Here is a 57671-nt window from a genome sequence, read left to right on the forward strand (position 1 = left end):
GCATATTTACAAGCGGAGAGAAACCTCTATATTTTGGTAGTAACGAATCATGAATAACGATTAGTTTGTTAGTATCTTTTATCATCCACTTCCAACCTATAGCAATCTTATATCCATTACATTGTGGTTTAGCTTGTTTTCTATCATAAACCATAATATTATAACTCTCACAAAGACTTCTAATATCTTCAAAATAATCTTCCACCACATTTTCATCTCGGGAAGTAACTACAAATTTTATTTTAGCGGAGTCAAATGTTTTTAAGAAATCCCTAAGAACTATGTAACCTTTTCTATTCATCACATAAAATGATAATTCCATTTTCAATAAATCCCACTTTCTATTAATGCAAAATAATCATATCACTTAAAAAAATTATAAATTTTATAAATTAAACGATAAAAGATATTTCTTCTAAAAAAAGGAAAATCCCCTCCATTAAAGGATGACTCTTCTAATTTTTTCAAGAATATATTCATTTGATCTTCAAATGAATAATGTTTATTAACAAAATTTAAGCTTTTCACAGAATAATCTTGTAAAATTTCAGGTCTATTAAATACCTCACCTAAAACACTATACAGCTCTTTTCTCTGTATTAGTTCGCTTCCAGCGATTTTATAGTAATACCCGTCTCCTGCGTCCCCTTCTTTAGTGTCAAAAATCCAATTACTGTTTTTTTTATGATTTGAATCGTTTGTAAACGAATCTATAACTATTGAAGGGAGTCCGACTTGTGCCATCTTTTTTACTGTTAACCCCATACCTATACCTACATCATATTCTTTAAACATTACAGGTAACTTTTCAGGACTAACTTTTCCTATAAATTCTACCCTAATACCATTCTTCTCTATATTTTCGCTAATATATTGTTTATCATAATCACTTCCAAAACCTATAATTCCATACTTAACATCATATTCAGGAAAGGAATTAGAAAGCGAACTTAAAACTCTTGAAATTTCAATTATAGCTTCATTTTTAAAGTAATCAAACCTACCACACCATACAACCTTAATTTCCTTAACATTTTCATTTATTAATCTCTTAGGCGATGTCTGAACTGGCTGTATTGGTAATGTATTGATTTTGTTAGGGTTTAGAGGAACTGAGTAATACCAACTATTAAAAACAGGCACTGCTCTTGCACCAAAAAAATGTGCATTTTTCTCTTCAAATAATACTAATAGTTTTTGTTGGTAATAAAATTTCTTTCCATGACTTATTTTTTTTACAAACTTTTTTTTGGATTTTAATTTAGATTGTCTTGCCCAGTTTTCTGGGTGAGCCCATAAATTAATGTGCTTAAAGTTATTTTTATTAAAGATAGCTAAAGAATATTGTAATTTATTATAATATGGTGAAATAACATAATATTGTTTACTAAGATTTAATTGGGATAGGACTGATTCTCTTTCCTTTTTTATCAAATTAGATGAAATAAATTCAATATTTCTTTGAATTCTCTTTTTTACAAACTTAATATTATCGAATTTGGATAGCTCTTTTTCATATATGCTATTTTCATTAACAACAAAATACACGTTATGTTCAACTGATAATGCTTTTGCCATTTCTATAAACATTATCTCGATTCCACCAATGTTGTTATTAGAATCATTAAAAATTATATCCAAGATATCACCCCAAACAACTATAACTTTATATAAGTCAGGTTAACTATTACTTTTAGGTAATTCCAACCAATTACCCATAATTTCTTCAGAGGAAGGAGGATTAAATCTTCCTACACCTGCTTCATGGAAAAAAGTCAACTCTCCAAAGTAAATCTCATTATTATTTAATACGTAAAAATCCACTCTTACATGAGGAAAGTCTCTAGATAATGTTTTACTTAATTCGATCATTAATTCTAAGTTATATGGTCTTTCTATATATTGACTTTCATCTCGAGGATATACTATTTCTATATCCGTCAAATTCCAGTTCAAGTCATAGATATTTCTCTTGTGATTACTATACCTATCGAAATCCACCTGGATAAGCTTTGGTTCACCATTAAAGCAGAAAAACTTATAATCTTTAAGTTGATTGGAATCAACTTCTTCCAAGTATTTTTCACAAATTATTCTAGGTTTTATGTCTTTATATACCCACTCTCGATTGAACCAATAATAATTCTTATTCATCCACTTTCTCATTCTTTTGAAAGACTTTTTCCAGTTTATTTCATCTTTATTCTTGCAAATTAAGTTAAAACCAGATCCATGTGTACCTTTGAGTACAAAAGATTTTGGTAATTTATTTATCTCGATTTGATCTACTGAATCATATACAGCATATAATTCATTTAAGTATTGTTTACCAATTTTTTCTTCAACAAATTTTCTAACTTCATACTTATCAGCACACTGAGTGGCTAATGAGTTGTACCAGTTTAATTTTAACCATTGCAATTTATCATTGAACTTTATAGGGTTATCAAGATCTAAATCTCTATTTAGCCTTTTCTTGAATTGTTTTTTTAGTAAACGTTGATCTGAATTAAAATTTTTAAAATACAGATATTTTAAATCTTTATAAAAATCAACAATTTGATCATTATTTTTCAATTTTTGCTTGATTGACATAATTTAATACCCACCACCTATAAATTTAATTTAATAAAAATACTCCCTAATTATCTCTTTTGATAATTAAGTTATTATCAGTCAATGGTATCCATGAATGATTTCTCATAGCTATTCACCATATTAACAACATCAAATTTATACATATAATTTTTATTGTTGCTAATCATTCTTTCTCTGGTGTTTTCGTTTTTGAGTAGGACTTTAATTTTTTTTGCTATATCTTCTTTCTGTATATTTGCTTTAAATCCGTTTACGTTGTGAGAAATGATGTTATCGGGATTGTCGGTTGTTATAATTGGAATTTCGCAAGCCAGAGCTTCTAATAAGGCATTACTTAAACCTTCATATACAGAAGCCAAAACGAATATATCAGAATTAAATAAATATTTATAAGGGTTGCTATGGTAACCTAACATGATTACTTGATTTTCCAAATTTAAATCTTTTATTTTACTATTGATTTTTTCTTTATCTTCACCTTCTCCAATTATTATTAATGTAGCATGGGTTTCTTCCAAGACTAATTTAAATGCTTCTATTAACATTAAGTGATTTTTTTGACTGGTCAATCTCCCTACAGAGATAATTTTAGGGGTAGCGAGTTCTTTAAAGGAACTTTCCACTTCTTCAGCTCTCTTAAATAAGATGTCATTAATATCAATAGAATTATATATTACTTCAATTAATTGATTTGGAACCCTTAAATTAGTTACTAATCTATTTTTCATAGTATGAGTTAATACAATACATTTATCTGCTTTCGGGTAGAAAATTTTAGCTAAAAATAACTTCGTTTTATTAGTAGATAAATCATTTATTTCTACAGCCTGTCTAATAATTATTTTGGGTTTTCTTTTACTCAATATTTTGGCTAATATACCTATAATATTTATAGAGGTATCAATACTAAATAGTATATCTGGTCTCTCTTGATTAATATACCTAACTAAAGGAAATAAAGAAAAATGTACCCTTTTTGCTTTTAAATCTATTATTTTTATCTCATTTGGGACTTCTGTCAAATAAACTCCTCTATTATTTACTAGAGCTAAGCTGATCTCAAATTTATCTAAATCGATCTTTTTTAATAGATTAATAAGAAACTTTTGAACACCCCCGCCTCCCAAAGAATATAAAAATATTACTACCTTGATTTTTTTCATTAGTTCACCAACTTCTTAAGTTAATCTTAAAATTAAACTTATAAAAACTTAGCATGATCATTTTCCCTTGATTTGCAGAAATTTGATTTCACAACTGAATATTCACCAATAAAATTTATAAGGAACAAAATTATGATCGCTAGGCGTATTTAAAAAGTAAATATAAACTGTAGCAGCTCCAAATATAAGCATTAAAGTTACTATTGATCTAATGTATTTACTCCTAATACCTGATATTGAAGCGGGAAGTAAAACTATGATAAATAGATAAAAATAATTCACTATCCTCATCGCATTAGTAGAAACACTTGCAAACAACATTAAAAGAATTCCAATGAATGTTAATGTGTAATACATTTCAATGCTCTTAGTATTAGTAATATATTCACTTTTTTGAATAGGTTTTTGATTTAGGTTCCTATCATTTTTTTTCTTCAGTCTTTTTTCATTTCCCTCTATTATTTGTTGATGGTACAACATAGCTATTGCAAATAAAGTTAAATTGAAAAAAAACCACGTGTAGGCATTAGTATGAGTAACATTATAGGTTTGATAAAAATTACTAATTATGAAAGCAGTTATTTGATTTTTTAGAAATGCTATTGGTATGGTAAGTATTACTATTAGAGAAACAGTAGGTATAGTTAATTTAATTCTAGCTAGAAAATATGCAAATGCGAAAATTAACGCACTAAAATGAAATGTGGAGGCTAGTAAAACTATTAATAAAAAAGGAATAAATTTTCTATCCCTTATATATTGAAATGAAAGCAAAATAATTCCATATGCAATGTTTTGCCTTAATGTGTTAAATGAAGCAGCATAGAATCCAAATGTAATATATAAATATAAACTTAAATAAACATTGGTAGAGTTTTTGTATAAGAAAACCGACACAGGTACCAAGATTAACGCAGAAACTAATGTAAGAAATATTTGGTCATTTATACCAATCTGTGCTAGTAAGTTGTTTAAAAACTTATAACCTATCTCAAACCTATGAGATATAAAAGCTTCCATGTCAAAATATTGTATATGGTTAAAGTATTTCAGATAACTTCTTGTATCTGCACCAACACTCTCATTTCTTAAACCTTGTAAAAGAATTAGTTGTAAGGTGGCTATAATTAAAAAAGTCATTTTTCCCTTTTTTGTATCTAATAGATTTAACACAAATAGAACTAATACTACAAAGCTCAATAATATTACATTTATTATATAAATTAACATTTTAATACCTTCCGCCTAAATTTTTATTTTGAGTTTTTAAATTCATTAAAAAATTCTTTTCTTCGAGTTTCTATAATCTCTTTTTCATATTTTTTTGCTTCATAAAAATTAATTTTTGCTTGTTCCTTTAAGTTATTTTTACTTTTATAAGATAATAAGATATCTATTATTTCTTTTATATTATTTTTTTTATTACTAAAGACATAATCAGCATCTAATAATTCAGGTATACCCGCAGTTTTTGCACCTAAGGCTGGTAGCCCTCTGCTCATTGCCTCAATTAAGGCTCTTGGCAACCCTTCTTGTTTACTTGGCTGAGCATATAAGTCAATGGTTTCCAACCATTGAAATACTTGGGAATGAGGTAAAGGTCCTAAAAATTTGACTTGTTCCTTTACGTTGTATTTCTTAGCTTGAGACATTAAGTAAGAAGGGTCCCCTGCTCCAACAAGTTGATATTCAAAACTTGTAATGCCTTCTTCCTTGAGTTTTCCTAATGCTTTTATTATGTACTGTTGGCCTTTGTACCTTACGTCTACAGCTGCTGTAGTTCCAATAATGATTTTATCTTGCATGTTTAACCTGCTGATTTTGTTCTTTCTTCTTTCCAAAGTATCTTCACTGAATTCTGTTAAAGCAACGTTGGAACAGTTAACACTCTTGCCTTTAGTTGGATACCTTTTTTGCAAAAATTTATTAGTCACATATACAACATAGTTGGAGTTTTTGACTCGCTTTTTTGTTGCAAAATATGTATAAGGAGCTATTAATTTACCTTTATAACTATGATTCCAAAATGCATCCCAGGGACAAGCAACTACCTCAGTTAAATAAGGTTTGTTATATTTTCTAGCATAATCAATAGCAAGGAATCCTGACATACTTGGTAACCTAGCAACAACATAATCTGACTCTAATACTGCTTTTTTAATAACCTTTCTAGCTACTTTTCTCTTAAATAAAATACCTTTAATACTGCTGATGTTAGGCATCTCAATAACTTCAAAAGGTGAAACTGTTATTTGAGATAAATTATTTGTATTCTCAATTTTCCTAATTTTATCTAATCTTATTAAAACTGAAAGTTCATCCCCAATTGAATAATACCTTTTAAACATCTCGTCATTATGTGCTATCCCATAATAATTACCTTTATTATCTGTCCTAATTGGGCCATCATGGCAAAATAACACCTTCATAATGTGTCTCCTCTATTGTACAATTTTATTAATGGAAAATAAGTTACCTAGAATATAATCAAACTCATCTGGTTCAAATATTTGATATCCAGATGTATCATAAAATGTTAATTCCCCAAAGTAAATTTTCCCATTAATATTATATAAGTCTACTCTCACATGCGGAAAATCAGAAGATAATGCTTCCGCTATCTTACACATATTTTTATAGTTCTTTGGTTTTTCTATTTTATCGGTTATTTTCACAACTTCACTTCTGCAATAAGGAAGCTGCTCAAACTCCATATTAAATATACCGTTCTCTGGATTTCCAGACGATGTATTTGTTGCTACTTTAATATATGAACATTTTCCATTAAAGCAATAGAATTTATAATCAATTAGATCATTATTCTTGTCCTTGTCTAATAATTTTTCACAAATAATTTTTGGATTAATATTATAGTAAGCCCATTCTCTTCCAGCTTTTGCAGTTCTTTTAGTTAGCCAGGTATTTAAGACCTTTCTTGTATTTTCAATATTAAGTGTAGATTTGTCTTCACAAATGATATTCGTATGGCTTCCATTATTAGTTTTTAAGATAAACTTACTTGGCAGTTTGTTGAAGTCTATATCATTAGCATCATCATAAACACCATATAATGGAATTAAAATTTCTTCTAAGTTTTTCGAAGTGACATATTCTCTAACTTCATATTTATCTGCACATTGAGCCATTAAAGGGTCACGATAATACAATTTATACCATTGAATCTTTTCATTAAATCTTTTTGGATTACTTAAATTTAACTTTCTTCCGGTTTTTATCCAATATTGTAAATAAATCATTGTCTTATCAGGGATAAACTCTGTTAAGCCTAACAGTCTCATTCTAAGTTGCTCACTTTGAAAAACTTTTTTATAGTTCACTAATGATCACCTTCTATTTATTCGATCAATTTCATATACTTGTCAATTACATATGCTCTATCAAACTCATTCTCAACTATTTCTCTTCCAGCTAGCCCCATTAACTTTTTATCATCAAAGCTTAATTCCATTAGTTTTCTAACTTTATCTGTAAGGCTTTCGGCATTTCCTGTCTCAAATAAGTAACCGTTCTTTCCATCACTAATCACATCTTTGGAGCCATTAATGTTTGATGCTATACAAATTCTGCTGATAGCCGCAGATTCTAGGAGCACATTTGGGATTCCTTCTCCACCATGAGAAGGTAAGATTGTACAATGACATTTCTGTAACCATGACTGAATGTTTTTTTGGAACCCTATATAATTAATAATCCCCTTGGAGTGATAGTGTTCTATGATACTTTTATAATCAGTTTCTTCTATAAAACCTGCCACATAGAAGTTGGTATGTGGATATTCTTCCTTTATTTTTTTCGCACATTCTAAATACTCATCTATCCCTTTAAGCTCCATTATCCTTCCAATGAATATAAAATTAACAGTTTCGTCAGTTGGTAATTCATGTACTTTATATTGATTTAAATTAACACCTGATCCAGGGAGCATTGCATAATTATCCCCGATCATTTTATTCTCAACAAAAAAGTCTCTATCTCCACTATTCTGAAAAAAAACCTTGTAGGACCTCTTAAGAGATATTTTATACAATATCTTAGCTATTTTACTTAAAGTATTATCATTTATGAATGTTGCTCCCGTTCCTGTTACATTACTAACTTGCTTATTTTTAGTAAAATTAGATACTATGGAACCATAAATATTGGGTTTAATAGTGTATGAATATATAATATCTGGTTCTACTTTTTTTATTATTTTATAGTAATTCAGTATGAGCTTAAAATCACTAATTGGATTTATCCCTCGTCTATCAAGGGGTGTCTCTATAATTTCACACCCCATATCACTAAAGTATTTATTATCATCGGATTTTGGCATTGATATATATACTTCGTTTCCAGCAGATATTAGATTACTCACGAGTTCTTTCCTGAAATTATAAAGCGTAATGAAATGATTTGATAGTATCAGTATTCGTTTATCCACTTTTTCACCTACCGTTTATTGAGATATTCCTTTACTTCTCTTGTTATACCTACTCTAAATGGTTCGGGGCTATAATTAAAATCTAGTTTTGCATCCTTATGTGGAAAGCTACGATCTTCGCTCATTCGCTGAACACGCTCCACATAATCCACCTTCCCAAAAGAGATTATTTTTAAAATTTTTGCGAATAGTACACCAAAACTTAAAGGAACGCTAATAAAGGTTGTTTTCTTATTTAATCCTTCACTTATTAGCTTAAAAGCTTCTAACATGGTGATAGGACTTTCCCCTGATAAAATATATTCAGATTTAACTATTTCCCTTGGCAACTTAAGAACTTGGTAGTAAGCTTTACCGAGATCTCTTGCATTTACTGGTTGAATTAGCCCTTGCCCATTGTTGATGACAGGGAAATATCTAAATTTATCTACCATTTTTATAAATTTGCTCATATTTCGGTCACATATATCACCATATATCATCGTCGGTCTTAAAATTGTCATTTTAATCTGATGTGATGAAAGTATTCTTTGTATCTTTTCTTCAATAACTAAATACTCTTCTGAAGCACTTCTGAATTTGGAATATATACCTGTAGTATGCACACAAAGTGCTCTAGAAACATTATTTTTGATAGCAGCTTTTAAAATTCTTAGTGTATATCTAATATTCACTATATGGACTATAGTGTCTACATCCTTCATACACCTATCCAAAAACTCCTCATCCTCTAATTCGCCAACCATCTTTTCAATGTTTAGTCCACTCTTGTCTAAAAGGGAAGTATCAGAGCTTTCTCTGACAATGCAACGGACATGTCCTCTATAATCATTGTTAATCAGTTCTTGTAAAAAATATTTTCCCGTGTGACCAGTTATTCCAGTGACTAAAAGCATATCTACACCTCTTATAATTATTTTCTTTGCTGAAAGCCACTCTTTTGTCGGCTCTCCCCTCTTCTCTCACTGCCAGTTCCACCTTCCACCACTCCATCACTTTTAACAACGCTAATGGCAGTACCGAAAAAACACTTAATATCCATCCATAAACTAAGCTTTTCAACATACTCCCCATCCAATTTAGCCTTAACTTCAATTGGTAGTTCATCTCTTCCTTTAATCTGAGCCCAACCAGTTAAGCCAGTTGGAATATTATTTGCCCCATATTTATCTCGTTCGGATATAAGATCGTACTGATTCCATAATGCTGGCCTAGGTCCGATAACGCTCATCTGACCAACAAAGATATTCCAAATTTGAGGAAGTTCATCAAGAGAAGTTTTTCTCAGAAACTTACCCACCTTAGTTATATACTGTTCCGGATCTTTCAACAAATGAGTAGGAGTGTCCTTAGGTGTATCTATCCTCATAGTTCGAAATTTCAATATGTTAAAATGCTTCTTATTTATCCCCACTCGTTTTTGCTTGAACAACACTGGACCTTTGGAATCTATTTTAATTCCAACGATAAGAATTAGAAACATAGGGGAGAGAATAATAATCCCTGTTAATGATAGGAAGATATCTATCAGCCTCTTTATCTTTAGATACATACATTAACTCTCCTTAATAGTAGTTTGTATTCCTAAAAAATAATTGTAACTTTAAGTAGTCCTGTTCAGTAACTTTAAAAGAAGATAATCTCGTCATCGAGCAAACAAAAAGGTCGCTTCAAGCGAAGCAACCTTTACCTGAATTAAAGGTTATCGACTATTGACACCATCTCTCTTCGATGTTTTTCTTGCTATCTAGAAGAGCTTTCCTGCTTTAACAGTTAGAATAATCGCTTTTATTACTCTTTTTGTAAAGAAGAGCTCACATCGTGTTCTCTTAATTAACATGTTCAAGTATTGGTGCTTTGTTCGGTAAGCGGTTATTGGCTAAATCAATTGCATATTCTTTCAAATCTTCCACATTGCTTTCTGAGTGGTGATCTACTAAATATTGAACTAATTGATAATTAAACTCCACCGTCTTCCCAATAAAAATCTTCGGAAACACTGGCTTCTTATTCACTTCTTTATCACTGAGAAGCTCTTCATACATCTTCTCCCCAGGTCGAATTCCATTGAATCGAATCGGAATCTCTTCTTCAGAAAACCCGGACAGATGAATTAAGTTCTTAGCAAGATCGACAATTTTTACTGGTTCGCCCATATCCAGCACAAAGACCTCTCCACCTCTTGCTAGAGCTCCAGCTTGAAGAACTAATCTTGAAGCTTCTGGAATAGTCATAAAATACCTAGTCATATCTGGATGAGTAACAGTAACAGGACCACCAGCGGCAATTTGCTTTTTAAATAAAGGAATAACACTGCCACGGCTACCGAGAACGTTCCCAAATCGTACAGCAACAAATTTAGTATGGCTATCCTTACTGATGTTCTGAACAACCATTTCTGCAATCCGTTTTGTCGCTCCCATCACATTCGGAGGATTGACTGCTTTATCGGTAGAAACAAGCACAAATGCTTTGACTCCTTCGTGATGCGCAGCTTCAGCGACATTTTTCGTTCCTACGACGTTATTCTTCACTGCCTCTTTCGGATTTGCTTCCATCAATGGCACATGTTTGTGCGCAGCGGCATGATAAATATAGGAAGGGGCGTAATCCTGGACCACTTGGAAGATACGCTCACGGTCTTGAACATCAGCAATGACGGTCACAAGTTCAGTATCAACGTCTAGTTGTTTGAGTTCCATATGTATCGTGTAGATACTGTTCTCCCCATGACCTAATAATATCAGTTGTTTTGGACCGAATTTCACAATCTGACGGCAGATTTCTGAGCCGATACTTCCTCCAGCGCCCGTAACCATTACGGTTCTGTTATTAATTTCGGATTGGATCGAGTCGATATCAAGTTCAACTGGTTCACGGCCTAATAAATCTTCAATTTGTACGTCACGAACTTGATTGACCGATACATTCCCAAGGGCGATATCTTCAATCATTGGAAGAGTTTGTACATTGGATACTACGCTTTTTGCCTCTTTAATGATTTCTTTTACCCTTGCTTGTTCAATAGAAGGCATAGCTATAACTATATGGTTAACCTTATTCTTATTAACTACTTCTTCCAGATGTTTGCTGCTGCCTAACACAGGAAGACCGGATATACTTAAGTGATGCATGGTAAAATCATCATCGATGAACCCCACTATATTCGTGTTAATGTCACTTGAACCTTTCATTTGCCTGGCTAACATACGTCCTGCGGATCCAGCACCTACGATTAGAGTCTGTTTCAAATTAGGGTTATTTTTCACCAATCTTGCCTTTTTACCTTTCGGATTAAAAGTTAACCCGTAGGTTTTATAATAACGCCATGCAAACCGCACTCCACCAATGAGTAAAACATGTAACATCCATGTAATAGCTAAAGCTCGTTCGTAAACCATTCCAAAAGCTAAAAATTGAACCACAGCTGCACTTACGATTGATAAACTAACAACTACCATAATACCAATTAGCTCTTCCATACTCGCATAGCGCCATTTTTTTCTATACATCCCTAACACCCCTGAGAATGAATGGTGTGTTAGTAACAAGACAATGGCTGAAACCAGCATAATCCGATCGAATACTGCTACATAAGGATTTAAGAAGAAATGAGACATGTAGATGGAAAAGGAAACAATGATAGAATCAATTAATATTAATAAAGCAAGTCTTTTCCTTTGAGAAGCAAACATTTCTATTATCCTCTCCTATTCAAAATTCACTAACAACTGAAAAAGTAAAGATATATATTTAAAGCTTAAATAATTTAATTCGCCCGGTCATTTTTACGCAGTATCAATTTACTAGTATAAGCATTTAATATAAATTCATAACATTGTTCATTATAGCAGGTTTAGTTTTCCGATTGAAGGGGAACAAGGTAATATTTTACACTATATTAATAGATTTTGTCGTGAATCTAATCACTTTCTTATTAATGCGCTTACAGAAATAATAAAAAACAACCCCTAGTCATATAAAAATACTAGAAGTTGTTAATATTTTTACGTTATACAGCTTTTAGAATAGACCAAAAGTCTTTTTCTTCTTCACGTGCTGTGGCGGATCTGAGGCTAATATCCCGTTTTCTAATAGTTCTTCAGCATTTTCTGAAAGAAGATAGACCATATCCAGTCCAAATTCTTTCCTCACTTCACTATAAGCCTCTGTCATACAGAAACCACGACTTGAAGTATTGTGAGCATCGGAAGCGATTAGATGAGCAAGGTTCGCTCCTATTATTTGATGGGAAAACTTCTTAATCTTCTTGCCGAAATGACCGCATACACTTCCAGCCGTGAGCTGAACGAATGCACCATTTTTAACCAGCGTGTAAAGCGTATCTGGATGCTCCATAATATGCTTATTCCGTTCAGGATGCACAATAATCGGGTGATATCCTTCCACCTGCAAATCAAATAGTAACTTACTTGTGTAGCGCGGGACACTGTCAGGCGGAAACTCTACGAATACAAATTTAGTATCGACATTAAGTGATAATACCTCTTCACTTTGAATCCCTTCTAACATCTCTCCATGAATCCTTGTTTCCTGCCCAGGGAGGACGTTCAATTCAATCCCTCGTCCACTTAACTGCCGGTTTAATTCACCAACTTGAATCAATATATCATTTTTATAATTATTATAGGTTCCATTCATATGGTGCGGCGTCGCAATGATGGTATCAATTCCATCCTCTACAGCTGCTTTAGCCATATCCATACTTTCTTCCATGGTCTGCGCTCCGTCGTCTACTCCTGGAAGAATGTGGCTATGAATATCGATCATATGCCGGACTCCTCTCTATATTATATTCTTAGGTTATTAGTCTTATAAATTCTATTATAGAGTATATCAGTTTAAGGTCTCGAATTGAAGATATTTTAGTAGAATCATTTTGTTTTTTATATTACAAATCTCTACATTTTTTGAATATTTCTAATAATTTATTATAAAAAAAGAGAGAGGAAAGTCCCTCTCTCTAATTTCCGTAATAATAATAGTAATTACTGTCTTTAACATCCATATCATTTAACACGACACCAAGAATATTAGCTCTTGATTGTTCAAGCTGTTCTTTTGCTTTACCAGCTGCTTCCTGCTCGGTCTGCTTACTGCGAACAACCAGTAACGCGCCATCTACAAACTTAGATAATACTTGCGAATCAGCAACCGCTAGTACAGGCGGCGTATCGAAGATGATCATATCATAGTGTTTTTTAGCTTCCTCAATTAACTTCTCCATCATTGTTGAACCCAGCAACTCAGAAGGGTTCGGAGGAATCGGTCCGGATGGAAGAAGATCCAGGTTCTCTACACGGCTTTCTTTTGCTAGTTCTTTCAGAGAACGATTCCTTACTAAATAATTACTTAACCCTGAAGTATTATCGGCACGGAAAGTGTAGTGCACGGTAGGCTTACGAAGGTCGGCATCGACCAGCAGCACTTTCTTACCTTGCTGAGCAAACACTACAGCTACGTTAGCCGTGGTTAAGGACTTCCCTTCCGAAGGCCCGGCTGACGTAACAATCATGGTTTCTAGCTCTTTATCAACAGAGGCAAATTGTAAATTCGTACGGATCGTCCGGTATTGCTCGGCAATCGGTGATTTAGGATTGTCATTTGCAATAATGCTTCGGACTGACGTTTGTTGATTCTTTTTCTTCATACTAAGCGCCAATAGATTCACTCCTCACCTTTGTGTCTTCGGTCTTTTTTCTGGTAGGACGACGCTCCGGCAAATCTTGTTCCGTAATAGTCGACACAACCCCCATAACTGGAAGGTCGAGATGGCTTTCTATATCTTCTTCGGATTTAAGTGTATTATCCAAATACTCCAGTAAGAAGGCTAGTCCCACTCCTACCATTAATCCAACAACTATAGCAATGGCAATATTCAATAAAGGTTGAGGACTTACTTGAGTCGGTGTTGAACCAACGGCTGCTTCAGATAGAACATTGACGTTATCTACATTCATTAATTGAGGGATATCCTCTTTAAATACCTGCACAGTAGTATTGGCTATGGCTGCAGCCTGCTGTGGGTCTTCATCCGTTGCCACAACGTTAACAACCTGGGATTGTTCAGCGTTGGAAACTTGAATCTTATCTGATAGAGTAGCCGAAGTCATGTCTAACCCTAACTCTTCTACAACCTGATCTAAGATGCGTGGACTTTTAATAATTACGTTATATGTATTTATTAAGTCTATATTTGTTTGTAATTCATTACCTTCATAAATATTGTCTTGCGACTGCGATTGAGATTGGTTGACGATAAATTGAGAAGAAGCTTCATAAGACGGTGTTAATACAAAGAAGGTGACTAAAGCACTAATAATGGCCGCTCCAGCAGCAAGACCAATAATAAGTAAAAGACGTTTTTTAAGAACCTCAAATATTTCCTTAAGGGATATTGTTTCTTCCATTACTAAACCTCCAGATATTGTCGAATTTCAAAACATAGAGTCATTATATCATAGATAAATATGGGAACGAGTGCACACTTGTTAATTTTTCAAATAGTTTACAATCACAAGACTAAAGTCTGAGGACTGAATGCACAAAAATCCATAACATAGTTTATATCGACACAATAACCCCATCATTAAATAGATCAAAAGACATGATTATATCCCAGTAATATCCTGTCTTTTGATCTATTTTTTAATGTTATTTAAATTATAATCTAGTTCCTAAATAATAATGCCATAATCAAGAGAAGTAGTAAATAACACTATCTATCCATTGAATAATTTAAATTTGTTACCTGAAATACGCTTCACTGTCGAAGTCAATACAGAGATTATTTTCTTAAATCTCTACTATCTCTATTAAATTTTAATTTATTCCTAAATTACGTGTTTATTCTCTCGATCTATTCCATACTTATTGTTGTTACACCAAAGGAAAGCACAAGATAAATGAAATAAATTTCCATAATATGTAAGGTATTTCGCAGTCAATTTTATAAAAATTCCACACTTTTGTAACCAATGAGTAAATTTCATAGAAGGTGGAACCTAGTAAAACCGCGCCCCTTACCCATTTTTCTACTCTCGCAAACCCTCTGTCATTTAATTGTTACACAACTGTAAATTCATGACGTAAATTGTTGTGATACATTAGAAAAGGATTAAGAGAGACGAAAAAAATTTCAGGGGGATTAATAATTTATGAAGAAAGCTCTTATGTCGTTGCTCGCATTTTCTATGGTTTTTCTACTGTTCGTACCTAACTCTTTTGCTGGCTCAAGAATTGGGAACCAAATAGTAGATCTAGCATTTAAGTATGACTATGCACCCTATGTTTGGGGCGGTACTTCTACAAGCGGATTTGATTGTTCAGGTTATACGCAGTATGTATATGATAAGGCAGGCATTGATTTACCTCGTACATCCAGATCACAGTATGGCGAAGGAGATTATGTAAGTCGATCGAACTTGCAGCCTGGCGATCTAGTATTCTTCGGAAATCCGGTATGGCACGTAGGGATATACATAGGAAATAACAAAATGATTTCTGCTGAAAATCCGAGTGACGACATAACCGTAGCTTCTCTTACTGGTTACTGGGACCGTAACTACCGCGGCGCTAAGCGTGTAGCTGATGTCGGCGTATCCAGCTCTTCACTTCCAACTGGAAGCTATCACGATCTTGACAGCGACCACTGGTCTGCAGATGCTGTAAGTTCACTAAGTAAACAGGGAATTATTGATGGGTATGACGGAGATCTATTCAAGCCAAAAAACGATGTAACACGTGCGGAAGCTGCTAAAATGCTTGCCGATGCGCTTGATTTAGACAATGGTTCAGGCTCAAGCTTTAATGATGTATCTTCTTCCCACTGGGCTTCTGACTATATTGAAGCTGCTGCCGATGAAGGCTATCTATCAGGCTATGAAGATGGTAGTTTCAAACCTAGCCAATCGATTACTCGTGCAGAAATTGCATCGATCTTTGCTAGAGCATTTGATTTAAACTCTTATGGAAGCAACCCTTTCTCTGATGTCTCAAGCAGTCACTGGGCGTATGACGATATTAAAGCTCTTAATGCCAATGATATTACTGAGGGTTATGAAGATGGAACATTCCGAGTAAACAACGAAGCTACTCGTAGTGAGTTCGCAGTATTCTTATACCGCGCTCTATAAGTTTTTAAACATAAAAAAGCCTTTTTTCCTGAAAATAGGAAAAAAGGCTTTTTTATATTCTTATGATAGCTTACTCTTCTCTTAAACTTATACCTAGTTTCTTCTATTATATAGCGCGTTGTTTTGTCTATACTTTCTCTCCTTCTGTACCTGGTCTTTTCTGTGATCCTACTTTAAGACTGCTCACGGTTTCGACGAGACTCCACCTTCCCTAAAATTAGAAGACCTATCCATAATACTACTCCCACACCCAGCGAATAAATTATTCCCGTAATAAGGTTGTTCGACGTAATGTATGTATGGATAATTCCCGTAATATAGTTCTCAAGCATTGTCCAGCTCACAATAACAACCAAAAATAGTATTGTTCTTGTAACTGGCAATCCTCCGTCTTCTCTTTTCTTCATATAACTTGCCCCCTAAATGCAATTCTTCTCACGACTACTTTTTATATAAGAAGAAACTCGTCCTACAGTAATCAGTTTCCTTGTCTAGTTTATAGACTAACCCCCGTTTCTGTAAGAATCAGTTTCACTCTGGACAACGTGAGGTCTTTCATCTACGACAAAGCCGTAGCCTTCTTAATCAAACTTTCTCTTTATGAAACTACCAAGCTAATTTTAAACAGCCCTCAAAGTCTTTTCCTGCTTATGACGCGAGCGTCTGGGCGATGCAGCTGGCCGAATCTTCCGCCGGAGGACCTCCTGCACTACCTTAGTCAACTACAGAGTTCAACAAAATCAAAAAAACAGCTGAGACTCATGTAAGCCTCAGCTGTTTCTTCTTTCTTACTTAGTTAATGAAACGATCATCCTCAGCTTTAGCAAGGAACATCGCAAATTCAGCACGAGTCGTGTCACGGTCCAGCTTGAACGTTCCATCCGGGTAACCGATGGAAATCTTATTAGCTGCCAGCGTATTGATGTAATCATACGCCCAGTGATCAAGAGGCACGTCACTGAATCCATCGTCGGTGCTGCCTTTCAGGTCATAAGCATCGACAAGGATTTTCGCCATTTCAGAACGCTTCAGGCTGGCTTTCGGATTGAAGTTTCCGTTTGGAGACCCAACCATAATGCCGCTTTCTGCAATCGCTGCGATATCAGCATAGCCGTAATCGCCTTTCTTCACATCATTGAATCCTGGGTCTTCCACATTGTCCGTGTCCAGATCAAGGATACGAACGATCATTTTCGCTGCGTTCACACGGGAGATATCGTCATTGGTTCCAAAATCACCATTTGGATAACCAAGGATGACTCCGCCCACGCTCAGTTTCTGAATCACTTCTTCTGCCCAGTAATCTTCTGGAATATCATTGAAGGATTTAGCCTCTTTATCAGATTGATAGATAGTGATGTGCTTGGTCGTTGTATTTCCGCCTAAGTCCACCAGCTTGATCTCGAAAGAGTTTTTACCTTCTTCCAGATTGACTGTTTCGTTGATCGTTTCTTCAATAGATCTCATTTCATATGGTTCTTTAAATACGTTCTTATAAACTTCGCTTCCATCTACATAGAGACGAAGGTCGTCAAAGTTATCTTTCACATTCATTTCAAGATCCGCTTCCCCTTGATCGGTTGTATGCGGTCCATCAATGTTTAGAACTGGTTTCGTGGAATCTAACAAGAACCTTCTAATGAAGGAAATGTCGTTGCCACTGTCATCTACCGCTTTAAATTCAATTTCTTTGAATCCATCTTTCTTGAAGCTGATGGTTTCGCTGAAGTTGTATCGCTGATTCTTTTTATCCCAGTCTAATTCGGCTTCTTTTCCGTTAATGGTCAGGCTTTCCACCTGAGAATCGTCTTTTACATAACCGGTTACTTCTACTTCTTTATTGTTGGTTACGCTCAATGCTTCTGGCGTAAGGGCTGTGACGGCTGGAACCGTTCCATCCTCTTCTTCCATCGCATTGTCAGAAGTCGTGTTGCCTGCATAGTCATGAGCGACAACTTTTACATTATTAGCTTCGTCTGGATTCTTAACGGTATAAGAATCAGCGTCCGCTCCAAGAGATTTCTCAGAAACTAGTTTACCGTTCACGAGAACGTCAAAGTGAGACAATCCCGTATCTTCATCAAAAGCATCCCAGTTGATCTGGCCGCTCTCCTGATCGTACGTTACTTCAAGAGAAGGATCTTCCGTGTCCACTTGAACTGGAATTTTCACCGATTGCCATTCGGCATCCGGGAAGTCCACTTTTGATTTGATTTCGTAATAGTACTGACCGTCTTCCACCACTTCGCCTTTCACTTTACCATCCCAGGCAGCCTGGAAGAAGGTGTTGGTCAGTGGGCCGGCACCGCCGTCAAAATAGTTCTTGCGAATGCCATCCTGCGTGCGGATGGTGCGCAGCTCATTCTTGTCTTCATCAAGTATATTAAACTCAACTTCCTTCGCATTTCTTAAGAAAGAAACGTCTGGAATAACACTTTCAAAGGAGTCATCTCCATCTGGTGAGAATCCTACATTATCTTCAGAACCAGTCAGCACTTCATCTTCCCCTAGTAGTGGATCGACACCAACTAGCTGGTATCCATCACCATCTGGAGTAATAAGCGCCGTCAGGCTGTAGAACGGCTCACCTTCTGCATCGTAGATCGTGTCATCCACAATCGGTGCTTCATCCCATTCGCCGTTAAAGCCAACATATGGCACGGCAAGTTCTGGGTTGGAGTCGTTAGGATCCTTCAGTTTAATAAATCCTTCTACAAAATGACCATTTTCAAATACTTCATCTAGCTGATCACCATAAAGAGAGGTAACAGCATTGGAAAGATCAATCGTTACATTAAGCTCAACAGTCGAACCTGCTGGTACTACGACTTGATAGTCATCCCCTGACTGCGCTCCATTTGGAGAAGAAATATCAATTGGGAATTCACCGTCGTAGAACGGTCCTCCTTCAAGAGTATCTTCTTTAAGAATGGCCTGAGTCTGGACTGTATTCTGGCCATTTAATGCAAGGTCTGTCTGGACGGTACCTTCGACATTGTACGCTGCATTTTCATCACTTACGTTTTCAAGTTCAAGCGTAAAGGATTTCTTCGTGTCCATTTCCTTAAGAGCAACTTTACCCAATCCGGAATCTTTCTCCGTTACGACAACTGGCGTCTCCATAGCAGCATGAAGATCCATAAGTCCTGCACCTTGACGGCGTGGAGAATAATCTAGATTCAGGTCATAATCGGTGTTGAAATTCCCCTGATCTTCTTGAGGAACGGAAGTGTTCATAAGAATGTTTTTCGCCATTTCCACCCGATTGTTGCCTTCAAGTGAAAATTCTTTGTCAACACGCTGCATGACAAGCGCTGATCCGCCGGCTACGTGTGGTGCAGCCATGGATGTACCGCTCTTCATGCCGTAATCGTCATCCTGGAGGGTTGATAGGATATTTCCGCCTGGTGCCGTAATTTCTGGTTTGAAATTAAGGTTAGGCGTTACACCCCAGGAAGAGAAATTGGAAATCTGACCCGCTGATGGGCTTTTCGCTACGACTTCTTCTCCCATGAAAGCAATCTCCAGATTCTTGCCTTCATCTAAATAACCTTTCAGCTCAAGCCCTGTTGATTTTAGGATACCTAGCTGAGGGATGTTAATTTCATCACTAGAAGCCATGCTGATGTAGCCGGATACGTTATTGTAAATAATAACGCCCACTGCACCCTCTTCTTGAGCATTCAACGTTTTATCTACAAAAGCAGTTTGACCGCGGCTGATTAAAGCGATTTTCCCTTCGAGGTCCACCCCTTCAAAATCATTGGCATCCGGGTTCTCTGAAGAATCTCCCGGCTTTCTTCCAAGTCCGGCGTCCACTACTTCGTAATAGTCCTCACCCAATGTTTGAGGAGATACGCTGCTTGCCGATAGGAACGGAACGGATTCTTTCGCTTCTCCATCTACACGTGTGTTAAATCCTTCAAGCTCCAGGTATTCATTTTCAAATGAAGCGACCTGAAGGGATTCTGTAGCAAGTCCAGGTGCACCGACAAGCCCGATGTCCGGGTTCGAAGCAAATGGATTTCCTGCACCAGTACCAAAACGATCGGAGTTACCGGCAGAAATCGCCATCATTACACCGTTATCTACGGCACGTTTGATCGCTTTCTGTTCTGGTTCATCTGGTTCTACAAAGCTTGCTGTGGAACCAAGACTCATATTAATGACGTCTGCACCAAGCAGAATCGCGTCATCGATAGCTTTAATGTAGATATCACTATAGGTTGAAGGCATTTCCGGGTCGTTACCGAATACTTTCAGCCCTAAGAGCTGCGCTTCCGGAGCTACGCCCATTAATCCGCCTTCTGCTTCATTTCCGTTTGCTCCAACAATACCGGATACGTGCATGCCGTGTTCACTTGCACCTGGACCTAGATCCAGTACAGTATTGTTCTCGTCCGCATAGTTGCGGCCAAACGGTACTTTCTCTGTGAAGTATTTCCCTTTCAGTGCGCCTTCGCCTGTAAGGTCTGACACATCGTCCTCACTGATTTCGGTTTCTGTCCCTTCACTCAGCACCATGTCCTGGTGATCCGGGTCAATTCCTGTGTCGATGACGCCGACGGTCATACCTTCGCCTTTATACCCGTATTCTTCCCAGGTTTTTTGGGCTTTGACCAGTTCTTTACTATACAATAAGTCTGGTTCTTCTGTTTCCGGACGCTCGTATTCATGACTGATATGTACGTCTTTTACCTCCGAAAGATCCTCAATTAATTCGATCGAACGGTATTCAACACTTCCGCTGAATCCATTCACCACTGTCGTGAAGCTTTCTTTATAATCCATTGGTACAGAACTATTGGCAATGGATTTCTTCACGGCTTCCTGCTTCTGCAGGGCGTCCTTCTGGAGTTTCTCTTTTTCATCTTTCGATAGACTCTGATAGTTACTCGTTGATTCTATGGTTGGTTTTCCTTCTAATTCAACAATGACGCGGACTTTTTCTTTGGGATCATATTCCTTGTCCGGATTGACTTCTTTGGCTTTGTGTTCTTCCACCGTGACCTTGTCCGGCTTATCCAGATTCTGCTCTGAATTCGATAATCCATTGGCTGCGAACACCGAGTTTGAAAAAGCGAGCAGGAAGATAAAGAATAAAATTAAACTCTTCTTCACGTTCAAATGGTTGTCCTCCTTATTTTTTCTATCAAATTCCCTAAAACTTCCCTCCTTTCTATTTTTTACATCCTTAAGTATATTCAAATATTCATAAAATTACAAATTGTAACATTCAGGACGTTGTCCTCACCCAGTGGAAAATATTATCTATTGAAAGGATTTTCATAGTCCGAAAATACTAGGTAAACACGCCGATAGTCTGTTTCCAAAACTTAACGTAAATCGTGTAGAAATGACAGGACTTACCATGGTAAAGTAAAGGATAACTACATAACCAAGGAGCATCCACCATGATGAAGAAATTCTTCCCTGAAAAACGGGGACGTGAATGGAAGAACTACGAGCAGGAACTCCGCACCATCAACCGATGGGAAGCCACGATGATCGCCCTGTCGGACGAGGAACTGCGGGCGAGAACGAGCGAATTCAAAAGGTATCTGCGTGAAGGACAGTCTATTTATGATATCCGGGCAGAAGCCTTTGCCCTCGTGCGGGAAGCCGCCCGCCGCGTGCTTGGCCTCCGTCCTTATGACGTTCAGATACTCGGAGGGCTGATTATGTCGGACGGGCACATTGCAGAGATGGCAACCGGTGAAGGAAAGACGCTTGTGGCAGCCCTTTCCGGCTATCTTTTTGCGTTAGAGGAAAAGGGTGTCCATTTGATTACGGCTAATGAGTATTTAGCACAGCGTGATTATGACCTTATGAGTCCTTTGTATGATTATCTCTGGATATCTACTGGGTTAAATTTGAATCAAATCTCCCAAACTGAGAAACTGGAAGCCTATCAGGCCGACCTGACCTACGGGACAGGAACCGCCTTCGGGTTCGACTATCTTCGCGATCATCTGACACGGGACCAAAAGAACCAGGTGCAGCGTCCCTATCATGTAGCACTCATCGATGAGATTGACAGCGTGCTGATCGACGAAGCGAAGACGCCGATGATCATTGCCGGCAAAATGGAAGCCCACGCGAATCTCCATAAGCTGGGTGCTCTCGTCATGCGTTCGTTTCAAAAGGATGCCGATTATCAGCTGGATCCGGAAACAAAGGCGGTTCATTTTACCGATCAGGGGATCCATAAAATCGAACGTTCCTTTGATATAGAGAATCTGTTTGACCTACAGCATCAGACCCTTTACCACTACATGATGCAGGCGGTCCGGGCCCGGGTTCTTTTTCATAGAGATAAGGATTATGTGGTGGAGGAACAGCAGATTAAGCTGATCGACACCTTCACCGGGCGGCTGATGGAAGGACGTACGCTCTCCGACGGGCTGCATCAGGCGCTGGAAGCGAAGGAAGGACTGGCGATTACGGAAGAGAATAAACCTCAGGCGTCGATTACGGTGCAGAACTTCTTCCGGATGTACCCGAGGCTTGCAGGCATGACCGGGACGGCGAAAACCGAAGAGAATGAATTCCAGAGTGTGTACGGCATGAATGTCTGGCCGGTTCCGACGAATCAACCCGTCCTCCGGGAAGACCATCCAGACCAAGTGTACGTGACGCAGGCGGACAAGTACCGTGCGATTGTCCGTGAGGTGGAAACGGTACATGCTTCAGGGCAGCCGATCCTGATCGGCACCTCCTCCATTTTGCAGTCGGAATACATATCCAGCCTGCTTCAGGAAGCCGGTGTGCGTCATGAGCTCCTGAATGCGAAAAGTGTAGAACAGGAAGCGCGCTTGATTTCGCTCGCCGGTCAGGTCGGCCAGGTGACGATTGCGACCAATATGGCCGGACGCGGAACGGATATTGTACTTGGTGAAGGGGCAGCCGCACGCGGCGGTCTGCATGTGATCGGAACAGAACGTCATGAATCACGCCGCATTGACAACCAGCTGAAGGGACGCGCCGGCCGTCAGGGTGATCCCGGCTCTTCCCGCTTCATGATTTCCTTAGAAGATGAGATTGTCGAGCGCTTTGGACAGACCGAGCGGGACCGTAAATGGAAACATCCGAAAACGAATGAAGACGGATTGATTTTGCACCGGCAGATTGATGCTTTTATGGATACGGTTCAAAAAATCAGTGAAGGCAGCCAGGCGAACATCCGGGCATCCATTCTGAAGCTGGATGATGTGATCCATGACCAGCGGACAGTCGTGTACGGACTGCGCAATCAGATTCTTCAAAGCGAAGATCCAATTGGAATCCTTGCGCCTATGGTCCTGGATGACGTAGACGAACTCGTGCGAACGTACTGTCTAGAAGCAGCAGCGTCTGAAGAATGGGACCTGGAGAAGCTCGAGAAGGATTTAAAACGCGTTATACCGGGAATAGATAGTCAACTTGTCCAGACCGATTATGAAGATCAGGAGGAGGTAATCTCCGACCTTCATGCGCTGGTCGAGCGTTATCAGGTTATGATTCAGAAATGGAAAAACCGGCCGGCTGTGCAGCACAAAGTTGCCCAGGGCGCGCTCGGCGTGCTGGACCGGCACTGGATCCGTCACCTCGATAAGATGAACCGCCTGAAAGAAGGCGTCGGCATCCGGCAGTACCAGCAGGAAGATCCGGTCCGTCTCTATCAGCAGGACGGATTTGAGCTGTTTACCCAGACGTTTGCCGCCATCCGTCAGGACATGGTCCACTGGATGGCTGATGTGCTGGAGCCTTTAGAGAATGCCAAGGAGGAATCCACCCGTGTTTAATTTTCGAAATCATAAAAAGCAAGCTCACGATGCGGCCTATGACGAACATGCGGTCAATGCTCAGGAACTCGGTCTTTCCGGGGACGCACCCGAAGAAGAAGCCGTGTACCCGGAGCTTTCCTATCATCCGGACTGGAATCTTGAGCAGGAAGACGAGTACGTGTACCGCTTCTGGAATCATGATTTGCCGCCGCTTAAGCCGAACCAGTTCAGCATTCACGGCGTCGATTTGAAGCAGACAAACGGGACGCTCGTCGTCGAAGCGTTTGTGAGAAATTCCTTATCGCGAAGCATTAACTTAAAGACGATGACCATCCTTCTGCTCGACCAGCAGGGGTTTCCCGTTGCGAGGAAATGGTTTGATTTGAAGAAAGTCGGGACGATCCCGGCAAGGTCCAGCCGTCCCTGGACGTTTACGTTCGAGCAGCAGCACCGTGTTACGTCTGATGCGAATCCACCGGTCCAAGGCTGGAAGCTCGTCATCGAACCGAACCAGAAGCACCGCAAGCACACGCTTGACTTAGAAAAAAGTCTGGAGCAGTCCCTTCCGGAAGGTGATGCCAAGAAACTGGAACAATATGTGGAGAGTCTGGAGCCGCCAAAGCCCGGCGAAATTAATTTTGTCAGTTTGAAAGCCGAGCAGAAAGAAGACGCCCTTCATGTCTCGCTCTTGATCCGTAACGGCAGTGACCGTTCGATCAACCTCCCCCATCTGCCGCTTCAGGTTAAAGACGCGACGGGCGACGTGGTCGCGCAGGGGGCGTTCAAGCTGCAGCATGTGGAAGTGAAAGGCAATACGAGTAAGCCATGGACATTTGTGTTTCCGGAGTCGATGATCATGAGTGAAACGATCGATCTGTCGAGGTGGAAAGCTTACCCGATTCAATAAATAGAAGCCCTGTTGTCCTTTCCGGGATGACAGGGCTTCTCCTGTGTTTACGGCGCTGATTGAGAAGTTATAGCACTGGAAAATGAATCATAAAAAAGCCCCGGTTCTATGGCGGACCGGGGCTTTTAGCTATGGTTTTATAATTCGTCACTCAGGAGTTTGGCCATAATAACGGCAAACTCAGAGCGCTTAATGGGTTGATTCGGGCGATAGGTACCGTCTGGAAAGCCTTTGATTACGTCGTTTGCCACAAGCGTATCAATATACGAGGCGGCCCAGGAATCCGCTTTTACATCAGGGAAGCTGCTGGCACTCTCCCCGGTTAATTCATAAGCGCGAACAACAAGCGTCGCCATCTCCGCTCGAGTCAGTGTGCCATTCGGATGGAACGTGCCATCTTCATAACCCGAGAGTATTCCGGCTTCCGCCAGCGCCCCGATATATTCGGTTCCCCAGTGATGGTCCGGTACATCCGGAAAGTCCGCTTCTTGCCGAGGAAGGTCCAGTTCACGGGCAATCATCGTCGCCGCTCCCGCGCGGGTGATTGGATCATAGAAACCAAATGTTCCGTCCGGGTACCCCGTCATCAGGTTTTCCCTGGACAGGTAGCTGACATAAGGTTCGGCCCACGTGCCGGTAACATCCGGGAATGTTTTTTCATTATATTCCATGCTCAATACGTAGTTTTCATTCCTATCAGCTTCTCCGGTCCCGTTCTTTACAATCAGATAATAAGGACCGCGCGTGATTTTTTCAATCGTGGCGGTAAGATAGGTTACCCCGTCCTGCTCGGATTGCTGAGCCGCCGCTTCTATCGTCTGCATATTTCCATCCTGATCGTAAGCCGCGACCGTCACCTCCGGGTCGATGTGTGAGGCGGCTGCACTTGAGGCAAGGGTGACATCGACGCTGCCTGCATAAGGGAAGTCAACTTTATAGTAATCCAGGTCGGCCGGGTCAAAGGTGCCGACCGCCGCCTTTTCATAAGAGAGAGGCGTTGCGGACGAGGCGAACTCATTCGGCTCCTGTTCATAAACGACTTCGTCTTTGTACGGATGGTCCGGCCAGTTGACTTCCATAACGTACGATTCATCGGACCAGTGGTTGTAATAGTCATACACCATCACCGTGTACATACCGGGGTCTGCTTCAAAGGTGAACGATTCGCCGCTTCCCTTCCACTCCCCATCAAAAACCTGCCGTTCGCCATAACGGTTGAAAACGGCGACGACGAGATCTTCATTGTCTGATCGGCTCGTTACGTCGACACTCACCGTGGTGGGATGATCCACACGGAAATCATACCAGTCGGAATCGTTCGGCGTGTCGAGATTCTCGCGCTTCGGCTCTCCTTTTTCTAAATGGAAGGAGCTGCCCTGGTTGTTGCTGACATCATCACTTAAATCAACCGCTTGTGAAGTGACGACTTCATATGCATCGGGAATGCCGTATCCATACGCTTCATCCCACCTGCTTGCGTTGGGGGTTTGGGCATGTTTTTCCATGGCCCATTCGATTTCACCTGGATTCCAGTCCGGGTTCTCCCCTTTTATCATCGCGGCAAGGCCGGCTACAAGCGGAGCTGAAAAGGAGGTCCCGCTCATACTTGAGTAGCCGCCCATATAGGACGTGCTGGTGAGATAAACGCCGGGAGCTGTTAAATCCACCCAGGTTCCGTAATTGGAGAACGCAGCCCGATAACCGGAGCGCTCCGTGGCTGCCACACTGATTACTGGAAAATAGGAAGCTGGGTAAGATGCATCCCGGATCCCATCATTGGACGCGGCCGCCACGAGAACAATTCCTTCATTATAGGCTTCCCAAAGCGCGCGTTCTTCGGCATCCGACTGATGATAGGCTCCGAAACTCATGTTGATCACATCGACTCCCTTGTCGATCGCGTAGTAAATGCCGGCTAACACGTCGGAATCGCTGAATTTCCCTTCATAGTCGCCTACTTTGACCGGAAGAATCTTGGTGTCCGGAGCAAGTCCTGCAATGCCCATGTCATTAAAATTCGCCGCGATCAATCCGGCGATATGCGTGCCGTGTCCGTGATTGTCGTCTGGATTCGCATCATTATTCACAAAATCATAACCTGGCAGCACGGTGCCCTGAAGGTCTTCGTGATACTTATAGACGCCGGTATCCAGTACCGCAACGGTTGTATCGGAAGAACCCCGCGTCACATTCCATGCCTTCTCCATGTTCATGTCATCATACTGATACTGTCCTGAATACTCGGGATCGGAAGGTACGTAGGATGATTCACTTATGTAATCCGGGTCGGCCGTAAGTACTGACGGGGCATCTTTTAACTGCTGCAGCACCTGATGATAATCCGCGTCCTTCTTCACTTCAAGCAGGCGGAAATGACGCCGCTTGAGCGCTTCAGACAGAGGCCCTTCGTTGACTTCATAGGCGTCTGTTAAAAACGAGGAAGACTCTTTCACTTCAATTAAGATACCACGGTTATGTACATCTTTCAGATTAACGTCTTCGACTTGCTTGGAGCTTTTGGAGCGCTCTTTCTTATGTACTTGTTTGACGGGTCTGTCATCCTTCTCGAAGGAAGCTTGCTCCTCCGGTTTGGAAGTCTGGGCTTTTCCTTTTGTGAGTTCCTCTACCGGAATCTCTTTCATTCTTTCTTCTGCCTGGACCGGTGATGATGGAGCTATACCTGTGAGCGTCGGGGCCACAAGGGTCAGGCTGATCATCATCGATGTAATCGAATACTTCGTGCGTTTCTTCATCCAATTCCTCCTACTAATCTATCAGCATTTGTAACCTGATTGTAACATTAATTGGATACGAAAGAATATAGTCCCAGAACAAACCACTACAAAATACCCCTAACCTGTCAATTACCACCTCCTTCCACCTCAGGTCTCCCAGGATCTGGGAGACCTGAGGTGGGTATATTTGGCAGTTTTGTTGCAAACCCTTTTCAATAGACTAGATTCCTAGTATGGTAAGACTAAACAACTAGGAGGTACGCATAATGAGAAATTGGATGACGTTTTTAGCTGCTTTCCTTTTGGTTACAGCTTTAACGACGCAGCCCGCTGAGGCGGAAGATGCTTTCCGCGACCTGGATCAAACGCCGTGGGCGAAAGAAGAAATCACCTATTTAAGTAACGAAGGGATTATTAATGGATACGGGAACGGATACTTCGGTCCCAAGGATCCGATCACTCGTGCACAGGCCGCGATGATGCTCGTCAACGACTTGTACCCGAATGCCGAAGCTCAGGAAGATCCCGGATTCTATGATTTAAGCAGAGACAGTATTTACTATAATGCGATTGCCGTAGCCGCTCAAAAAGGCTTAGTGTCCGGCTACCCGGATGGAACGTACAAACCGGACGCGAATATTAAACGGAATGAAGCTGCCTTTTTAATCGACCGCGCTTATAACGTCAAACGAAATTACGGAGAAAATGTCTTTTTCTCAGATGTTGGGGATAACTGGTCGACCGGCGCTATTAAAGACCTGGCGTCTCAGGGCATTATTAATGGTTATACAGACGGCACGTTCCGCCCGGATAGATCCATAAACCGTGCTGAATTCTCCGTTGTGCTTTCGTACACCGTGAACAAAAATCTACGTCCTCTCGATGATATGACTGCTCATTTCATCGATGTCGGCCAGGGTGACAGCACGTTGCTTGAGACACCATCCGGCCAGACCATCCTGATTGATGGCGGACGTAAATCAGCCGGGCAGGAAGTGGTGGATTACTTAGCATCTGCAGGGATCGACACGATTGATTTAATGGTTGCTACGCACCCGGATGCCGATCACATCGGCGGTTTGATCGATGTGCTGGAAACCATGGACGTGAAGCAAGTGCTCGACAGCGGCAAATACCACACCACTGATACGTACATGGAATACCTGGACTTGATCGATGAGAAGGACATTCCTTTTGATACGGCTGTTGAAGGCGAAGTTCTATCCTATGAAGATATGAGTATGAAAGTGATGAACAGTGAAGAATCTTCTAGTGATAACAATGAATCTTCGATTGTATTAAAGGTCACTCATGGAGAAGTGGACTTCTTACTAACGGGAGACGCTACCATTGAAAATGAGGAAGAAATGCTGCCGGCTTACAATCTGGAAGCTGAAATATTAAAAGTCGGCCACCATGGTGCTTCAACGTCCACTTCGGATGAATTCGTGGATGAAGTACAGCCTGAAGTGGGGATCTTATCCTATGGAGAGAACTCTTACGGCCATCCGGACTCTGACGTAGTGGACCGTTTGTGGCGGGCGGACGTTGATCTTTACTCTACGTGCGACGAAGGGGACATTACGATTACCTCTACCGGAAACAGCTACGACGTGGACGCTTCGATCTTCGATGGCAGCGACCCTTGTATAGCTGAGCAGGATGATGGTCATAATGGTGACAATGACGGGGAAACTCCTGGATTGATTAATGTGAATAAGGCAGGATTCGAAGAGCTGCAGGAGGTTAACGGCATCGGCCCGACCATTGCCGGGAATATCATCGAATATCGTGACACGTACGGTGATTTCCAAACCTACGAAGAGCTGCTCGAAGTAAGTTATATCGGAGAAGCTACGCTTGAAGAAATCAAGCCGCAAATTACACTTTGAGGTGAATGATCCATGCGTTATACCATTGATCGTTTTGAAAACGGCAAAGCCGTTCTCTTAGAAAAAGGAAATGAATTTAACGAGAAACTGATTCCTATCGAACGTATGCCTTCCCATGCCAAAGAAGGAGATCTGGTAGAACCCGCCGATCTCGGTCATGGCAAGGACTATCAAGTGCTGGAACAGGAAACGGCCGAACGCCGCAAACAAGCCAAAGAAAAATTAGAAAAACTAAAGAAAAAATCCAAGAAGAAATAAAAGCGACTAATGAATCCAAATCCTTCCACCTCAGGTCATCCAGATTCTGGATGACCTGAGGTGGAAATTTATAACAACAGCAATCCTCAACCAGAAAAAACCCGTAACGATCGATGTTGTGATCGTTACGGGTTTTTGGTTTATTCTATTTCCTTATGATCAGTCACTATCGTTATCGTCGTTGTTCACATCTACGATACGATTGTCAGTAGTAGGTGTGACCGTACCCTGTTCAGCTACATAGTCTCTGAATACTTCCCAGTCGGAAAGACCAAGATCGGTTACGTCACCATCGTCATACGCCTGGGCAAATACGTCGTACCCATCGCCGCCTTTAGCTGTGAAAGCGTTGGTTGCGATTGTGTACATATCACCGTCGTTTAACGTTTCCCACGTACCATCCTGATTGACTTTCACTTCCTGTACGCGATTGCCAGCCTCTTTTGAGCTGTCATACTTGAAGTTCAATCCGGATACTTGCAGGAATCCGCCATTTTCTTCAGGCACCTGGCCTACACTGCGCTCAAGAGCTGTCTTAATTTCGGCTCCTGTTAATTCCATAGTCGCAAGCGTATTACCAAAAGGCATCACGGTTAGGATTTCACCAAGCGTGATTGGTCCTTTGTCAATAGAAGTACGGATACCACCGCTGTTTTGGAAGGCCGCTACAACATCATCATTGTATTCCTTCGCTTTATCCAGCATGCCATCCGCAATCAAATCGCCTAGTGCCGTCTCGCTGTTACGGACACTTACCGTTCCACCGTCACCCAGACGTGGATTCGGGAATTCGTCTGCCGCAACTCCTCCGCTTTCTTCGTTCTCAAGCTCCTCTATGTCATCGGAGTATTTCTTCAGGGCTTCTGCCGCTTCTTGATCTGCTTCTTTCTCAGAAACATCAATCAGCTCGCTGGAATAATCCGTTACGACACCATCTTCATCGAATTCAACATCCAGCGTACCAAGGTTTCCTCCGTACTGACCAGCTTGTACGATAATGGTTGGATCTTTCGGATCGCCATTTTCATCTGTGGTTACTTCAACCGCTTCGTCTAAGCTCGTGTGGCTGTGTCCGCCGACAATAATATCGATGCCGTCCACTTCCGCCAGCAGCTGATCATTATCATAAGCCGGATTATCATTGAAACCAAGGTGCGTCAGTGCGATTACCTTGTCTACGCCTAAAGCTTCAAGAGCTCTTACACGCTCTTCCGCCGTTTGAATGTAGTTATCAAATGTAACATCTTCAGGGCTTGAGATATCCGCTGTTTCCGCTGTGGTTAAACCGAAGATCCCCACTTCTTCCCCGTCAATTTCCTTCACAAGGCTATTGTAGATCTCACCGTTACGTGGATACTTACTGATGTAGCTGTTATACAGCCCTCTCATATTCTCATCTTGAGAAAAATTAACATTCGAGCTGACAAACGGGAATTCTGCTCCTTCTACAAACTCAGAGAGTGCCTGATGTCCTTCCGCAGAGGAACCAAGATCGAATTCGTGGTTACCGAAAGTCATCGCATCATAGTCCATCATATTCATAAATTCCAGATCGGCCTGACCTTTAAATTCATTAAAATACAGCGTACCTGAGAACACGTCTCCTGCATCCAGCAATAGTGCATCCGGATTTTCAGCACGTACTTCTTCAACCGCTGTCACGCGTTTAGCCACATCTTCTAAGTGACCATGCGTGTCGTTGGTGTGCATAAGCGAAAGATCGAAATCCGATGGCTTCGGCAGTTTTGTGCCAAATTCATAGTCTGTATTCGCTAGAAGCCAGGCGAAGTCTCCACGCTTCACATCCGCATCAGGACCGAAATGGTTTTCATCCTGTCCTACAATTAAACCATTAGCATAAAGCGTTTCAATAGCCGTTTCATACCATTCGCCTTCCTCTACATCCTTGAAGGGATGGCCGGCTTCTTCCGGTTCAATTTCATAGGCTTCCATAATAATCTGCGCAAATTCAGCACGGGACATTTTGGCTTGTGGAGCAAAAGTGCCATCGTCCATCCCGTGGATAATTCCAGATTCATGAAGGGCATTAACCGCATCCGCATACCAGTGGTCCTGGTTAACGTCTGGATAAGGAGCCGGATCGGCATCCAGATTCAGATCCAGAATTTTGGCAAGCATAAGAGAAGCTTCCGCCCGCGTAACCGAGTTCCCTAAACGGAACGTCCCGTCTTCATACCCTTTTACAACGCCGGCGTCTGCCAGCTGGTGAATGACTTCATAATAGGGATGATCCTCCTGGACATCCGGGAATATTTCTTCTGCGGAAATACTAACAGCTGGAGTTAAAGCGGACGCTACTAGAGCGGCACCCATGGAAGATACAACAAACTTGCTATGTAGCTTTTTCATTTTTATGAAACTCCTCCTTCAATTTATAAATCTGGCTTTCTATTGAACGACCGTGGCAAATAGTCTATATGTACTCTACTTTCCTCCCCCATTTGATAAAAAGCCCTACACTATAAATCTTACACGATTGTCCATAAAATTCCTCTAAAATCTTAAAATTTTACAATTTTTTTACCGGAATTCAAGAAAAGATTGATATTTTTAAATTTAAATCGATTTTTGAACTTCCATAATAGATTTGCTTGCTCTTTTAAAAACAAGCTATACTTTAGTAATTAACTAAGAGCTTTATTCACGGATATAATAATTTTTTATGATTAAAGAGCCGTACCGTTAAATAATCAGTAGGAGAAAGGGGCTTAAGGCGAATGTTTTCCGATGTAGAAGTGAAAATAAAGAAAAGAAACAAACTATTGTTTTCACGTGATAGCCAGTGTTTGCAAGAATTAAAAGAACTTATTCAACTCCAGAATCATAGAACTCTCGTCCTTTGGGCGTTAGATTGCGCAAAATTACCTTTAGCTCAATTTGAAGCCAAATATCCCGATGAACGGCGGCCAAGGACCTGTTTAGAGCGTTGTGAGGAATGGGCAAGAGGTGACATTAAAATGCCCATAGCCAAGAGGGCGATCTTAGACTCTCATGCCGTTGCAAAAGAAATCGATGACCTTGAATACGGCACTTTATGTCAGGCAATTGGTCATGCTGGAGCAACGGTACATGTGGAAACACACGCTTTAGGCCTGCCCATTTACGAATTAACATCCATGGTTCATAAATACGGGAAAGATCACTTTCACGGACCAGTGAGCGGCAAGATCAATGATTACTATAATCGCCTTCTATACTGGCAGGAAACGACCGATAAACTAGAACTGAACTGGGCTGGTTTTTTGTTGGATGATACGAAACCAAATAAAGAAAGATTATGGAGAGAAAATAGAGAGGCAGATTCATAATTTTTATTCGCACCGTCAGTTAGGAGAAGGATTCCTGGAATGATATTGCACAGGTGCCCTCTATACAATAAGGAAGTGTTTTATGTTGGGCAAATGGAAACTTATCCTCTATCCAGTTATTTGTGGACTACTAGGCGGTATGGTCTCTTATATCTTAAACGGATTTGAAGTGGATGGGCCTTCTTTTATCGGAATCTTTATAGGCAGCACGATCGGTCAATTAGGTTTTATGCTCTGGCGTAAAGAGCACTACCGTCATTCAGATAGAAGGTAGCTTTGTTACTGGGGGATTATCTGAAAAACCAGGAGGTAACAGCTGGAACCATAAAAAAACCCTGAAACCTATAAGAAGGTTTCAGGGTTTTCTGCTTTATACACTCGTAATCTAGCAAACTATTGATTCATCACATTCGAAAGAATCAGAGAAAACTCAGCACGTGTAATTTCATTTGAAGGATGGAACGTTCCATCAGGATAGCCGGAAATGAATCCCGCTGCTTTCAAATCATTCACACTTTCATAATAGTAAGCATCTTCCCTCACATCACTGAATCTTTCAGAAGAAGATCCTTCCACATTAAACGCACGATCAATAATCATCGCTACATCTGCACGGTTAATGGCCTGCTTCGGACGGAATGTTCCATCCGTATAACCGGAGATGAATCCTGAAGAAGTACCGGCAGAAATATAGCCGGAACCGAATGAACCTGGACTTACGTCAGGGAAATCCGTCGCTCTTTCTTCTCCATTCAGCTGCAGCGCACGCCCTACCATGGCTACGGCTTCTTCTCGCGTAATGGATCGTTTCGCTTTAAACGTGCCATCGGCATAACCACTAATTAAGTTTCCTAGTGAAAGGTTTTCAACAGCACTGCTGTACCAATGACTTCTGTCAAAATCTTTAAAAGGTGTGGTTGGCGCTTGCGCAACCCCGTATCCGTAAGTATTGTCTTTCCCAGCTGCTCCTTTATCAAGAGAGTTAGCAGCAAGAAGGGACTCTATCTCTGAGTTGGACAACTCAGGGAATAGTTGATGATAGAGGGCAAGCACTCCCGTTACATGCGGCGCGGCCATTGAAGATCCACTCATGGTTGCATAGCCGGTTGGATATTCATCGTTTGTAATATAAGTACTTTCTATTCTTGCGCCAGGAGCTGTGAAATCAAGAGAAGGTCCATCATACGTATAATCTGAACCATCCAGCTTCTTCGTAACAGCGCCTACACTCACGACTTCTGGAAAGCGTGCCGGATAAAGAATGTCATCAATATTTTCAGATACGCATACATCTTTGTTACCTGCAGCCGCTACGACTTGTACCCCTGCATTTCTAGCTTTCTTAATTGCATTTTTTGTGAGATCAGAAGGTTTACAGGATGTGAGACTTAAATTAATAATATCTACATCTTGATCAATGGCCCAATCAATACCGGCCACAACTTCTGAATTCATTCCGTTTCCTTTTTCGTCGAGCACTTTCACCGCATAAATCTCGGCATCAGGAGCGATGCCTATGGTGCCAATCTCGTTATCCTGGGCGGCGATAATTCCAGCAACGTGTGTTCCGTGACCATTATCATCTTCATAACCCTTGGTACCTTGCACAAAGCTGATTCCTTTGGCTACATTCAAATCAGGATGTTTACTTGCAATCCCGGTATCCAGGATAGCAATTTTAATCCCCTCGCCCGACAGCCCCATAGATCTTGATTGATTCATTTTCACTGTCTCAGTTCCCCAGGAAGATTCCTGGAAACTTACCTGTACTTGGCCGTCTTCTTCAATTGATTTGACTGCAGTTTCACCCTTCAACTCAGAAATCTTATTGCCTGGTATCGTTACCGCTACAGAATTAAGAGAATCATAACGGTAATGAATGGTGTGCGGGATATTCTTCAGTACATTTAAATCAATTTCTTCCTTATACTGAATCACCACGCGCTCCATTTTTCCCCCTTCTGAATCTTGATCAGAAGCTGCCAGAGAAGCAGAAGGCGTACCCAAAGCCCCTGAAACCAGTAACACCATGACAACCATTAACTTTTTCAATAGATCTTCCTCCTCCAAAGTGCTCACTGCTGACAAATAATTGAAAGAGCGAACCAAAATTTGGCCGCTCTTACATTATTATTCTCTCCAATTGTAATATTCTACAATCCCCATTGCAATAGCTTTGGCTGCTTTATGACGATAATTTTGCGTTTTCAGCTTGGCCGCATCCTCATCATTCGTAACAAAGCCGATTTCCGTCAATACAGATGGTAGACTAGTATATTTGATCACCTGGAAGTTCGCATTTTTTACGCCGCGATTACTCATATCCATTTCACGATAGAGTCTCTCATTAATATAGGTAGCAAGTTTTAGGCTCTTATACTCACGATCATTTAACCCATAAGCATGATAGTAAGTTTCTACTCCGTTAGCACTTTCCATGAAGGAGTTCGCGTGAATACTGACAAAGGTATCGGATCCTAATCTTTCCGCCTTATCAACGCGTCCGCCAAGTGTCAGGTAATAATCGCTGTCCCTGGTCATTTTTACGTCAATGCCTGTATCCTTCAAGTAATCTCTTACTTTAAGGGCTACATCCAGCACTAAGTCTTTTTCGAGCATTCCGTGTCCAGAAGCACCCGGGTCATGCCCGCCATGTCCGGCATCAATAGCTACGGTGCGATTTACACTTGGTTTGTCCGTTAAATACGCTTCGTGAACGTAACCTTCCACACTTCCTGAGGAAACCAGTCTCCAGCTTCCTTCTTCTTTATGAACGTCCACCGCTTCTCCGGTAGTAAACTGTCCAACCACGTCGTAGCTGGTTCCTGGTCCTTTACGTACATTTAAAGAATCGGCCGTTACAATTTTTTCAGCAATAACAGGCTTCGGAATGTCAGCTAAGTAAGCACTATGTACATATCCTTCTATGCCATTTCCGGAAACCAGTCTCCAGTCTCCATCCGCTTCATGCACGTCAACTTCCTGATTATCGGAGTACTTTCCAACGATATCGTAGCTAACGCCTGGTCCTTTTCTTACATTTAAGTTATCCGTTGTTACAATTTTTTCAGCGATGACTGGTTTTGGAATATCGGCTAAGTAGGCACTATGTACATACCCTTCTATACCATCGCCGGAAACGTATCTCCAGCTTCCTTCTTCTTCATGGACTTTTACTTCCTCGCCATCGGAGTATTTTCCAACTACATCATAGCTAGTTCCTGGTCCTTTACGTACATTCAAACCATCTGTGGTAACCATTTTCTCACCAATGACCGTTTCGGTACGGTCTGGTTCAGGCTCTGACTCCTGGCCTACTGAATCAACATTCCCGTCCATGGCACGTGCCATTAAAACAGAGAATTCTTCTCTCGTAATATCCTTGCCTGGCTTGAATGTACCGTCTGGATAGCCAACGGTAATTTTCGCAGTAGCTACTTTATTAATCGGGGTGTAATACCAGGCACTCTTTGATACGTCTGTAAACGAGTGGCTGCTCGTTTCGTTTAAGTCAAATGCTCTGGCGATCAATGTGGCCATTTGAGCGCGTGTTACTTTTTCATTGGGATGAAATGTTCCGTCAGCATATCCACTGATAATTCCTTCTTCAGCAGCTGCTGCTATGTATCCGGAAGCATAATGTTCCTCTGTCACATCTGGGAAGACCGTATTTTGACGATTGTTCTCTAAATCCAGCGATCTTCCAATCATCGTTGCAGCTTCCTGACGGGTAACCGCATTTTTCGGTTTAAACGTATCATCCGGGTAACCAAAAATAATTTCCTGCTGGATTAAGTAATTGATCTCACTGGCATATTTGTCCGGGATATCCGTTAAGGCCGCATACACCTTATCCGTCGATTGAATGGTAACGAATGTCATTACGATCAGGGCAAACAGCAGACTGCAGACTTTTCTCAACATATTCAACATGCTCCTTCTTAAATAATTTAGTAAACCATTGTCAGAGAGGGACAGAGAGACCATTGCTAGAATCTATCGGTTATCGCATTTCCTCCTTATTTCGATGTTCGAACTGGTTGAGTGATTGCTATGTCAAAAATTGTATTAATTACTACCGGCACGTCTTTACTAATATCGAAACCTGTCGGTAGAAGTTTTATAGTAAAATAGTCTCATTTATTGTAAAAGATGCTTAAAAAAAGTTTTAAATAAATTTACACGGGGTAGGAAACCTTGATTCTAAGCCTTTTTTACCTTCTCAAAATTTCTAAAACTTTCTTTTTCACCTATTCATTTCCAATTTATTCTGATAGATTAGGAAAGAATGAATTTAGGAGGGTGATGAATGAAGAAGGTAATCATGTCGATTTTTGTCGTATTTTTAGCTTTAACCTCAGTGGTCTCGACAGCTTTTGCGGAAGATGATATTACAGGAACCCCATTCGAAGATGATCTGCGTGCTTTGATTGAAGCCGGGATCATGAGTGGATATGATGACGGTACCTATAGACCTAGTAACTCGGTCACGCGAGCAGAGTTTACCGTTTTCCTTAACGGGGCGTTAGACCTACAGATGGGTGATGGAGAATTACCGGAGGAATATTTCACAGATGTCGAACCTGATGACTGGTATTTCGAGCCGATTATGATCGCCTATAATAATGGGCTGGTCAATGGTTACCCGGGTGGAGACTTCCAACCAAACAAGGTTATCACCAGACAGGACATGGCGATGATGATGATTAATGCAGCCAAGGCGAAAAACGTCGTCTCAGAACGAAAGCCTTTAGCTTTTGCCGATAATGAAGAGATTTCGAATTACGCGGTCGAATCCGTGGAAAGATTAACGTACCTGGAGATTATCAGCGGAAAGCAGCATGCAGACGGTACGCTGTTCTTTGCTCCTAAAGACGAAACGTCACGCGGAGAAACGGCAGCCGTTATCAACCGGTTAATGAACGTGTTGGAACCTCCGAAAGAGCTGGATTATAAAGTGGTCAGCTTGTCTCCCGATCAGGATCCAGTCGTTCAGGATGACTATGAAACCTATGAAGAAGCCGTCAGCAACGCTGATGATGATCAAGTCGTATTGAAAGGAAATAACATTGTGTGGATGAATGAAGGAAATGCCGTATCCAATGCCTACACGGTTCTCTACGATTCTAGTGATTTAAGTCGTTCGCTTACATATATGACGTCCGGTGTTGAAGTGGAATTACTGGAGATCAACGAAGATACCTTGAAGATTAAGCTAGCAGATACTACGGGCTATGTGGATGCCGGTAAGATAAACCTCACGCCGCATCACTTGGTCAAAGATCGCTCTTATTACTACGAGAAGGATGGAGATCTGTATCACAGAATCTATAATTCTCTTACAGAAGGATCGGCTGCTTATAAATACGGCGCAGCACCGTCGTTCATGAAGACGGGCGAGAAGTATTACAGCTATAACGGCAGCACCTTCTACACCGAAGATGGAAGTAAAGCAGGCGAAGCCCATCAATACTTCAACCGCATGCCTCTTTATACCAAAACCTCTTATACCGGAGATCAGCTCGATGAATTTATCGCTTCTGAAGTACCGGACAGCCCGCTGATTGGAACTGGAGATGCTTTCAAGAAAGCAGAGGAACTGCACGGAACAAATGCTCTTTACCTGCTGGCGCATGCCATTCACGAAAGTAATTGGGGTAAAAGTAAAATTGCCCGCGACAAAAACAATCTCTTCGGAATTGGTGCCAATGACGGTAACCCTTACGAAGATGCCTGGACGTACGAAAGCTATGAAAAAGGAATTCTGGCTGCAGCTTCTGAATTCATCGTGCCCGGCTACTTTGACTCCAATTCGTGGAAAGCAAGAGGTGCTCATCTCGGCAATAAGAGCTCAGGGATGAACGTGTATTACGCTTCTGATGTGTACTGGGGACAGAAAATTGCCGGCCATATGTACCGTGCCGATTCGTACTTAAGCCGTAAATATGGTACACCGAAAGAAAATGCAGCGTACGATCTTGCTGAAACAATTACCACCTATGTAAATGTGCGTGCCGAAGCTGACGCAGGAGCTGAAAAACTTTATACGCTTCCTAAAGCAGGCGAGACCGTACAAATTGTGAGCGAAACCGACGGTCTGGGTACGTGGTATCAAATTTCGCCAAAAAATTTCGAATCCAGCACCTATGAGAATGCGTTTGTTTACAGCCATGGCTACTCCGCCTATGGAAATAGTCTCAGAAATTTACCGCTTAGTGAATGATTTCATTCCCATTACAAAGGAGCAACCGCTATATGGTTGCTCCTTTTTTATGTTATATTAAGGGGGTAGGAATGTGTAAATTAAAGGAGTCTCATCATATCATGAAGCACGTTAACATTTTGGGTGTTCCATTCTCAATAACGAACCATTCGACACTTGTCGAACAGCTGAATCAGCATATACAAAAACACGAAAAATCTTTCGTCATAACCGCGAATCCCGAAATTGTCATGCGCGCCAATCAAGAAGAGGCTTATATGAAAAGTCTTCACCGTGCTACATACATAACCGCAGACGGTATTGGTATTGTGAAAGCCTCCCGTCTATTAGGTCAAACCCTCCCTGAACGAGTGACGGGATATGATGTTATGATCGAGATGCTAAAGTTAGCCGACCTGAACCATTACCGGATTTATCTGCTGGGAGCCCAACGGGATACTTTGGAGGAAGTGAAGAAACATATCGAACAGTTCTATCCTCACATCCAGGTCGTCGGCTCTCATGATGGATATTTCGACTGGAATCATAACACTATTTCCGAGGAAATAATGCAAAGTTCACCAGATCTCATCTTTGTCGCTCTGGGGGCTCCTAAGCAGGAGAACTGGATCGCAGAGCATATTGACCAGTTTAATAAAGGTGTCTTCCTATGTGTCGGCGGCAGCTTTGACGTCATCGCAGGTAAAGTAAAACGAGCTCCGCTCAGCTGGCAGAACAAAAACCTCGAATGGTTTTACCGGCTTCTGCAGCAGCCGACACGCTGGAAAAGAATGCTTGCTCTTCCCCGGTTTTCATACCACGTCATTCGTCAAAAAGTGAAGCGTTCCTTATGAGTCAATCAACCTTTTTAAAAAGCACCTTCATCTTAACTCTGGCTGCCCTGTTCTCGAAGATACTGGGCAGCTTATTCCGTATTCCACTCCAAAATATTGCCGGGGACGAAGTGCTTGGAATCTTCACCCTGGTCTATCCCGTCTATATGGTCACGCTTATCTTATCCGTCGCCGGCATTCCACTTGCCATCTCCAAATTGATTGCGGAAGCCCGTACGGAAGAAAACCACTTACATATTCGACGCATCTACGTGACCGCTAGTATTCTCGGTCTTTTATTTGGTTTGGTCAGTTTTACCCTGATCGCTGTATTCTCTTCTCCTATCAGTGAGTTACTCGGAGGACCGGAAACCGAACCAGCCCTGCTGCTAGTTGCGACCGGACTGTTAATCGCTCCGTATATGGCTGTTTACCGGGGTTATTTCCAAGGCTTTGATCAAATGAATCCGACCGCGATTTCCCAGGTGCTCGAGCAATTCTTCCGTGCAGCGCTTGTATTGCTTATCGCATACATATTGACTCGCCTGTCCTTCTCCAATGAATGGATTGCTGGAGGGATCATGGCGGGATCTCTGTTCGGAGTGATCGCGTCGTTCATCTACTTGCGCTTCACGTATGTAAAATCTCCGCAGCGTATTCAAAAAAGCACATCCTATTCGATACACGATTTCAAAACGTGGAGCCGCACCATTCTCCGGATTTCTATTCCGATCGCCATTGGTACCGTGACAATGGCTTTGCTTAATTTTGTCGATTCGTTTACGATCCCGTTTAGTCTGGACCGACATCATGGAGAGGCATCCCCTTCCATTACGTACCTGTACGGAATTTATGGGCGCGGCTTGTCTCTCGTCCAGATTGCCACGGTGTTTGCGACATCCATTATTCTTCCGCTCGTACCGTTGCTGACCGCGAAGAAAAAGGAAGGCGATCGAGCCGATATGCGCTCCACGATTGAAGTAACCCACCGGCTTACGAATCTGATTTCTTGGCCGGCAGCAATGGGACTCGCCGCTCTCGCTATTCCGTTAAACGTCGCCCTGTTCACGAATGCAGAAGGCAGCTACGTCATCGCGATACTCGGCGTAAGCTCTGTGTTCACTTCGCTTACGATTGTAGGTACCGGTATTCTGCAGGGTCTTGATTTTGCTCGAAAAGCGGCAATCATTATTATCGCCGGAGTGATTAGTAAAGTCTTTCTCAACCTGTGGCTCGTTGGATGGCTGGGGCTTGAAGGTGCCGGTCTCTCTACTCTGATTGTCTACGTGCTTCTGGCCATCGTGAACACCTTATTCATTGTCAGATACATCTCATTTACCATCTTATCCACGAGCGACATGAAAATCATCGGCTCCTCTCTTGTAATGGGGATCCTCGTCGGATTGCCGGTTCTATATTATTCCGTGGCTGACTGGGGAAGATGGGAAGCCCTTATCTACTCCCTGCTTGCCATCGTGGTCGGCGGTATCGCGTATATCGGGTGCCTGTATGTCTTAAAGGCCATCGATCGTGAGACACTGAAGCGCATGCCGATGTTCGGAAAATATCTCAGTTAAGAAAGGAGGCCCATCCATGAACAAATCACGTGTCCTCTGGATCATTATCATTCTTTTACTCACGGCAACGATCCCCAGTTTATATGAACGCTCCTCTATCGAAAGGGCACAGGATGACTACGAGCTCGTGCTTCCTTATAAACATATTAAGGAGATGGCAGAAACGGATAGCTCTCTTCCGTCTGTTCTTCAGGAGCTGCAGGCAGCTGGTCTCACCTCTGTGCTTGTAGATATGAAGGACGCCTCTCTTCCAGAAGATGCCGTTTCTAAAATTAAAAGAGCAGAACTGGACGTGATTGTTTCCGTAGCCGCCAACAGTCCTGAAGATTGGAAACGTCAGCTGGAGGCCGCTGTTCACTATTATGAGGATGAAGCAGACTATGTACATATAAGCGGGGATAATGCTCCCGGCTACCCTAATTCATCCGCTATGGACGAGTTAGCCGGCATTCTTTCAGAAGGAGCAGAAGGCGTCTATTTTACCGAGTTTCAGCGGCTTCAAGGCTTTAAGGAATTTACAGCTGATCTGAACTACAACGTGGTTCGCATGCATAACCTGGATTTATTGCACGGCCACCAGACTGTAGAAGAAAAAGTGGACCGCACGCTGCGGGCCGTAAAAGAACGCAATCAGCGCTCGATCCTGCTCTCTTCTATGGAAGCTGATCCCCTGAATCATACGATTACTTATTTAGAAAACATAACCGATGCCATGCCGTCCGCTTTTGAATTACATGAAGCTGATGGGTGGAAAGACTTCTCACCACCGCTATGGGCAAATCTCGCAGCGTTTCTGGCAGGAATTCTATTTATCTATCAAGCGCTCGTCTCCATTTTTCATTACCAGTTGCTCGGATGGCTTGCTGCCTTCGCATCGCTTGGGCTTATGATCGCCTATCTGATGACGGATTCTCTTCTTTTCCTCCAGGGATTTGCTCTTGGAGTGGGGCTGGTCACTCCGATTTATGCGGTCCAAGCCACGTCTCACGGCAGCACCCGCATCAAGGATATTACCCTATCCTATGTGAAAGCGCTGGGGATTAGCCTGGCCGGAATTGTGATTATTATTGCTTTGCTTAACGGCACGGAGTTCTTAACAGGAATCGTCCTGTTCCGGGGAGTCAAATTGCTTTATGTCGTGCCTCTGCTTTTCTTTGGCGTTTATGCGCTGTGGGGACTGACGTTTAAAGAAGTGAAAGAGTCTTTGAAAGGCTGGCACGTGATCCTTATTGCGCTCGCAGGCGCAGCAGCGGTGTATTATGTGCTGCGAAGTGGGAATAGCCAGGCCGTGAGTGAAGTTGAGTTGTGGTTCCGCACGAAGCTTGAGGAATGGCTTTATGCACGGCCGCGGTCGAAGGAGTTTCTCCTAGGCTTTCCAGCTTATCTGTTAGCCCTGGCCGTCCTCCCCCGGTTTAAGCGTATTGGCAAAATCCTGCTTGTACCTGGGGTAATCGGGTTTATGTCGATCGTGAATACGTTCACCCATCTGCACATTCCGCTTCACATCTCCCTGCTCCGGACAGGCTACAGTATCGTGTTCGGCTATCTGATCGGCCTGCTCGCAATAGGAATCTACAAGCTGATTTTTAATAAAAGTAGATTCAAATAAACCATATGGGTGATGTTCCTGAATAGTTTATTAAGCTATAGAATTGGATTGTGTGATACCCAGTTTTGAGATAACTTGGGTCCGTTACTTAATAGGTATATGGTTGGTGGGGAAATAACTCGCTTTATATGGGGGAACGGATTCTTCAAAAAGAGAAGTTCCTTTCCAGCATAACCTGCCTGGAATGCTTATATGACAGGCTATTTCACATCTTTTTAGTATGAAAACAGCCATATTCACATGTTCTTTTTGCTCATCAAGAAGAAGATATTTTAAGTGGTTTCGAGTTTCTGATTCGGCAAGGTCCGGAGGGGGACGATGAAGACTCCTGTGGGATGAACATGATCGGTAAGATCCCGGAAGGCGAAGCCTGAGGAAGCTTACCACATGCCCACGGAAAGCGAAATCGTCCCCTGTAGGACCATCCTCATAACCAATATATAGAAGCTTAACAAACGGAAGCTTATCTTTACGATCAACACAGAAACTTTACATAAAAAAGAAAAGGAAGTGATAATGATGCACGTCGTGTTATCCGGTTATTTCGGTTTTCACAATACAGGAGATGAAGCTATTCTCTCCTCCATGATTAAACAGCTTCGCACCCTCCACCCTGGTATTCGCATTACGGTGCTTTCGGATGATCTCATCCATACCACGACCACCTATGGAGTCGAAACCGTCAGCCGCTGGAACTTCCGTGACATCCGTCGCGTACTGCAGGCAAGTGATGGCCTGATATCAGGCGGCGGCAGTCTCCTGCAGGATGCGACTGGTCCAAAGTCGATCGTCTATTATACTACGATTATCAACATGGCGAAGTGGCTCGGCAAACCTGTATTTGTCTATGCCCAGGGAATGGGACCGTTTAACCAGCTGGTTGGAAAAAAACTGACCACATACACCCTGAATCGTGTCGACGGGCTGACTGTTCGCGACCAGGACTCTAAGCACCGTCTCGAATCGCTTGGCGTGAAGCAGAACTGCTCCGTTGTGCCCGATGCGGTCTTTGGCTATGAAGCCCCGTCTGTACAGAAAAAGCATCAGATCGCGGTCAGTGTTCGCTCCTGGAGTGCATCCGAATCTTATATTCCAAAGCTTGCTTTTGCCTGTGATCAGCTGGCACAGCAAGGTTTCTCGATTCTATTTGTTCCGATGCACGGGCAGGAGGATGAACGCTTCGCAAAACTCGTAGAACTGCATATGACCGAATCGGCCGTCGTCGCCCCGGGAGAGGACTCCATCGAAGAAAAGCTCGAGCGGATCGCCGAATCAGAACTTCTGATCGGAATGCGTCTGCATGCGCTCATTTTCGCAGCCGTAAGTCATACACCGTTCCTTCCGCTCTCCTATGATCCGAAAATTGATTCCTTCGCTGCTATGTATGAGCTGGATAACGGATGGCACGTAGCAGCGGAAAATTGGGACGGACATCTTTTGTTCAAGGAAGCGCAGCGAATGCTGGATCAAAGAAGAAGAATTGGGAAAAAGATAGCCGCAACTACAGCAAGATTGCACGGAGAGGCTCTTTCCACCACAGAACAGGCTCTTCAGGTGCTGCAAAAATAATAAAATCGGTTCAGGAGAAGCTATGATCTTCTTCTGAACCGATTTTTTTACCATACAGGTGATTTTTCGCACATTCGTTTCCTAATATAAATTTCCTTATTGGTAGAATAATAATGCGCGCTGGATTTATGCTGCTGCAAGAATCCACGAAGCCTGTAGACCACCTTAAATAAAAAAAGTCACAATTTGTAAATAAATAGATTGAGCCAGATGGTAGATTATGATATATTCAACGCAAACAGACGTGTAATATTACATCAATTTTAAATTTACTTTCTGGACCATCCAAATTTAACAAGCTCGAGGGGGAGTTTTAACCATGAGTCAGCACCAAGAGATCTACACCCAGCTTCTTCAAGAATTTGAACAAAAACTCGATCGTCAGCTAAAGCCTGAGGAACGAGAGCTTCTTTATTGGATGGCTGAAAAACAAGCAGAAGAAATAAAAAATCAGAGCGACTAGATATCATTACGACCTCTACTTCCTCCACTGGTAAAGTGGAGGTTTCATCTTTCAATATCTATCATAAAAAACTGCAGGCAGTTCGATTCCTTTTATGAAATAATCGAACCCGCCTGCAGTTTCATTTTATTGTTCCATACACTTTTCCACGTTGTATCCTTAAATCATTAACCAGCCTTCTCAATCGGAGGATGCTCCACTGCGAGCTCTTCCTCTTTTTCTAATTCTGGTTCGGCTTCTTCCTTCCAATGGAACTCATTCACCTGACTGTTCAAGTCTTCTGAGAGCTGCGAAAGCTTCTTCGTGCTTAAAGATATTTCTTCCATCGCACTGTTAGACTGCTGAGCGGATGCTGTAACCTGCTGCACCCCGGCCGCTGACTCTTCCGATAAAGCAGCGATGCCGGCGATGGACTGATTCATTTCGCTGCTTTCCTCTGTAATTTCGGTAAGATTGGCAGAGATCTGCTGAATCTGATCCACCATCCCGGATACCGACGTATGGATACTTTCAAACCTTTCCTCCGTTGCATTAATTTGCTGAGTACCTTTATTCACTTCTTCATATCCCGTTGTTAAAGAATCGGATACATACGTAGACTCTTCTCGAATGTTTGCAACAATCTGGTTAATATCCACGACAGAATGAGCGACCTGGTCGGCGAGCTTCCTTACTTCTTCGGCCACTACGGCAAATCCTTTTCCGCTCTCCCCTGCTCTTGCCGCTTCAATGGCCGCATTCAAGGACAACAGATTGGTCTGGTCCGCAATATCTTTAATCACGCTGCCAATTTTAGTGATTTCCTTCGTCTGGGCATCCAGTCCTTTTACCTTCGTAACGGAGCTTTTCACAATCTCATCGATCGCGTGCATCTGCTCGACGGATTGCTTCATCATTGTCCGTCCTACCTGCGACATTTTCATCGCCTGTGTGGAATGAGTATAGACGGAGTCTCCCATTTCCTGGGCATGCTGAATGCGCTGGACCAATTTATCCGTTGATTCAGCCAGACTCGTTGTGTAATCAGCCTGGGACTCTACCCCTGCTGATAATTCCTCCATGGTGTGCACAATCAGGTTGCTACCCTGCTGAACATCATCAGCCGAATGCGTAAGCTCTTCGCTCTGCTGGGACAAGTGTTTGGAAGCATCTGAGACATTACCGATCATATGGCGCAGGTTCATCGTCATTTGATTAATGGCGTGGCTGAGCTCGCCAAATTCATCCCGACTGCGAGTAGATAAATCCTCTACTTCAAGATTTTTATTAGCTACCTGATTCACATGCTCTGTCATTTCCGTTAACTTTCTCGAGATGCGATTGCTGAATAGAAGGGCAAGTATCGCGGAAAGAAGAAGCAGTACGGCCACAATTCCCCCGCCCACCAGCATGTCACGCACCATTTTCTGATTATACTCGTCTGCTTTTTGAGCGGTCAGGGCATCAATCTCATCTGTATAATTGCCGGTACTGACAATATAATTCCACGGCTCAAATAACTCTGAATAGGCACGCTTAGCCACCAGATCCTCTTCTCCCGGCTTCTCCCACATGTACTCTGAATAGCCGCCATTCCCACCTTCTGTGGCAGCCGAAACAATATTCTGAACCAAATAGGTGCCTTCCGGATCCTGAATGTCGATACGGTTGCTGCCTTCCTTCTCCGGTAACATCGGGTGCGCGATCAGCTCTCCATCAATACCGTCAATCCAGAAATAGCCATCACTCCCGTAGCGAAGCTCCTTTACGAGCTTCCTGCCTAATTCCTTGGCTTCCGGCTCAGACATTTCTCCCAGTTTATACTGGCTGTAGGCGGATTGAAGCAAAGACATAGCCGTATTCACTTCATTTTTAATCCGTAAATCGAAAGCTTCTAATAGATTCGTCTCGTAACTCTCTACTTGCTGCTTACTATGCTGGTAATTCGTGTAGAGATTGTAAGATCCCATCCCTGCAAAAGCCAGAAATAAGACAACTCCAAAGGCCAGCAGCATTTTGTACTTAAATTTCTTCATCTCATGTTCCCCCTATGTACGTTTCCTCTTTTCTATATATCGGCTTTTTTGACTAGACCTTTTATACCTCTTATGTAATTGAATAAATGGTTTTCTAAAAAAAGGAAAATAGTAGGGTGGCGAAGAATTTAATGATAATAAATAATACTTTTCAACATAAGGGAGAAAAAGAACGTGATCAATCGAATCTACACAGGTATTTCGTTTCTATTTTTAGCAGCTTTCTTATTTGCCGTCCTTTTTATTTGTGCAGCGATTGGAGGAATCGGGGCAGAAACGTGGGGAAGAGAAGAATTTCTTCGGTATATGTTTGTCTATACCCCAAGCGGCCTGCTCATTGGAGGGATCGTGGCTTTGCTCGCCGGTATCAGTTTGTTTGTCTGGGAGCTGAGGGTGCATGCGAACAGGAATTAATTCAAAAAGAGGGCGCGAGGACTATTTATTGAGCACTTATGTTACATTCCTGGTGCCCAACCATCATCTTTAGCTGGCATACTCATCTCCACAGGAAATCAATATCTATATAGAGATTTAAGAAATAATGGAAGTTGTCGAGATTCAGTTTTGGTCTTTAGATGAGCTCCATCTAAAATCTATGCATATAAACGATAATAAGATCGGAGGATGATAGGTTGTTGCTTATTATTGAGATAGCTGGTTTTTTACTATTTCTCAGTGTATTTCTTTTATTTGAAAAGAAAGTCGGAAAGGTAGTCACGTCGTATGTGATTATAGGAATTATAGCTTTACTTCTAGTTTCCCTTGTGTTTTCTGGGATCGATGAAACATCAAGATTCATTTTTGTATTTGGAATCGTTACTATGATTGGCCTGTTCCGTAACCTTAAGAGAGAAAAAAAACAATTAAAATAGATCTCTCCTTTTATAGGAGTTTTTTTATGTCCAATGTTAAGGAGATGACTCATGATCTACCATTTGTGAACTTATTTGACGGTCTAACTTGATATCTATATGAGTGATGGGGGGCTCTCTACTATGAAGTTTTCGATGAAAGCAGCCGTGCTTATGAGGTGAAAATTCGTAAAGTACGGAAAGGTTAGAAGCTGATCTCAAAGACTGGCTGTCCCCATAGGACATTTGTTCAAATTGTTCAAATATCAACCATAACCTTTAAAAGATTCAAAAAATAAAAAAAGAAACGCTTAAGTTTAGCGTTTCCCGTAATATATTATAATCATCTTACTTGCTTCAACTCGCCCCTTGCGACCATGAGCACCGTGCGTTGATCCGGAATCAGATCAACCGCTGCGGTTCCCTGAAACGTCTTTCCTTCTGCCCCAATTATGCTCAAATGAAGATGCTTTCTTTCTTTTTGGAGATCCGCAAAGAAACTGATATCCTGTACCTTGTTTAAACTGACCGTCCAGTTCACAAGTGGTCCAACATCATCAATTAATAATAAACCTTTAGAAAACGCCACTTCGTTGTGATCTTCATTATATAATACCTTTTTTACAGTCACATTTTTCATCCAGTGTGTCCCCCTCTCCCCACTATTCAACAAAAGGAGACGGGTTTCCTCCCTGTTTATTCACCCAATTGCTTAATCTGATCAATCACCTCAGTAATTTCTCTCAATGACTGGAAAACTTCGGTATTCTCAATCACCGAGGCATCCAGCTTACCATTCTCCATATTGTCTAAATACATCTGAATCCCATCGAGTGCCTGATTGTTTCGTTCCACCACCTGCTGGTGCAGGTCTGCTCCAGCCTGCGGGGCATCAAGCTCATTAAATTCTTCAATATTCGCTTTCATCTCTTCAAGACGCGTTTCCAATTCATCTGCCGCCTGCTGATCCATCACGGCTTGTTCAGCAAGAGAAGGAACTTCACTCGTAAACGTACTGACTTCATTTGCGTACTCCGTTGCTTCATTGACGTAATTCAAAGAGTTGTTCACCCCTTCCAGGAACGAACACCCGCTCAATAACAACATACCCACGATGAAAAAACAGCCGTACACCTTTTTCAATATGACCCCTCCTCCTTCCATTGTATGCCCAATATGGATATACAATTGTTCATTATACGAGCAGGTATGTCTTCGGGTTTCAATAAAAACCGATGCTTATATTAAGAAATCCCCAAAGTTTGAGAACTTTGAGGAAGAGAGCCATCTCAAGTTCTGAATAGCAACTTCTTCAATCTTGAACACCTTGAAACTAAATAATTCATTTCATTCCTTCATACATTAAATAAGGACAAGACATATAGAAGAGGAGGATATAAATGAGTGACTTTCACCTGTTTGTTCTAGGTGCATTGCTGTTAACCGTTATCAGCTCTTTCCGTCTAACGAGAAAATGGTGTGACTTTCTATCTCACAGCCAGCGTATGGTCATATCCATGTTCTCAGGAACCGCTATTGGTCTAACCGTTGGATTAATGGCTAGCTCTATTTTGCCAGACAGCTTCTATTCTTCTACTCTATTAGGATTTTTTGGCGGGGCTGCTTTGGCAGCGGTAAGTGCGGGGAAATTAGGAACCGTCTCTTTACTGGAAGGCCTTACAGCTGGAATGATGGGAGGAATGATGGGCGCTATGTTAGGAGAAATGGTTTCCTACACGGAAGCCGTTATGTTTCTTAAGCTTTTGATTACCCTTTCCATAAGCTCCCTGCTGTTATATCCGGTATTCTTTCATGCTTCTTTTCGGGAAGATTCCATTCCATCAAAAAAGTGGCTGATCAAGCCTTTCCTTATTTTCTTAGCGGCGCTGTTTCTTCTACTTGGAGGAAGCTTATTGGATTCAGCTCCTGCAAGTAAGCCACCTACTCATCAAGCGCATTAAAAACCCATGCACATCTAACTTTTGTGCATGGGTTTACTTTCCTCACGGGAAAGCCACGTGCATTATTTTGTTTGGCCCTCGTCTATAATCTGCTCCCAGGAATCTCCATTGTCAGAAGTCGTATAACTGCTTCCTTTGATCGTGAAAATGGCCAATGTATCCTTCTCTTCTGGATTTTTGGCAATATACATGACCGCATCCTCATTCATTTCAGGAAGTCCGATCTTCTCTTTGGATTGATCTTCCCATTTATAGACAAACATAGCAGGTGTTCCGGTATAAAGACCGTAATATAAGCGATTCTTTGTAAAATGCAGACCGCTTCCCTGTCCTTCCTCTGAAATCCTGCTGAAGGTTTTCCCACCATCTTCACTCATATAAATTCCGGAAGCCGTAGCCAGCGCCAACCTATTTTCATCATCAGGATGAACGGCAATTTGAAAGATCTTCTCGCCTGAATTCTCGGCAGCTATCTTCTCCCAGCTCTCTCCGTCATCCAGGCTCCTATACAAACCCTGCTCCATTTCTGAATTCGCATGTTCATTCAATACATAAACAGCATGGTTTCTGGCTCCTACTCCCATTGCATGGAAATCACTTTCCCCTTCAAACGCAAGAGCGGATAAGCCTTCTTCCATCACTTTCCCTTTTTGAAGCCCTACCGGATTTGGAAGATCACTTCCTTCTCCCGGGTGACCAGAGGTATAAAATCCGTTGTCGACTATATTAAAGCCCATATAATCATTTTTGTGATGGATGGATTCGAGCCACTCCCCGCCTTTATGTAATTTGATGCCGGAATGGGCGGCGTACGCGAGGGTATCCGCATCCACATAACCCATACCATGGACGTGCTCTACACTTCCATCGAAAGATTCTGTACTCTCCTGAACAGCTTCTTCCTTACCAGAACCTTCTCCTGAGCCCTCCCCCTCTTTCGATTCGCTGCTGCATGCCGCGAGGACAAGCATTGATATAAACAAAATGATGCCTATTTGTTTCTTCATTGAATACACTCCTTAAAAAAGTCTTCTCTTACTCTAGCAAAAATTTATCGAGAAATTGTGAAGAATTCTATTTTTTTAATTACTGTTCATTTTCCATTCTGATTTACAGATAAGCTCCCATTACTTGAAGAATCAGTTAGAACATATTTGAAGATTAAACGGCCCTTTTATGGAATAAAAAGCTTGTAAAAAAGCCTAAAGATGCTCATCTTTAGGCTTTTACCTTCTTCTCTATCCCTTATGAAACAACATCATATCCCTGGTCTTCAATGGCATCGGCCATCGCTTCTTTACTGACTTCTTTATTCATAGAAACGTCAACTTTTCCCGTATCCAAATCGACTTGAACATCCTGAACGCCATCCAGTTCTTTTAAAGCTCCTGTAACGGCTTTCTCACAATGTTCACAGGTCATGCCCTCTACTTTAATCGTAGTTTGCATCATGATCATCCTTTCATAGAGTTTTTATATTTTCCATCCGGCTGATTTGTACAGTTTTCATAGGAGGGAAAATCCTCTCCTATCCATTAATATACCCACCTAAGGTATGAACAGTCAACCATTGGCGTTTATAATTGATATCTACGAAAGTATTAAATACGTCAGATGCCGCTCCAACGGGAAAACAAAGCCTCCGTTCTCCATATAGCTTGCAGAAAAACCTGGGATTTCTCTGCAAGCTTACCAGACTTTTGGCTTCTATATTAAGGCTGATTGCTGTGTTCACCGTCTAGTTTAAAAGGGGAATACACACCCTGATAATCTACGATCGTTACCATTCCACGATCTGCATGATTATTATCGTGACAATGGAACAGCCACTCCCCTTTATTATCGGCTTTAAAATATACCGTATATTCTTCCCCGGGTTTTACATGAATCAGATCTTTTACAATAGGATTTTCATAGGCCTGACCGTCTTTCGAAGCTACCTGAAACCTGTGTCCATGTAAATGCATGGGGTGGTTTAATCTTCCCGAATTCGTAATTCTCACCTTCACCACATCCCCTTCACTTACTGGGATAAGAGGAGTATCAGGAAAAACTTTATTATTAATCTGGAAAGACATTCCTTCTCCCATGTCCATCCCCATACTCAGATCCATATGATAGGTAACATCACTTTCAGGGGTCTCCTTAAATAACAGTTCTTCACTTCCATTTGAGGTTCCCGTTTCCTGGGATGCAGCTGAAGAAATCGATAATTGATCGTAAGAGAAGCTATCCGCTTCTTTCTCTGAAACAACTGGTATTTTCATCCCCCGGTCATACTCGGTTGTTGGATCCTCACCAATTACTTCTGTTTCCTCTCCCTGCCTGGTGAAAGCTACATCGATTCGTTCTCCGGGAGCGATTTCCAGCATATTAGATGATGTGCCATCCGTCACAACCTTTTCTCCATCCGCAGCAATCACTTCCATTGATCCTTCCGGAAAAACTAAACGGTGCTGCTGATAACCTGCATTAATAAACCGGAGTCTGGCTGTTTCGCCTGCTTCCATTTGCAATGGCTCAATGGCGTTTCCAGATTTTCCATTAACCGTTAAAGTATCATACATCTGCTTTGTATCTGCCTCACCATCGCCAGACATCGATCCCATCATCATTCCACCCATATTGGTTAAACTCTGTTTTTCCTGATCGACTGCCCATTCATCCAGCATAAAAATCTGCTCCTTTTGGTAGGCAGGGTCTTTCTCTTCGATAATCAGCGAACCATACAATCCTTTATCCACCTGCTTGGAACTGTGCTGATGAGAATGATACCAGTACGTACCCGCGTCGTTCGCAATGAATTCATACGTAAATGATTCCCCTGGCTGCACCGCATCCTGCGTCAGCCCCGGCACTCCATCCATTTGATTGGGTAAAATCATTCCATGCCAGTGAATCGTAACAGGCACGCTCAATTCATTTTTTAAATGAACTTTTACGAAGTCCCCTTCCGTCACACGGAGCGGTTTGCCTGGGACCGTGCCATTATACGTCCAGGCTTCCACTTGTTTATCTGCATTGATCCGCCACTCTTTCTCCTGGGCGGTCAGGCTGAACGTCTTCACTGGACGCTCTTCCGCTTTCTGATTCCCAATGTCCAGGATGCTCGTGCCATCCGTTTTTACTTCTGCAGGCAATGCTTGCTTGCTGGTGCTGAAGGGCGAATTAAAAAACATCCAGCCCCCAAAAACCAGCAACACTATAATAAGAAACGAGCCTACCCATTTTCGATTCATTCCTTTCACCTCTTCTTCTCCTCATGATCCCTTTTCTTCTTATTGCTCCAGCTTTTTCTTCAGCCGGTCATATTCTTCTTCTGTTATTTCTCCTTGAGCCAGCCGTTTCTTTAACGTTTCCAGTGAATCTGAAGATGTTTTTTTCTTATCTGGTTTCATCATCCAAACCACGATAAAAATGATTGCCGCAATAATTAAAATACTAATTAACCCAAATCCAAAAAATCCTCCGCCCATTCCGTTTCCACTCATCATTCCATTCATCGTAACAATCACCTCTCCCTCCTTTTATATACCCATACCACGGAAGGTATATATTTAATCTTAAAAAAATAAAGCTTTCCAATAGTGCACAGCTTTTTCGCGGTACGTGTTTTTTTATCATAATGGTATGTATGTTCATCCTAATACATTTCTTTGCAAAATTTGTGCAGAAATTCTGTTGAACCTTAAAAAACCATAATGCTTCTCTATAACAGGACAGTGCGGTCTGGATTGTCTCCTATAAAGCTATCGATTCCGTAAAATTGGAAAATGACCGGCTTTCCGCGCTCTCTTTCTTCTTCCGGGAACGCGAAAAGCCGCATGTTTTACAAGTACTAACCTAGGGCTGATAGGATAAACTTTTAATCATTTCTTCATCTGATTCCGCAGGCAGATCATAACGATTTTGGTACGCTTCATTACCTTTACCCGTAATCAGAACCCAGTCGTCTGCCTCCGCCAATTCCATGGCTTGCTTGATCGCTTTCGTTCGATCCGTTACAATCCGCCCTTTTTCATTTCCATGTTCCTTTTGCAAATGCTGCAGTTCTTTTTCCATATCTTCTTTTGATACTGAATTTAAATCATCGAACGTGAGAATATAGTGATCACTTAATTCAGACGTAATCGCCATCATCTCGCGCCGTTTCGTCCGGTCCCGGTCTCCTCTAAAACCAAAGACGTGAATAACGTTCTCAGCTCCGCCTTGTTTAGCTGTGTTTAAACAGTGAAAGATGGCATCCGGGGTATGAGCATAATCGATGACAAAGTTCACCTCATGACGAGTAATGATCTGAAAGCGTCCTTTTACCCCTTCAAAATTCCGAATGGAACTTAGAATCTCTGCCTGGTTCCACCCCAATACTTTGGCTGCGGCATAAGCCATCGTTACATTGTACATATTGTGAGCCCCGTACATGTTCGAATCGATGGCCGTAACCTCATTCTTTTCCTGAACCTTTACGCGCGGCGGGTTAAAATTCGATTCAACCATGCGGAAGTCACTTCCACTCATTTCTCCTATACGATAAGTGGATGTGCCTTGTTCCTGTAAGGTATCCGCCAGTCGCTGTCCCCAGGAGTCATCTGTATTAATCACAGCTTCCCCATCACGTTTCAGCAGATCAAACAACATTTTCTTCGCTTCAAAGTACTCCTCCATAGAGTCGTGATAATCCAGATGATTATGGGAGAGATTCGTGAAAAGAGCGAGGTCATAGGCTAACCCTTCGACACGATATTGCGTTAAAGCATGAAACGTGACTTCCATCACTACCACATCATCTTGGCTCTCTGCTAACATTCGGTTGATTTCAAGAGAATTGGGAGTCATATGCTGAGAGGGATAATCGACTCCATTAATCACGTTATGAATCGAGCCAAATAAAGCACACGAATTTCCCATGGAAGCTAAAATATGCTTAACCAGATAAGTGGTCGTTGTTTTCCCATTGGTTCCTGTGACCCCGATCAGTGTTTTATTTCGCGAAGGATAATTATAATATCTACTGCTTATAATTCCTAAAGCCTTCCTCGCATTCTTCACCTGTATATAAGGAAGATCTGGATTTTGAAGATCTGCTTCTCCTACAATGACAGATGCTCCTTTTTGAATGGCTTCATCTATATAGGTATGTCCATCTTTCGAAAACCCCTTAATGGCTATAAACAAATACCCCGCTTCTATCTGACTGGTATTGTCTGCTAGACCACTGATTTGTATGGTTTCGTCCACATTCTTATTTGTAACTTCTGATTTCGATTCAAGTTCATAGACTAATTCCTGGAGTTTCATGATGGCTCTCCTTTATTTATAATAATCATATTTTTATGTGAGGTGTGGATCTGAATTGGGTCATGCATTTCCTCGATTGGGCCGTGCTCTTACCCGTACATAGCCCAGACTCCTTCTCAATAAGGAACTTCCTATAACCATTAACTTTTCCATAGCTTTATTTAATGAAAAGTTTGTGCAGTTTCTGTGCATCTTTAGCGAGCAACGTAACTTTTTGGATCACGAGCCTAACAAAAAGACACTCATCCTGAAGACGAGTGTCTTACCCTTGCACCGTATCTTAACATAGATTACTCCCTAGTATACACTCCATATTTACTAAAACGAGACTCCTTAAAATATATGGGAAAAAAGGCTTTATGACAGTGACCTATGAAGGAAGCAGAAAGGCCTGCCTTAGAAATTAAAACAGTAAAATGAAACGCTTTTCTTAAAAGTTCGTAACCCTATTACCAAGAATTAATGAAAAGGAGTTGAGTGCTATGAGTAAGCAGCGGAAAAGCAAAATGCACAAGAGGGATATGTTAGACCTATTCTTTACGTGGATCCCTGAGCTGATCTTTGCACCCGTTCGATTTCTCAAATGGCTGGGGGAAGGCTTCGTACGAATCGTAAGTAAACTCCTGGACGCTATCTAACTCTATTAACGCCATACCTAATGGAAACAACGTCGGATGATTAGTCTGCTTCATTAGAACCGGAAAGTGTAAGCAGGGTCATCTGGCTCTGATTCCAGAACCGTACAGGAGCGATACTCGTTCCCAGCCCGCTGTCAATATATAGCGTGGAACCGGCGTCTACTTGATAGACTCCCTTTGTTAAATCCGGAAATAAGCCCTGATCTGGAGCGACTACCGCTCCTATGAACGGGAAACGGACCTGTCCGCCGTGTGTATGTCCGCTCAAAATCAAGTCGGCCGGAATGTCGTCATACTTGGTAACGATGTTTGGAGAATGAGACAGGAAAATCGTATAAGCGTTGTTATCGATTCCAGCAAATGCTTGTTTTATATTCTCGTGATCGGTAGAACTGTCTGCGACCCCGGCTATATGGATCTTCGTATCCTCCCTCTGGTATGTAACATGGGTATTGTCCAGCATCGTAACGTTTCTCTCCCGAAGCCCCTGAAACAATTCTTCCGTCTTCTCGTTTTCCCATTCATGGTTGCCCGATACATAATAAACGTCTTTCTGGATAGCTTTTAATTTCTCTGACAGGTCAAAAACCTGCTGGAACTGCTTGGTACTATGATCGACTAAATCTCCCGTAATGACGATCAGATCAGGGTTCAATTCTTCAGCTGTACGAATCAGTTTTTCATTATCGTCTCCGAAAACTTTATTATGTAAGTCGGTAATCTGTAATACTTCCAACTCCTCGCCCGCGGGGAGCTCGCTGCTTTCCAAGTTTACGTGATTCACTTTAAATACATTGGTGTCGTAGATCGCTTTGCCAATTGAGGCAGCGCCTAGCAGGATCATCAATGCTAAGAAACCTAGTCGTATTTTCATAAGGTACCTCCTTGCTCTATTATGATTCTCTCATACATCAGACGATCATTTCTCCTAAATGTTTCATGAATTGAGAAATTCACACTAATTCTTTTGATGTATGAATTGGCAATATACGCTAAATATGCTGGGTTTTATCCAATAGACTCACCTCGCCTCCCCTTCCACCGCAGGAAACATTGAAGGAAAGGCAGGTAAAGAAGATTCAGCCGGTTTTCCTACTAACGGCTTATTTTACTTTTTCCAAAGCTTACGGCACTACTTTTAGGGTATGGAACATTATTGGAAGATACAAAGGAGGAACAATTATAATGGATAAGAAAATTATAGGCGGTGTATTTAGTAAAGTAGGAAATGCCGAACAAGCCATTATGGATCTTCAACACCACGGGTATGGTTCCGATAACATATCTGTTTTTGCAAAAGATAAAAGTAAAGTGGCTGTGTTAGAAGATGAGATGGACACATCCGTGAGCTCCAACAAAGGCGGACGAGGTAAAAACTCCGGAAAAGGAGCAGGTTTAGGTGCCTTA

47 protein-coding genes (2 of these 47 running past the window's edge) are annotated in these 57671 nt (G+C 41.7%); 18 read left to right on the top strand and 29 right to left on the bottom strand.

Features of this window, described 5'->3' with window-relative positions:
- From LCM11_RS08315 to LCM11_RS08380, 14 genes are all read right to left on the bottom strand, one after another.
- Positions 1 to 322, bottom strand: the beginning of a protein-coding gene (locus LCM11_RS08315) for a formyltransferase family protein (RefSeq protein WP_224893834.1). 557 nt of this gene lie to the left of the window's left edge; 322 of the gene's 879 nt are visible here — the first part of the coding sequence; it begins with the start codon at positions 320 to 322; its stop codon lies beyond the left edge, outside the window.
- Between the two features lie 41 nt (positions 323 to 363).
- Complete coding sequence (locus LCM11_RS08320) at positions 364 to 1641, bottom strand: glycosyltransferase (RefSeq protein ID WP_224893782.1); 1278 nt, start codon at positions 1639 to 1641, stop codon at positions 364 to 366.
- A gap of 39 nt (positions 1642 to 1680) precedes the next feature.
- The gene (locus LCM11_RS08325) at positions 1681 to 2595 is read right to left on the bottom strand and encodes an ATP-grasp fold amidoligase family protein (RefSeq protein WP_224893783.1); all 915 of its coding nucleotides are present in this window, start codon (positions 2593 to 2595) and stop codon (positions 1681 to 1683) included.
- A 77-nt stretch (positions 2596 to 2672) separates the two neighbouring features.
- Positions 2673 to 3761 carry a glycosyltransferase gene (locus LCM11_RS08330; RefSeq protein WP_224893784.1) on the bottom strand — a complete coding sequence of 363 codons (1089 nt, stop codon included), beginning with the start codon at positions 3759 to 3761 and terminating at the stop codon, positions 2673 to 2675.
- A gap of 102 nt (positions 3762 to 3863) precedes the next feature.
- Positions 3864 to 4991, bottom strand: coding sequence for an EpsG family protein (locus LCM11_RS08335; protein WP_224893785.1), 1128 nt, complete (start codon positions 4989 to 4991; stop codon positions 3864 to 3866).
- A 23-nt stretch (positions 4992 to 5014) separates the two neighbouring features.
- Positions 5015 to 6190 (bottom strand): glycosyltransferase family 4 protein, encoded by a 1176-nt coding sequence (locus LCM11_RS08340; protein WP_224893786.1) that lies wholly within the window; start codon positions 6188 to 6190, stop codon positions 5015 to 5017.
- 12 nt (positions 6191 to 6202) lie between these two features.
- Positions 6203 to 7099, bottom strand: coding sequence for an ATP-grasp fold amidoligase family protein (locus LCM11_RS08345; RefSeq protein WP_224893787.1), 897 nt, complete (start codon positions 7097 to 7099; stop codon positions 6203 to 6205).
- A gap of 17 nt (positions 7100 to 7116) precedes the next feature.
- Positions 7117 to 8205, bottom strand: a complete 1089-nt coding sequence (locus LCM11_RS08350) for a glycosyltransferase family 4 protein (RefSeq protein ID WP_224893788.1) — start codon at positions 8203 to 8205, stop codon at positions 7117 to 7119.
- Positions 8206 to 8213: 8 nt separating this feature from the next.
- Complete coding sequence (locus LCM11_RS08355) at positions 8214 to 9101, bottom strand: NAD-dependent epimerase/dehydratase family protein (protein WP_224893789.1); 888 nt, start codon at positions 9099 to 9101, stop codon at positions 8214 to 8216.
- A gap of 17 nt (positions 9102 to 9118) precedes the next feature.
- Entirely contained in the window at positions 9119 to 9757 is a 639-nt protein-coding gene (locus LCM11_RS08360; RefSeq protein ID WP_224893790.1) for a sugar transferase, read from the bottom strand.
- 277 nt (positions 9758 to 10034) lie between these two features.
- Positions 10035 to 11900 (bottom strand): polysaccharide biosynthesis protein, encoded by a 1866-nt coding sequence (locus LCM11_RS08365; protein ID WP_224893791.1) that lies wholly within the window; start codon positions 11898 to 11900, stop codon positions 10035 to 10037.
- Positions 11901 to 12228: 328 nt separating this feature from the next.
- The gene (locus LCM11_RS08370) at positions 12229 to 12996 is read right to left on the bottom strand and encodes a tyrosine-protein phosphatase (RefSeq protein WP_224893792.1); all 768 of its coding nucleotides are present in this window, start codon (positions 12994 to 12996) and stop codon (positions 12229 to 12231) included.
- Positions 12997 to 13189: 193 nt separating this feature from the next.
- Positions 13190 to 13876: a CpsD/CapB family tyrosine-protein kinase gene (locus LCM11_RS08375; RefSeq protein WP_224893835.1), complete on the bottom strand. Its 687-nt coding sequence runs from the start codon at positions 13874 to 13876 to the stop codon at positions 13190 to 13192.
- Position 13877: 1 nt separating this feature from the next.
- Entirely contained in the window at positions 13878 to 14636 is a 759-nt protein-coding gene (locus LCM11_RS08380; RefSeq protein ID WP_224893793.1) for a YveK family protein, read from the bottom strand.
- A gap of 747 nt (positions 14637 to 15383) precedes the next feature.
- Between LCM11_RS08380 and LCM11_RS08385 the strand changes: the two genes are divergently transcribed.
- A complete protein-coding gene (locus tag LCM11_RS08385; protein ID WP_224893794.1) occupies positions 15384 to 16361 on the top strand; it encodes a C40 family peptidase in 978 nt (325 codons plus the stop codon).
- Between the two features lie 173 nt (positions 16362 to 16534).
- On the opposite strand, the gene LCM11_RS08390 is transcribed toward LCM11_RS08385, so the two are convergent.
- Together LCM11_RS08390 and LCM11_RS08395 are read right to left on the bottom strand one after the other, a co-directional pair.
- On the bottom strand, positions 16535 to 16768 hold the full coding sequence (locus tag LCM11_RS08390) for a hypothetical protein (protein WP_224893795.1): 234 nt from the start codon (positions 16766 to 16768) through the stop codon (positions 16535 to 16537).
- Positions 16769 to 17153: 385 nt separating this feature from the next.
- Positions 17154 to 21482, bottom strand: a complete 4329-nt coding sequence (locus LCM11_RS08395) for a S8 family serine peptidase (protein ID WP_224893836.1) — start codon at positions 21480 to 21482, stop codon at positions 17154 to 17156.
- A gap of 293 nt (positions 21483 to 21775) precedes the next feature.
- Here LCM11_RS08395 and secA2 point away from each other — a divergent pair, with 293 nt between their 5' ends.
- Together secA2 and LCM11_RS08405 are read left to right on the top strand one after the other, a co-directional pair.
- Positions 21776 to 24145 carry an accessory Sec system translocase SecA2 gene (gene secA2, locus LCM11_RS08400; RefSeq protein WP_224893796.1) on the top strand — a complete coding sequence of 790 codons (2370 nt, stop codon included), beginning with the start codon at positions 21776 to 21778 and terminating at the stop codon, positions 24143 to 24145.
- The gene (locus LCM11_RS08405) at positions 24138 to 25034 is read left to right on the top strand and encodes an accessory Sec system S-layer assembly protein (protein WP_224893797.1); all 897 of its coding nucleotides are present in this window, start codon (positions 24138 to 24140) and stop codon (positions 25032 to 25034) included. Before secA2 ends, LCM11_RS08405 begins: the two co-directional genes overlap by 8 nt.
- A gap of 137 nt (positions 25035 to 25171) precedes the next feature.
- Here the strand turns inward: LCM11_RS08405 and LCM11_RS08410 are convergent, their stop codons facing one another.
- Entirely contained in the window at positions 25172 to 27787 is a 2616-nt protein-coding gene (locus LCM11_RS08410) for a S8 family serine peptidase (RefSeq protein WP_224893798.1), read from the bottom strand.
- Positions 27788 to 28035: 248 nt separating this feature from the next.
- On the opposite strand from LCM11_RS08410, the gene LCM11_RS08415 reads away from it, so the two are divergent.
- A complete protein-coding gene (locus LCM11_RS08415) occupies positions 28036 to 29661 on the top strand; it encodes an S-layer homology domain-containing protein (protein ID WP_224893799.1) in 1626 nt (541 codons plus the stop codon).
- Positions 29662 to 29673: 12 nt separating this feature from the next.
- Positions 29674 to 29919: a DUF3006 domain-containing protein gene (locus tag LCM11_RS08420; protein WP_224893800.1), complete on the top strand. Its 246-nt coding sequence runs from the start codon at positions 29674 to 29676 to the stop codon at positions 29917 to 29919.
- 159 nt (positions 29920 to 30078) lie between these two features.
- Here LCM11_RS08420 and LCM11_RS08425 read toward each other — a convergent pair whose 3' ends face one another.
- Positions 30079 to 32289 (bottom strand): 5'-nucleotidase C-terminal domain-containing protein, encoded by a 2211-nt coding sequence (locus tag LCM11_RS08425; protein ID WP_224893801.1) that lies wholly within the window; start codon positions 32287 to 32289, stop codon positions 30079 to 30081.
- Between the two features lie 368 nt (positions 32290 to 32657).
- Between LCM11_RS08425 and LCM11_RS08430 the strand changes: the two genes are divergently transcribed.
- Both LCM11_RS08430 and LCM11_RS08435 read left to right on the top strand, forming a co-directional pair.
- On the top strand, positions 32658 to 33248 hold the full coding sequence (locus LCM11_RS08430) for a putative immunity protein (RefSeq protein WP_224893802.1): 591 nt from the start codon (positions 32658 to 32660) through the stop codon (positions 33246 to 33248).
- Between the two features lie 85 nt (positions 33249 to 33333).
- Entirely contained in the window at positions 33334 to 33522 is a 189-nt protein-coding gene (locus LCM11_RS08435) for a hypothetical protein (protein WP_224893803.1), read from the top strand.
- Positions 33523 to 33641: 119 nt separating this feature from the next.
- Here the strand turns inward: LCM11_RS08435 and LCM11_RS08440 are convergent, their stop codons facing one another.
- Together LCM11_RS08440 and LCM11_RS08445 are read right to left on the bottom strand one after the other, a co-directional pair.
- Positions 33642 to 35300, bottom strand: coding sequence for a S8 family peptidase (locus LCM11_RS08440; protein WP_224893804.1), 1659 nt, complete (start codon positions 35298 to 35300; stop codon positions 33642 to 33644).
- Positions 35301 to 35378: 78 nt separating this feature from the next.
- Positions 35379 to 37172, bottom strand: coding sequence for an N-acetylmuramoyl-L-alanine amidase (locus LCM11_RS08445; RefSeq protein ID WP_224893805.1), 1794 nt, complete (start codon positions 37170 to 37172; stop codon positions 35379 to 35381).
- Between the two features lie 385 nt (positions 37173 to 37557).
- Here LCM11_RS08445 and LCM11_RS08450 point away from each other — a divergent pair, with 385 nt between their 5' ends.
- The 6 genes from LCM11_RS08450 to LCM11_RS08475 all read left to right on the top strand — a co-directional run bounded on the left by LCM11_RS08450 (position 37558) and on the right by LCM11_RS08475 (position 45501).
- A complete protein-coding gene (locus tag LCM11_RS08450) occupies positions 37558 to 39471 on the top strand; it encodes an S-layer homology domain-containing protein (protein ID WP_224893806.1) in 1914 nt (637 codons plus the stop codon).
- Positions 39472 to 39542: 71 nt separating this feature from the next.
- Positions 39543 to 40304, top strand: coding sequence for a WecB/TagA/CpsF family glycosyltransferase (locus tag LCM11_RS08455; protein ID WP_224893807.1), 762 nt, complete (start codon positions 39543 to 39545; stop codon positions 40302 to 40304).
- Positions 40301 to 41860: a polysaccharide biosynthesis protein gene (locus LCM11_RS08460; RefSeq protein ID WP_224893808.1), complete on the top strand. Its 1560-nt coding sequence runs from the start codon at positions 40301 to 40303 to the stop codon at positions 41858 to 41860. Before LCM11_RS08455 ends, LCM11_RS08460 begins: the two co-directional genes overlap by 4 nt.
- A gap of 16 nt (positions 41861 to 41876) precedes the next feature.
- The gene (locus tag LCM11_RS08465) at positions 41877 to 43469 is read left to right on the top strand and encodes a DUF5693 family protein (RefSeq protein WP_224893809.1); all 1593 of its coding nucleotides are present in this window, start codon (positions 41877 to 41879) and stop codon (positions 43467 to 43469) included.
- A 519-nt stretch (positions 43470 to 43988) separates the two neighbouring features.
- Positions 43989 to 45038: a polysaccharide pyruvyl transferase CsaB gene (csaB, locus tag LCM11_RS08470; RefSeq protein WP_224893810.1), complete on the top strand. Its 1050-nt coding sequence runs from the start codon at positions 43989 to 43991 to the stop codon at positions 45036 to 45038.
- Positions 45039 to 45357: 319 nt separating this feature from the next.
- Positions 45358 to 45501 carry a hypothetical protein gene (locus LCM11_RS08475; protein ID WP_224893811.1) on the top strand — a complete coding sequence of 48 codons (144 nt, stop codon included), beginning with the start codon at positions 45358 to 45360 and terminating at the stop codon, positions 45499 to 45501.
- A gap of 167 nt (positions 45502 to 45668) precedes the next feature.
- On the opposite strand, the gene LCM11_RS08480 is transcribed toward LCM11_RS08475, so the two are convergent.
- The gene (locus LCM11_RS08480; protein ID WP_224893812.1) at positions 45669 to 47516 is read right to left on the bottom strand and encodes a methyl-accepting chemotaxis protein; all 1848 of its coding nucleotides are present in this window, start codon (positions 47514 to 47516) and stop codon (positions 45669 to 45671) included.
- A 174-nt stretch (positions 47517 to 47690) separates the two neighbouring features.
- Between LCM11_RS08480 and LCM11_RS08485 the strand changes: the two genes are divergently transcribed.
- A complete protein-coding gene (locus LCM11_RS08485; RefSeq protein WP_224893813.1) occupies positions 47691 to 47930 on the top strand; it encodes a hypothetical protein in 240 nt (79 codons plus the stop codon).
- A 221-nt stretch (positions 47931 to 48151) separates the two neighbouring features.
- A complete protein-coding gene (locus LCM11_RS08490; RefSeq protein ID WP_224893814.1) occupies positions 48152 to 48388 on the top strand; it encodes a hypothetical protein in 237 nt (78 codons plus the stop codon).
- 322 nt (positions 48389 to 48710) lie between these two features.
- Here the strand turns inward: LCM11_RS08490 and LCM11_RS08495 are convergent, their stop codons facing one another.
- On the bottom strand, positions 48711 to 49007 hold the full coding sequence (locus LCM11_RS08495; protein WP_224893815.1) for a hypothetical protein: 297 nt from the start codon (positions 49005 to 49007) through the stop codon (positions 48711 to 48713).
- 56 nt (positions 49008 to 49063) lie between these two features.
- Positions 49064 to 49501 carry a DUF6376 family protein gene (locus LCM11_RS08500; protein ID WP_224893837.1) on the bottom strand — a complete coding sequence of 146 codons (438 nt, stop codon included), beginning with the start codon at positions 49499 to 49501 and terminating at the stop codon, positions 49064 to 49066.
- A 266-nt stretch (positions 49502 to 49767) separates the two neighbouring features.
- Here LCM11_RS08500 and LCM11_RS08505 point away from each other — a divergent pair, with 266 nt between their 5' ends.
- On the top strand, positions 49768 to 50328 hold the full coding sequence (locus tag LCM11_RS08505) for a hypothetical protein (RefSeq protein WP_224893816.1): 561 nt from the start codon (positions 49768 to 49770) through the stop codon (positions 50326 to 50328).
- Between the two features lie 62 nt (positions 50329 to 50390).
- On the opposite strand, the gene LCM11_RS08510 is transcribed toward LCM11_RS08505, so the two are convergent.
- The 5 genes from LCM11_RS08510 to LCM11_RS08530 all read right to left on the bottom strand — a co-directional run bounded on the left by LCM11_RS08510 (position 50391) and on the right by LCM11_RS08530 (position 55626).
- A complete protein-coding gene (locus LCM11_RS08510) occupies positions 50391 to 51335 on the bottom strand; it encodes a F510_1955 family glycosylhydrolase (protein WP_224893817.1) in 945 nt (314 codons plus the stop codon).
- A 238-nt stretch (positions 51336 to 51573) separates the two neighbouring features.
- On the bottom strand, positions 51574 to 51780 hold the full coding sequence (gene copZ / locus LCM11_RS08515; RefSeq protein ID WP_224893818.1) for a copper chaperone CopZ: 207 nt from the start codon (positions 51778 to 51780) through the stop codon (positions 51574 to 51576).
- 260 nt (positions 51781 to 52040) lie between these two features.
- On the bottom strand, positions 52041 to 53567 hold the full coding sequence (locus LCM11_RS08520) for a multicopper oxidase family protein (RefSeq protein WP_224893819.1): 1527 nt from the start codon (positions 53565 to 53567) through the stop codon (positions 52041 to 52043).
- Positions 53568 to 53606: 39 nt separating this feature from the next.
- On the bottom strand, positions 53607 to 53843 hold the full coding sequence (locus LCM11_RS08525; protein ID WP_224893820.1) for an SHOCT domain-containing protein: 237 nt from the start codon (positions 53841 to 53843) through the stop codon (positions 53607 to 53609).
- Between the two features lie 328 nt (positions 53844 to 54171).
- Positions 54172 to 55626, bottom strand: coding sequence for a UDP-N-acetylmuramoyl-L-alanyl-D-glutamate--2,6-diaminopimelate ligase (locus tag LCM11_RS08530; RefSeq protein ID WP_224893821.1), 1455 nt, complete (start codon positions 55624 to 55626; stop codon positions 54172 to 54174).
- A 482-nt stretch (positions 55627 to 56108) separates the two neighbouring features.
- Between LCM11_RS08530 and LCM11_RS08535 the strand changes: the two genes are divergently transcribed.
- On the top strand, positions 56109 to 56264 hold the full coding sequence (locus LCM11_RS08535) for a hypothetical protein (RefSeq protein WP_224893822.1): 156 nt from the start codon (positions 56109 to 56111) through the stop codon (positions 56262 to 56264).
- Positions 56265 to 56304: 40 nt separating this feature from the next.
- Here LCM11_RS08535 and LCM11_RS08540 read toward each other — a convergent pair whose 3' ends face one another.
- The gene (locus LCM11_RS08540) at positions 56305 to 57138 is read right to left on the bottom strand and encodes a metallophosphoesterase (protein ID WP_224893823.1); all 834 of its coding nucleotides are present in this window, start codon (positions 57136 to 57138) and stop codon (positions 56305 to 56307) included.
- A 311-nt stretch (positions 57139 to 57449) separates the two neighbouring features.
- Here LCM11_RS08540 and LCM11_RS08545 point away from each other — a divergent pair, with 311 nt between their 5' ends.
- Positions 57450 to 57671 carry the 5' portion of a general stress protein gene (locus LCM11_RS08545; RefSeq protein ID WP_224893824.1) on the top strand. Its footprint extends 651 nt past the window's final position, so the window shows 222 of its 873 coding nt (coding positions 1-222); the start codon lies at positions 57450 to 57452; its stop codon lies off the right edge, out of view.

The sequence above is a fragment of the Halobacillus halophilus genome, assembly GCF_020171985.1.
GTDB lineage: Bacteria > Bacillota > Bacilli > Bacillales > Halobacillaceae > Halobacillus > Halobacillus halophilus_A.

What these genes read in the sequence shown, in the direction of transcription:
- LCM11_RS08325 (WP_224893783.1), bottom strand. Translation starts at nt 2,595, where the DNA reads ATGTCAATCAAGCAAAAATTGAAAAATAATGATCAAATTGTTGATTTT.
- LCM11_RS08330 (WP_224893784.1), bottom strand. Translation starts at nt 3,761, where the DNA reads ATGAAAAAAATCAAGGTAGTAATATTTTTATATTCTTTGGGAGGCGGG.
- LCM11_RS08335 (WP_224893785.1), bottom strand. Translation starts at nt 4,991, where the DNA reads ATGTTAATTTATATAATAAATGTAATATTATTGAGCTTTGTAGTATTA.
- LCM11_RS08340 (WP_224893786.1), bottom strand. Translation starts at nt 6,190, where the DNA reads ATGAAGGTGTTATTTTGCCATGATGGCCCAATTAGGACAGATAATAAA.
- LCM11_RS08355 (WP_224893789.1), bottom strand. Translation starts at nt 9,101, where the DNA reads ATGCTTTTAGTCACTGGAATAACTGGTCACACGGGAAAATATTTTTTA.
- LCM11_RS08360 (WP_224893790.1), bottom strand. Translation starts at nt 9,757, where the DNA reads ATGTATCTAAAGATAAAGAGGCTGATAGATATCTTCCTATCATTAACA.
- LCM11_RS08365 (WP_224893791.1), bottom strand. Translation starts at nt 11,900, where the DNA reads ATGTTTGCTTCTCAAAGGAAAAGACTTGCTTTATTAATATTAATTGAT.
- LCM11_RS08370 (WP_224893792.1), bottom strand. Translation starts at nt 12,996, where the DNA reads ATGATCGATATTCATAGCCACATTCTTCCAGGAGTAGACGACGGAGCG.
- LCM11_RS08375 (WP_224893835.1), bottom strand. Translation starts at nt 13,876, where the DNA reads ATGAAGAAAAAGAATCAACAAACGTCAGTCCGAAGCATTATTGCAAAT.
- LCM11_RS08380 (WP_224893793.1), bottom strand. Translation starts at nt 14,636, where the DNA reads ATGGAAGAAACAATATCCCTTAAGGAAATATTTGAGGTTCTTAAAAAA.
- LCM11_RS08385 (WP_224893794.1), top strand. Translation starts at nt 15,384, where the DNA reads ATGAAGAAAGCTCTTATGTCGTTGCTCGCATTTTCTATGGTTTTTCTA.
- LCM11_RS08390 (WP_224893795.1), bottom strand. Translation starts at nt 16,768, where the DNA reads ATGAAGAAAAGAGAAGACGGAGGATTGCCAGTTACAAGAACAATACTA.
- secA2 (WP_224893796.1), top strand. Translation starts at nt 21,776, where the DNA reads ATGATGAAGAAATTCTTCCCTGAAAAACGGGGACGTGAATGGAAGAAC.
- LCM11_RS08410 (WP_224893798.1), bottom strand. Translation starts at nt 27,787, where the DNA reads ATGAAGAAACGCACGAAGTATTCGATTACATCGATGATGATCAGCCTG.
- LCM11_RS08415 (WP_224893799.1), top strand. Translation starts at nt 28,036, where the DNA reads ATGAGAAATTGGATGACGTTTTTAGCTGCTTTCCTTTTGGTTACAGCT.
- LCM11_RS08420 (WP_224893800.1), top strand. Translation starts at nt 29,674, where the DNA reads ATGCGTTATACCATTGATCGTTTTGAAAACGGCAAAGCCGTTCTCTTA.
- LCM11_RS08425 (WP_224893801.1), bottom strand. Translation starts at nt 32,289, where the DNA reads ATGAAAAAGCTACATAGCAAGTTTGTTGTATCTTCCATGGGTGCCGCT.
- LCM11_RS08430 (WP_224893802.1), top strand. Translation starts at nt 32,658, where the DNA reads ATGTTTTCCGATGTAGAAGTGAAAATAAAGAAAAGAAACAAACTATTG.
- LCM11_RS08445 (WP_224893805.1), bottom strand. Translation starts at nt 37,172, where the DNA reads ATGTTGAGAAAAGTCTGCAGTCTGCTGTTTGCCCTGATCGTAATGACA.
- LCM11_RS08450 (WP_224893806.1), top strand. Translation starts at nt 37,558, where the DNA reads ATGAAGAAGGTAATCATGTCGATTTTTGTCGTATTTTTAGCTTTAACC.
- LCM11_RS08455 (WP_224893807.1), top strand. Translation starts at nt 39,543, where the DNA reads ATGTGTAAATTAAAGGAGTCTCATCATATCATGAAGCACGTTAACATT.
- LCM11_RS08460 (WP_224893808.1), top strand. Translation starts at nt 40,301, where the DNA reads ATGAGTCAATCAACCTTTTTAAAAAGCACCTTCATCTTAACTCTGGCT.
- LCM11_RS08465 (WP_224893809.1), top strand. Translation starts at nt 41,877, where the DNA reads ATGAACAAATCACGTGTCCTCTGGATCATTATCATTCTTTTACTCACG.
- csaB (WP_224893810.1), top strand. Translation starts at nt 43,989, where the DNA reads ATGCACGTCGTGTTATCCGGTTATTTCGGTTTTCACAATACAGGAGAT.
- LCM11_RS08475 (WP_224893811.1), top strand. Translation starts at nt 45,358, where the DNA reads ATGAGTCAGCACCAAGAGATCTACACCCAGCTTCTTCAAGAATTTGAA.
- LCM11_RS08480 (WP_224893812.1), bottom strand. Translation starts at nt 47,516, where the DNA reads ATGAAGAAATTTAAGTACAAAATGCTGCTGGCCTTTGGAGTTGTCTTA.
- LCM11_RS08495 (WP_224893815.1), bottom strand. Translation starts at nt 49,007, where the DNA reads ATGAAAAATGTGACTGTAAAAAAGGTATTATATAATGAAGATCACAAC.
- LCM11_RS08505 (WP_224893816.1), top strand. Translation starts at nt 49,768, where the DNA reads ATGAGTGACTTTCACCTGTTTGTTCTAGGTGCATTGCTGTTAACCGTT.
- LCM11_RS08510 (WP_224893817.1), bottom strand. Translation starts at nt 51,335, where the DNA reads ATGAAGAAACAAATAGGCATCATTTTGTTTATATCAATGCTTGTCCTC.
- copZ (WP_224893818.1), bottom strand. Translation starts at nt 51,780, where the DNA reads ATGATGCAAACTACGATTAAAGTAGAGGGCATGACCTGTGAACATTGT.
- LCM11_RS08520 (WP_224893819.1), bottom strand. Translation starts at nt 53,567, where the DNA reads ATGAATCGAAAATGGGTAGGCTCGTTTCTTATTATAGTGTTGCTGGTT.
- LCM11_RS08530 (WP_224893821.1), bottom strand. Translation starts at nt 55,626, where the DNA reads ATGAAACTCCAGGAATTAGTCTATGAACTTGAATCGAAATCAGAAGTT.
- LCM11_RS08535 (WP_224893822.1), top strand. Translation starts at nt 56,109, where the DNA reads ATGAGTAAGCAGCGGAAAAGCAAAATGCACAAGAGGGATATGTTAGAC.
- LCM11_RS08540 (WP_224893823.1), bottom strand. Translation starts at nt 57,138, where the DNA reads ATGAAAATACGACTAGGTTTCTTAGCATTGATGATCCTGCTAGGCGCT.